We start from the raw sequence: 53599 nt of genomic DNA, 5'->3' as shown, positions 1-53599 counted from the left end.
TGCAGTGCAAGTTTGGTTGATTCTTTTGCTGTCGATCGGCTCGGTCTTTTTGGCAATTAGCGTTGTTTCTCCAACGATTCAGCAATGGATCTCTCGTATGCCCGGACGCAATCCGTATAATCTTTACGCGATCGGCAACTTTGGTAGTTTTGCTGGACTGTTTTTGTATCCGACTGTTCTGCAAACTCAGTTAACGTTGACTCACCAATGCTTGCTGGTCAGTGGGCTGTATGTGGTTCTGGTTGTTTTGATGACTTTCTCGGCTTGGTCTGTGCTTTCTCGCTCGGTTCATGCTGTTGACCAGATTGAAACTAAACTATCAGATCCAGTTCCTTCTTGGAAGATTCGACTACAGTGGACGCTTTTGTCTGCTTTTCCGTCGTCTTTGATGCTGTCGGTCACGACGGTAATCACCTCTGATATTTCTAACACTCCGCTGCTCTGGTCTATTCCCTTGGGACTGTATTTATTGACGTTTGCCATTGTTTTTAGCCAATCCAAGCCGGGTACACCTCCTTATCGAGATTTACGGTGGTTGGGAAGCGGGGTCATTGTCTTGATTCTGAGTTTCTCGGTTTGGGCGACTGGAAACAGCCAGATGACCGCACATTTAGTGGGATTAGTATTTCTTACCTTTTTGCTGCATCAACAACTCTATGAGTCTCGACCTGTACTTTCCTATCTCACGGAGTTTTATTTTTACATTGCTCTGGGGGGACTTTTGGGAGGAATCTTTAATACTGTTCTGTCACCGCTTTTGTTCAAGCAAGGCGTTTCTGAGTACCCACTAAGTTTGTTTTTGAGTCTCTTACTGTTGATTCAGTTCTTGCCGAGCCGGGTTTGGTACTTGCGATACAGTCGATCAGTTCTCGGAGTTGCGATCGCGCTTGTGCTGGGATTTGGGTTCGTTCAGTCTCCGCAAATGATTGCGTCGTATCGCAATTTTTTTGGCATTTATAAAATTATTCGCATGGATACGCGAAAGGTTATCGTTCACAATACAACCTTGCACGGTGCTCAACCGCTCAACGCCGTTACGCCGATCACCTACTATTCTTCGGCTTCTGGTCTAGGAGAAGTCTTTGATCGCTTAAATCAAACCTCACAAATTAATCGAGTTGGTGTTGTCGGGTTAGGTGCTGGCAGCGTTTTTGCTTATTCTCAACCGCATCAACTTTGGCAATTTATTGAAATTGATCCGCTTGTTCTCAAAATTGCTAAAACTTATTTTGATTATCTTGCAAAAGGATCCGCCTCGTACAATGTCACTATTGGCGATGGGCGAACTCAGTTTGCTCAAATGCCGAGTGATTTGGATTTACTTGTGTTGGACGCATTTTCTTCCGACATGGTTCCCTCTCACTTGCTGACGTATGAGGCACTGCAGATTTACTTAAGCAAAATGAAGCCGACGGGTGTGCTTTTGTTCAATTTAAGTAACCGCTATCTTGATTTAGTAGATGTTGTAGGTAACGTCGCGTCTCGGCTTGGACTCGAATCGTTTGTGAAACAGCATGAGCCGACGATCGAGCAAGACCGCGCGGGAATTACGGCTTCGATTTGGGTTGCGGTGCTTAATTCTAGTCGAACTGAGCCTGCACTGCTGCAAATGCTTCGCCAACAGTGGCAAGCCGTGACCCCTACAAACCGTCGAATTTGGACTGATGATTATTCTAATCTACTTCCCCAGTTCAAGGGTTGGAGGCGGTGAAGTTAAGTCTACTTGGTTTAAGAATTTTCGGGTTACCTCGATGTCTGCAGCAGCTTTTTCGACAGACTTTGCTTGAAACAGGTCTTGTTCGTATTGTTTCAGTAGCGCTTCTAAGTTTTCTAGCTTGCTGTGCGCTTTAAGAATTGCTAACTCTGTGAAACAACCGTGTAGCCAAGAGAGTCCAAACCGGGTTAATCCAGATGCCAATCGATGAATTTCTGCGTCTCCATAATGGTAGACACAGGACGAGTAGCCGCTTGATGTGCATTCCTTGCTGCTGTGAATCGCAGACCCACCACCGTAAAAGCTAGAGTGGCAAACCGAGCACTTCCAGTAACCATGCTGATTTGGATAATCTGGGACATATTGAATTTTTGGGGCGATTGTTTTTTCAGTTGGGGTCATGATTAAAGCTGTGAAATATTTTTCTACTGTGTTCTAACGAGAAAGCGATCTCCCTGGGCAACTAGATTAGAAACTACAAAGATCGAATCCCCACTCCAGTGGTCGGGCTGCGTGATTTGTGCAGCGAAACGGTTCTAGCTTGTCTTTGATGCGTCCAAGACTGATCATTGTTCCACTTTGATTTTGCCCGATTGTCACAAGTCCAACCCGCTCACATTGATTCAGAGCTGTTGCTGTTTTCAGATAAATGTCTTTAGTTTTAGGCATTTGACTAACAGAAAAAGCAACGCGCAAGGGAGCGTTTTGAGGAACGTTTTTATAGCCTTGAATTGGCAAGATTTTAACTTGAGAGACCTTGATTCCATTTCTTGCGAGAACGGTTCTCGCCTGTTGTAGTGCCGGTTGACAACTTTGAGGCAGTGCCCCTTGAGGTGCCGCCTCGACCGAACGTCCGCTTAAAACTGTAAGCCAAAGCATAAATGATGCGGCAATGACTGCATGAGCCGCTTGGTTAAGCGATGCTTTGCGCCTAGGCAGTCTAGATCTATTCCAAGATTTAAAGGTCATAGTAAGGGGATAGAAGGATTTTTCCATCCTAGCGATTTCTGCGGATTTGGCTGTTTCTATCCCCTTTTATTGCTTAACTTACAATTTTACTGATTTCGTATCCTAGCTGACTCATGGTTTGCTGCCGTGTTCTTTCTGCTGCAAAATCGGCTGCAGCACGAGCCGATTCTGCCAAAATTGTCGCGGTTGTCGGACCGAGCTTTAGTGCACCACCAAGATAGCTGAGGCTTTTACAAAAGGTGTCGTTGAGATGGCTTGCAGCAAGCCATTTCACCTGATCATGATGACCTGCCTGAAATGCACTCAGGGTTTTTTGGTGTAGATCTGACTCGGGATTTCCTAAAATCTCCAAAATCGCGTTGACGGTTGGATTGATTTTGTCTAGGGTCAGTTCTGGCTTGGTTTCAGTTGCTGGCATAAATCTCTCCTATATCCAGTTGGCGAAGTCGTTGGCATCGACTTGGGATTGATATTTTTTGTCCCAGTTTGTTGCCAAATGTTCTTTGACGATTCGGGATACAAATCTGACGGCGCTGTCGCCGTCGTAATGAATCCCAACTTTTAATAGTGCCAGGTTTTGCCTAGCAAGCCAAACGTAGTTGATTGGCTTTCGAATGGCATCGGGGTCAATTTGAATGCCTCTAAGCGGATTTTCTTCGTCTGGTTTTGGCATTTTTTCGTCTAGATACTTGGGTAGGTCATCGATTCTCTTCGCCACGACGGTTTCGCCCCATTCTCGGAAACTAATCCCTCGCGCCTTTGCATCGAGTCGAGCTAGATTTAAGTAGTAATCTCGGTTGCGCGATATCCACCCCCTAATATATTGAGTGATTAGTGTTTTTTCAGAGTCTCCGGTGCAAACCCTGAATTTGTCGATTCGTTCCATGTCCTGAGTGGATACGTAGTAGTAGTTCAGCAGATATTTCTCGGCGGTTGTGATAATGTTTGACGATTGACTCATCGTTTAGGTTTAAGCTAGGTCAAATAGAGTTGTACACCATATACTTATTTTTGTAGCATCTTCTACCTCAACTTATAGCATTATTTACTTATGGAATATGTAAAATCTGCGAGAATTTGTGTTAAACCTTAGAAATAAGGCTGATTGGAGGCAGAGATATGGGCCAGATTTGGGGTGTCCAAGGATCCACCGTGTTTCGTCAACTCACGTTTTATTTGCCGGATCGTCTTCCTATTCCTCGGTTTACTTTGGGATCCCGCGTGATCTGTTGTGATCTGAATTCCGACGACGAGTCTACTCCGATGCTGGGTATGGTCGTTGGCATGGGCTATTACACGCAAAAAACGGTTCGCTTGTATGGGGGGAAGGAGTCGTTTTGGGAATATGTGGTGGAATTAGACCAGCCTTTAGGGGAGGTGCACGGTCAGCTTTGCTATGAGCATATTGCGCGGGAAGAGACGCTACGACCAGATGCTTCCGCTTCAATTCCGAGCGTTTCTAAGCGCTTTTTGGGATTTACGACTCGGATTGCAGTTTTGTTGCATCGATTCCGCAGCTTTTTTGCGATCGCTAATGCTTCAATTCGATCCTGAGGACATTCCTTGCTTATTGAACAAAGCAAACGAAATTCCTGCAAGGACCGCTTGAGCCAGAATGCTGGTTGTTGGGCTAGAACTGTTCTGGTTGGTCCTAGAGAGAACTGTCGGACTTTGGGCACGGGGTGTAAGGCTCGATTCTGGACGGTTCGCTTCAATCGGCTGAATGTTCGTTCCTTTACGGCGACCGGTTGCAGTCAATAGCTGTTCGACCACCAAATTCGTGCGATGAGGGAGTTGAATTTGTGTTATTTGGGTTTGGGGGGGCGCAGTTGCGGCGAGTTCTAGTAGCGGACCGGCATCGACGGCAAGCCAACCGCCCTCGGTGAATTCTTGCAGTTCAAAATGGAGATGGGGTCCGGTTGAGTTCCCGGTACTGCCGACTGATCCGATGACTTCGCCTTGGTTGACTGACATTCCTGGTTGGACAAAAACCTCAGATAAATGTCCGTATAGGGTTTGATATTGCCCATTCTTGTTTAACAGAATTACTGTGATTCCGTATCCGTCTAGAGCGTCAGCAAAGACGACTTGCCCAGAGAAAGCAGCAAGTACAGGAGTTCCAATCGGTGCAGCTAAGTCTGTTCCTGAATGAAATCTTACATCATTGCTGATTGGATGCACGCGCCAGCCGAACGGAGATGAAATGTTGCTTGCAACAGCGAGCGGAAACAGGAGTTGGACATCTCCATTGCCTGGATACGCGCTGGGTTGTGCAGTTGAAAAGATCGGATAGCGATTCCACGTTTCTTGCAGCGGTGTCTCTGTGCTAACTGACGATCTGGATATGGCGAGCGGTTTTGAAGCGATTCGCGGCGTTCGAGTGGGTGGTTGACTCGATGTCTGTTGATTGACTTTGCTCGGTGTTTTGTGGGGCGGCGCAGACTCGCTCACGCGTAGCATCGCAAGAAATAAGTCTTCAAGCTTCTGTGCAGATTGAGCATCGGCTCTTGCTTCGTGAATTGAAGATATTGACTCTGGGTGGGTGGGAGTTTGAGGCAGGATGGTGGATTTATCAGAAGGGTGTGTGATTTCTTCTAAAGGCTCAAGCACCTCAGCTCTTTGCAAAGACAGCGAGTTTAGTGCTCCGGTCGCTTCGCTTTGCGAAGCGCTGATTGCGGATGAATCGATCGAGATCGGCGAAGGTGCTACCTCAACAGATTCTGGTATCGATTGCGAAGAGACGGATTGCTTCGGTTGCCCTGAGGTTGTGGCTTCTAACAACTGAGACCTACGTGTAGGGAGCGTTTCGTTGACGGTAGAAGGCAGAATCAGTAGTTGTTTTGCTGCTGGTTTTGGAGGCAAATCTGTTCTGATGACGGGAGGTTGATTCGAGATCGCGGATGCGTCCATTTGAATAGATCGCACTGTTGCTGTGGGTGTGCCCCCTTTCGCATTCTGAATTAGCGGTGCTTTGGGAGTGAATTCGATTGTCGAATGGGGTTCAGAGGAGTTACAGATGAAAATGACCCTAGAGTCTTCCTTTTTTACGGCTTGAGAACACTGAGAAAGGGGGTCGAGTAAGGATGTTTCGCTTGGCTCAACGATCGATTCGGTGATTGTTTCGGGGGGTGATGGCGAAAGAACCATTTCATTTGCTTGAGCACCCAGCGTTTGAGTTAGGGTCAGTGTTGCTCCCAATCCTGCTGTTATGATTTTGCGAGGGGTTTGCATATTGATGAATACAGATTAATGGCCCTGGCTTGAGTACCAGAGGCTAAAGTCGAGTGCGTTTGTGAGAAGGTGTTGGAAGACGAATTTTTTCTACCGAGCACACCTGGTGCAAAACCGTCTTGTCCTTGACTTTGTTTTAGCATATGGCTTGTTAAATCGAAATATTCTTGCAAAATGCTTGTGAACGTTGTACTTTACAACCGGTTTAACTTCTGTAGGAGTTAGATTTGAGGGAACCTGCTTGATCAATCAGCACAAAGTTGGTGAACTTTGCTCGGTGTCTTCATTTTTCGAGACACCGTCATGATTTGTTGGGATGATCCGGCTCTCTGCAAGATTCTCTTTTCTGCATTGAGGCATCCAGAGCTTGGATTAGCTTTTGAAGATTAACTTTTCCTTTTTGCACAATTAGCTGAGGATGCTCTCTGATAAACCGACTTAATCTTTGTCCCCAAACTTCTGTAAAGTTTTCATACAGAATGCTAGCATGAGTGTCTACAGTTTTCAGGATTCGACTGAGCGCTTCTTCGCTATCTTCGAGAGACTTTGATCCTTGGCGAATATGGTCAAACTGTACTCGGTTTGACTTCTTGAGAAGTTTGTGAGCTGTTTTTTGGCAGCGATTTCTCCATACCAACTGAATAACTGCATAAAATTTCACCCAAGCTAGAAACCCGTCGATCTCAGCTTTTTGAAAAGCATTCAAGATATGATTACTGAGTTCATCGGCGGATAGCTGTTTTAGATCTGGATCAATTTTGACTTGAGAAATCTGATAAGGACTGGCGATAAAGAGTTCAGAACGCTGAATGAAATCATAACCGGGCAATGTTAATTCAACGGTGATGCCGTCGTAGTTTTTTGTAAAACTTTTTGCTGAAGGATCTGTTTCGATCGCGTTAACGAGAATGGCGTTAAAGGCTTCAGAGTTCAGCGATAGCTGAATTCTGAGCATAATTTCGTCGCGTTCGGTTTCCAGTGCTGCTAGCGCTTCTCGATTTGAAAGCAGAGAGGTCGCCGGATATTCCTCTGTCTCTTTTAGAGGCTGGGAATCAGCCAAATTTTCGGAAGTTTTGGACTCAGCAAGCTTTTTTTTCTTTGCCATTTTTTAACAACAGCCTTCTTTTAGTCTTCTGCAAAACTGTGCTTGAGGTCGGGTAGGCGATGTAGCCTCCTTACCCGACCGTTCTATTTAAACCGTTGCGCCTGGAGTTTCTTCTACTGTTTCAGGAACACAGCAAACGCTGCTGCTCTCCCCGAGGACGATCGCAGACCAGCCGTGTTTTTCCATTATTTCCGCGACTTGCCACTTTAGTCGTGTGACTTGTTCGGGGTTGCTGTGGTTCGAGGCTATTTGAAGTTCTGCCTCTGATCCATGCCTTAAAAGATGCGATTTAATTCCTTCTTGCCGCAACAATCTGTATAAATCTGCTTCTAATTCTCCACCACTTTTAATACAGGAGAGTGGCCCGTTAACGTGGTTGTTTGTCCGAACACAGATGCTGAATCCGTAATTTTTAACACTCCAGATCTGGGCATAATCTCCACTTTCGATAGCGACTGCTAATGGATCAATTAGATCTCGCGCGTGTAGCAGCAGTGCTTCTAGGGTTTCTAATGTAGAGATTGCTTGACCGAGTGAGTTGGGATCAGGTTGAATATTGGGTTCTAGTACTGCTGCGGACTCGAAAGCTGTATGAATTGCGTTTCGAAATCGCTGCGATTGTTCGAGTAAGGAATTGAATTGACGTTGAGCGAGAATTGCCTTTGACCGTTTGGAAATAGCAGTGGGGTTCATAGTGATATAAGGTGAAGCAGGCAAACTGCCTGCTTCCTAAGGTGTGCTAAATGAGCGAGAAACCAATATCTTTAACGAGGTAGCGCCGTGCTTGAGTCGAGGCTGGAATCACTTCTAGTACGTCACCGACACTGGTCGACCGATGTTCACAGATTCCGGCAAGTCGAAGTTCGGCAGGAAGGACTTTTGGGTCGAACGATTCAGCACGGACGTTAGGATGGTCGCTCCAACTGAGGTTAATCTGGTCACTCGAGTTGAAGCGATGGGGTGAATTGGTCACTTCAAAAGCGTAGCTCAAAGGGTCTTTGCTGTCTGGAACAAAAACTGTGGCTGCTAGATAGAGATTGGCATTGTAGTCAGGATCACCTGTTTCTCGAAAGTGTCCATTACGATTGTGAAAAACGCGTACGATTGTCTGCGTTGGTACCGAGCCATGAATGGTATAAACCCTAGCACTTTGATTACCGACACAAACCGTATCTGCTTTCGGAGTCAAAATTTGAGCAGCAATTAGTTCTTGAAGATATTGGCTGGAGCGGGAATCTTCCTCTAGTGGACACAAACACTCATTTGGATAGAGCGAAACGCGATCGAGATCAACGGTAAGCGTTGTGATTTCATTTGTCTTCAGTCGATCAAGAATCAAGACGCAGGTATTTCCGGATGGGTATCGCCGAAATTCCAGGTGATAATTGAGATTGGCAAAAGCTTCCATAGGCTGTTCATATTCGTCAGGTTGCAGCCACAGTCGTGGCATCTAGTTGCAAATTTGGGGGGCGATCGACTAAGAAAAATTTGGGCAATTGAGAAGAATCTACGAAACGACTGCTCTTTTCCATCGGCGATTTAATGATGTGGCTTTCTTAGATTCTCATTATATGGGTTTATCTGAAGGCTTTAGATTTAAACGACAGAACGATGTCCGTTTAGCTAAAGCGCGAATAGAGCGGCAATTGCTAGTATGTGAATCTGTCTGCGGTTAGATGTAGTCTTGGTTCCTCTACTTTTAATTTAAGGGTGAATCTTCTTCTTTAATTCGCCTCACTGCCTTCCTAATGATTCCGTCAGTTTTGTGGGATTTTGCGTTAATGCAATTGCCGTATGGGTCGGAGCAGAATGTGAGTGGGCTGAATGACCAACGCTAAGAGTGAAAGTATCGTTTATTCCAGATATACCAGAAGGATTGTTGGAGTTCATTTATGGTTCAAAGTCGGGGTATACGGCAGACCCAAGTGCGATCTTGGTTGACGGTGGGGGGTCCTTTAGCCGTAGGTGTAGCCTTTTCTCCAGTTGCCCGTTTAGCTTACAATCAGTCATTCCAAGTTCTACCGACTGATTCTGACGCTCGTAATGGGTCTCAATCTGCGTCGGTAACGAATTCCGCTGATTTTGAAATTGTGAACGAAAATCCCCATCGCTCAAGCGATCAAGTCTCGGTTCCATCCGATCCAGCATCTGATGTTGATTCATCCAAAGCAGACGCAATTTCGCCCGATATTGATCAGCTGTTTCAGAAAGCCCAGATATTAAGACAAGGGTCATGGTTTCGAGGAGCGTATGGGTTGCTTCAGCAGGTTCCACAGAATCATCCTCGTTATGCAGAAGCACAACGTTTGATGAAAGATTGCGCTTCTCAAATTTTAGATCGAGCAAATGATAAATACCTTCAAGGAGATATCGCTACGGCTGTTCAATATCTAGAGGCAATTCCCGAAGGAACTCAGGCGGCATCAGTTGCAAAGGCAAATCTGCCAACTTGGAAACGACAAGCTGCTGTTCTTTCCAGTGCAAGCCAGATGATGCAGCGAGAGCAGTGGGAAGACGCGGTTTCAACCCTCCAGCGGTTTCAGGATGTGCCATTTTATCCCAGTCCTAAAATTCAGCATCAGTTAAATCTTGCCCATGAAAAAATGACGCACAGTGTAGATCACTCCAATTCAATGTAAATCGCTCGATGACTGTTGTGGAGAGAAACTGATGAATCGTCCACGTCGCTGGATTCGCTGGGGCACTTTGACGTTGGTGACCGTGATTTGTTGTTTAGGGTTAAGTGTTACCAGTTGTTCGCTATCGGCTCCACGAACAACTGCTGAATATCCCAGCACGGACATCGAGGCGGTTGAGTATTTCACTCAGCTTGGACTGCTTCAAGGGGAGTTGCAGGTTGTCAAAGAGTTGACGCAGCTTGGTCATCTCGATCGCCTTGCTGATCATTTAGGTGTGACTGTGAATCAACCCTATGCCACCTTAAATCGTCGGGTTGATTGGCAGCCTGATTATCTTATCAGCTTGTTCAATTTGCGTGATTTGATTTCAGTAAAATCATTTGCACGTAAAGAGTTACTTTTAGAACAGCAACAGCGTGTGGTTGACTCTCTCAATGCTGCCAGCATTTCTTCTGCAGTGCGACGCTGGCAGTCTGTCCCGCTGACGCTGCGGGCTACCGAGCAGCATTTGCTTCAGTTTGGACGATTGTACAAAGAGTCGATTGCAAATCAGGTAATTGTCAATCAAACGAAGTATGAAAGCGCCCGAGGGTTGATCGCTTTCTTAAAGGACAACGTTTTTCAGTCGATTAAAGCAGATTTATCTCGAATCAATCCTGTCCTGGTTGGTCGAATGGACTCATCGCTTACAAGTTTAGCCTCGGCGGTTCCGACAGCGGTTTTATCTGGGACTTCGGTTTCAGATGTGGGAGCAATTGATCGAGCTGTGGCAGATTTCGTTGAAGCTAGCCAGCGATTGATTGGCGTTACGTGATGTTGTGTACTAAGTAGAGTGGATGAATATACATTCTCAGTCGATTTCTCCAGATTATCCGTCACTGAACGGGTCACACTCGACGCAATCTGACGACGCTCGATCGCGTTGGATTGAGGCGTGGCTGAATATGCTCGTTTTGCTAACGATCTCGGTTCTGGTTCTGGCACTGCCTTTTAGCAACTTGATTCATCCATCGCCGTGGCAGAGATCGTTAGGATTTTGGCATAGTTTGTTTGCTTCGATCTCTACGATGGTTTTTCTATACATGGGGTCTTTTGCGTTTTCCCTGTTGTCGGGTACGATTGTGATCCGGCGTGCTCGATGGGTTAGCTGTATTTCGACTTTTGTTTCGATGCTAGCTTTGCTGTCTGGACTGCTGGCGTTTGCTCGATATCGTGCTCCAGTTCAAGATGCGGCTGGTGTGTATATTCAGGTTGTCTCCCCGTTGATGCAAGTGGGGATGGTTTGGCATTTGTTGACAACGCTGTCTTTGTTTGGACTGTCGATTTCTTGCTTCTACTGTTTGTTTTTATACGGTGCGAAGCTGCTTCAGCCTCAAACTCCGTTTTTACAGATTCGCTGGTCGGTTAGCCTTTGTTTTGGCTGGATTTTGCTGCTCGGAGTCAGCAATTTTTTGGTTGGGTTAATGCTTGCAAGAGTTCACACACTTTAAGCTATGAAGCACAAAACATCGCCGCGACAATGGTTCGTTCAATGGCTTACCTATCGATTTAATCCAGATCTTCAGGAAATACCAGACTCTTATAATCCGGCTGTTGGAGTGATTACGGCAGCTGGAGTCAGTGCCGTAACGGTTGCCATTCTCTATCAATTAACGATCGTCAATGCTTTTGGCGTATTTCAGCCGTTGATGCAGATGATTGGCTCGATTCTCGTTCCTGGAAGTCAGGGGATTACTCCTGCCTCTGGCTATCTGGGTGAAATCGCTGGAATCTTCTCGAGTTATTTCTTAGTATTTGTGTTGTGGTGGGTTGCTGGCTTTCGCTTACCGTTTGTGACTCTTGATCGCTTACCGCTGTTCGTTGCCGTTGTTTATGCTGCTCATGCTGTTTTAGCTTGGCAACTATTTTTTCCCTGGTTGCCGCTTAAGTAATGTTATTGTTGATTTGATTATGGAATCTCGTTCTACTCTAGATAGTCTTGAATCAGAAACCCAGATATTGCTGAAACATCTGAATGCTCGGCGCGAGGAGGTACAGCAGGGACACCAACTGTATCGCTTGCAGTATATGCAGCGGGAGCTTCAAGCGGCGGCAAACTCAATTCGGAACGTGCTTTCAGACGATGATCCGATTTGGATCGAGCTTCGTACCAAGCAGCAAGAAATTGAGCGTCAGATGGAAGAAATGGCGGTGGCAGCGCCAATTTCTGCGATTAGCTTTGCTATGGACTCACTGTCTAGAAACGAAAGCGAGGATGATCTGTCGGATGACTTGCTAGATCCTCCTGAACATTTGCCGGTTGTGCAGTCTGATCTTGAACCTCAAGTCGTGCCATCTGTTTATTCATTCAGCTTGTTTCGCATGGGTAAGCTTCCGTTCCAGCTTGCTTTAGTTGTTGTTGTTACGCTCTTTTTAACCTTGATTGTTGGGTCGTTGCGCGTCTCACAAATGCAACGGCTGGGACCCAATGGACCGTTTATTTCAAATCCTACTTCGCAGTGAGATGTTTGGGGTGCTGATCTTTTAGGGTGACTATTTTGATTTTTGCTAACGTTTTAATACTTAGGTTTTATTGGGCTTTTGTGGATTAGATAACCCATGCATAAAGAACTTTCTGAGCCAACTGAAACAGCCTCTGGTTCTAACTCAGCGTTGCCTGATTCTTCGTCGAGAACTTCTGCGTCTGTTTCGCTGTATCGCTTTTCTCGGATGGTTTCTTCTCCGGGTGCTCGTACTTCTGAGTCGCCCCAGTCCGTTGTGTCGTCACCGTCGGGATCATCTCAGCTTCCGAGGTCTTATCGATTTGGAAGAACTCAAGCCGTATCGACCCCACTCTCCGAGGGTCAATATAGCTATTCAACCTCAACCGAAGCGCTACCGCTGGTTACACCAGAACCGACTAGCAATTCTCCAACGCAAGCTCGTCTAGTTGAACGTCCAACAAAATACCGCTTTTCTTTGCCTTCTCGAGAAGCTGTCTTGACTGCGATTGATTTTTCTAACGAAAAACCGAATGCTCTACAAGCGAAATCTCTGCCGAATGGCATATTACTTTTTTTAATTTTAGTTTCCCCGTTTGTTCTTCTGCTTGCGCTTTCTAGTTTGGCGTTGGTTAATCGTCCAAACTCAGCAACAGAACCAACGACGAATGCGCCAACTAGTGTTTCCCAAGGGACTCAGTTTGATTATGCACCACTTTATGCACGTGCAGAAGAACTGGTGAATCGCGGTGAACTAAAGCTAGCGTTGCAGCTTTTAGCAAATGTTCCTGATGCGTCGGCTCAACGCGATCGTATTTCTGCTGAAATGGTGCGTCGGGCACAAAATGTCTATCCAAACAATTTAGAACTAGCGGTTCATATCGTCTCTAGTGTTCCTGCTGGTACTGCTGGATCTGAAGAGGCAAAGCGTTTTTCGTCAGAATGGGGTGCTCAGCTAACGTGGATGCGAACTGCAGACTATGCAGTGAAACAGCAGCAGTGGGAAGAAGCGTTTCAGAATTTAGAGAATTTGCAATCGACTCCCGTTGCGCAGACGGAGTGGTACAAGCGCGTTGATCAGCAGGCTCGTCAGCAAAATCGCCCTTTTTCGACCAACTAACGTTCTGTCTGATTACTTCTATTTTCACTTGAGGTTTGCAGTTGCGGAAAGGTGATGACGCGAGGAACTGCATTCATTACTTTCGCTTTCAGAGCGATAATATTGGGATCAGTCGTGCAGTCCTGTAGCGGGATGAGAAAGCTATCAACTCGCGTTTGTTGATGGTTAGGCGGGATGAGCGGAGTTAAAACGATAACGATCATCTCGTGGTTTGGATTGTACGTTGTGAGCACTGGAGCAACCGCATTCCAGCGTGGAGCCTCTAAGATTTGTTCGATCATAAAGCTTGCTATGTAAGGAAGAAGATGTCCAAAACATTGGAGAGGGTCCACAATTACAGCTCCTCTTCCAAGATCTGAGTATCCCCGACGTGCAATTGCGCTTAGTACGGCAAGATCTACGAAGGGATCCAAATGCTGTGTGGTTCGATGCCAGTGTTCTAAAGGAGTCATTGTGTTCATTGAGTGATGAGTTTAGACCCTGGTGGGTTAAGGTAGATTTTTCGACGTTAAAACTCAGACCTTTCAGGAGATGTGTGATTGAATTTGTCTGTAGATTGTACTTAGAACCTGTTATAAGCAAGGCAAAGATTATGAGTTTTGTGAATTACATTTTATTGATCCGTTACTTGTGAGAAATTAAACAAGTTTTAGCAACAATTTATCAATAGACTCTATCAAGTACTGAATCACTTCTGCTCGCGCTTCAACAAGAATCTGTTCTTGAAAGAGTCCTCTTTGCTTTATTTCATCTTCAAGCACAGCTCTTTGTGAAACTAGAAAATCTTTTAATTGTTCGAGTTCGCAATGAGAAAAATCAACGAACTCGATATCGTCAGGCATCGAATTTGCTAAAGTAATACTTCCTCTTCCAACTTGTTCAATTAATTCTGATCGAGATAATCCTTTTGTCCTTGCCAACTGGTCTAGTCCTTTTACGGCAGATGGAGTTAGAGATACGGTCATAATTTTTTTTGGTGACTCATATCGTATAGGTCGTCCTCCTTGAGTATTTCTAGCTTTTCGCAGGGTCATGGTGCTTGCAGAGTTTTTTGTGCAATGGTAGCTTGTGTGAGTAGGTCTGGACTGTTTATTTGAATGATAACGCTGGCTTTCTGATTAAGTGGTTTAATTGTGAGATCCTTGAAATGAATTTAGATCAGCTAACGCTTCAACAATGTTGTGATCTTCCTTTGTTATATCGCCACATTTTACCTGAGCCTCTAATCTCTTCGCGCCAATATCGAGCGATGCAACAGTTTTTGTTGGATAAGCTTAACAATGGAGGGGTTGGGATTGTTTCTGGAGATAGTTTTATTGGAAAAACAGTTGCGGCTATCGATTTTGTTCGTAAACTATCTCCAGTTCAATTCTTTCTTGAGGGAAATGCTCCTGCTTTCTATTTTTATATGCTCACTGGATCAACTTATAAAAGTTGCTTAATTCAGATTATACAGGCGTACGCTCCTTGGTCTAAAGATGTCAAAAAAACTCCAAAATCCCTTTACTCGAAAACCATTGATTTTCTCGAATTCTGGGCACGCGATCTAATGAAAGCGGCTGGAACCAAAATGTTTTTGATTGATGAACCTAGTCATATATCTGAGCGCCATCTCACAAAATTTTTGGATTTTTTAATGCAGCAAGTAGGAGTAAATTCAATCGTTTTGATCGGGTTTACTCACATCATGGAACATTTAATTAAGCGTCCTCCTTACCGACAATTTCAGCATTGTTTTGTGTATGAGGATATGGAGCTGTCTGACGCAGTTGAGTTCGCGTTAGATTATTTTAGAGGAACGCAATTCGCACTGTTTGATTGGGCTTCTCCTGTTGCACAGCTTGCTTTGGCAAGCGCTGAAGGGTCTGCGGGACTACTGACTCGTTTATTGTTTCAAGCAAGTCATCGATACAATTCAGAAACTTCAAAGTTTGAGGCGATTGCTTTTAGTGAGTTTGAGGAATCTTTAGAGAAAAAAGCCTATGAACTGCGAGAACGGCGTCTTCCATTTTCTTCTAAATTAGTCACCTCTGTTCTGGTCCAGGAAGCCGGGACATTTGAGGGTGCGTTGGTGTTAGCAGTTCTTCGCAATTTGGAATATGAGTCGATTGTTAAAGTTGGAAGCTTACCTATGGACGACGAAGAGAAATGGTTGATTGGGAGGTTGGCGCTTCAAGCGCTTCAGGGTGAAGCAATCGACGACTATCAACGTCTGCCTGGGCAGTTTTTGGGCATGACGGCTAAACGGATTGCTTTGTCTGTCGGATGGGTTCGGGAAGGAAAATACACAAAATCTGGCTTTGGGGTTCCTGATACAGCCAAAGTGCAGCGCGTTTTGAACCATCTGGTGACTAGAGGGCTAGTTGTTACGAGACCAGGAGAAACCCCGATGAAGTATATGACTTCTTTTGTTGGAAGTTCACTTCAAAAGCAAATTGCCGAACGGATGCTGGGTTTAGATGAGGTTTAGCTTTTGCTACACAGAAGCTCCTTGTTTTATGAAGTTGCCAATCGAATTCTCAAATAATATCGGAGTATTTTTTCAGGATAATTTGCTGTTGTTGTGTCATTCTTAGATAGTTTTTTGTGTATCTGTTGTCGAATTTTACGGCAGGTTTGGCATGGTGACAAGGCAAGATTTATATCGAAACGCACTTCAACTTTTCTTACCAGAGTTTCGGGTTGTGATGAGTCTGGATACCGAGATTCCTTGGAGCGCCAAGGTCTCAGTATTCCAGGGAACTCGGTTAATGCTGGTCGTTTGTCTACAGGGAGAGTCAATTGCTCTACCCCATCGGCGTTCGTGTGACTGGTATCTGCTGTGGGGACAGTATGCTTCTCAGCAAATCCGTGAAGCCATCTATCGCATCCGCATAGCACAGCCTCCGACTCCAATTTGGTATGGTCGGTATCTAAAAAACCGAAAGGCAAAGCGGCGGCGCAAAGGTAAATCCCATTCAGGTGCAACTCAACTCACTTTGTTTTAGTCACGATCGCTTTGATCTTGGTGTTTCAGTGCCTCCTGAGGTTTGAGATGGTTGGGTCTTCGGTCAATGTATTCGATCGGAGCGAGAGTGGCTCGCTTGTTGTAGTTCTTTAAGTAGGGATTGAATGGAGTGGGAATCACAGTGGACCACTCTTCGTGTGGGTTCTCTTCAGAACCATAACAATAAGCGGTCAATGGAATATTATTTAACCAATGATCGAGTCTACCGCAGCGCGGACAAGGTCCTGCCGCAAGGTTTTGAGGAGATGGAAGCTTGAACTTAATAAATGGCTCTGGCATGAGGTTTAAGCTGTGTGTGTTTGCCAATGAGCAATCGTTTTGATTGCTGCGATAAATCCATCAATAGGGGTTGGGAGACGCAGTTCAGTGGTCTGATTCGAGTCGATTTCAGGCTCCATTGCAACGCTGGTTCCATCCCGTAAGTAGATGCGGCGGTCATCGAGCAAACGATCGATGATTTCTGCTAGCGTGGGATTTGGCTTAAATCGACCAAATGGAGCGATTGGAGTTTCTGCTGCGACGAGTCCGCCGGACTCGGAGATTTTGCCGCTGATGACTCTTTGGAAGTAGTCGTCAAGTCCTTCTGGGGGTTGGTTTAATAAGTCAAGCTGGCTACAAGATTCTTTGCTACCGTATAGCCACGTGATCTCATCGTAAATATTACGAATTTTCAAGTGATTGTTCGGCGGCGTTCTCATGTCTCCTAGGTCTTGCTGCACAATGGGCTGATGTCGCTCGATTCTGTTTGTGTGCCGTTGTGCAGTAAGCGGGACGCGTTCTATCCAATTTTGTCGAGGACTAATGAGTTGCGTTATTATCCAAGCTGCTTGCTTTTGAGCCAATGATATAGGGCTGCAAGTGTTGAGAAAGCCAGTCCTCACGATGGTTTAAGATAAATGCTAGTGCGGATTGTTCTCCAGTAATCTGAGACCGTTCTTCAGATGTAATCATCGGGAGTTGGAGAGAGGGTTTTTCATCTTCCTCGTGCAGATTTGCCAAGATTGATAGCACGTTGCCCAAATCAGCCGTGAATAACTCTGGCTGTTTTCCGGCTTCTGTTAAGGCTCTGCTAATTAGTTCTAGATACGAGATAGCATCGCTATCTTCTAATTCATCGTCATAGTAAAAGCCGACTTGTTTTGTTCCAACAGCCAGGTAGGCATCTCCAGCATTGTCCCAAGCTAGTAGAATTCTTATACTCACTAATGTTTCCTCTTTTTGCTGTGTCTAGTGGATTGATATAGTTTTACTCTTCTGATTTGTATCGAAGTAACGCAACCTAACAGTATTGATGATGTTACTTACCAAGCGATATCGTTTGCTAAAACTCTCTTGCCGGTGCTTTAGAATGAAAGTCTTCTAGTTCTCGTCCATCTCAGCCGTATCTAAAACGGTTTCACTAGGGAGTGGACACCAATGGGGAATCTGTTGTTGGTACTGATATCTATCTCCAATGCGTCGGAAACTGCCTTGAAAGTTAGGGCGATTATCGTAGGTTTTGTGACAGCGAAATACACCGTCTGGTAACCCTTTATCAGTTGACTCAAACGAGTACGGGCACTCGCCACAAGTGTTAAGGGTCAGGTTAATTTTTTTGCTCATCTGCAAAGTTCCTGTAGCTATGAAAGGATGTAGTGTTGTTACATTAATCTTTTGTGGAATCTTTGAATTCAATGATCTCCACCCCTGCATGTTTTGCTGTAATTTCACAAAACTCGCGATCGAGATACGTTCCGACGAGTGTGATTGTATTGCCTTCGATGATGATGCTCTCAACGTCTAGCACATCGGTGGATAGTTCTTTGAAGTAATCGATTTTATCTTCACTAGCGTGGAAAGTTGCGGTCTTCATAATTTTTCCTTTGCTTGTCAAAGTTGTTGAGTGATATGTAAACTTATTCTTTCCTACAGTGAGTCTTTCAAGGCTTAATCAGCGCTGTTTTTCCAGATTTTACACTTTATGAGAATGATTGTTCAGCCTTTTCGTCGGGTCGATCGGTTGTGCATTCGATTTGCGTGATCATGCAGGATGGATTGTACCCGCAAAACACTTTTTCTATGTGGTTTTCAAATGATTCTGGATCGAATGACCAGGTATTCGGTATAACAAATGTTCCTATGCTGACCAGCGTTTGATTATTGATTAGGGTGTCACGCTCATAGAAGAAGCGGTATGTTATTAATTCTATACATCCTGCTTGTGAAATTGCTTCGGCTACACATGAGCGACAGTACGCGGAAAGTTCTCGCTTCCAGTCTCTGTCCACATCGGTTCCAGAGAGGGTGACCACAATATTAATTAGCACTCATTCTCCTTAATTTAATTGGAAGAAGCGATTCCGCACCATTCTTTAGAAAATTACAGCAGACTAATTTGTTCTTTGAAGTAGTAACTTTGTTAGCTTGCAGCACAGATTCTTCCACATTGCTCCCAAAATTCAGTTAGTCTGTCCCACTCGTTGTTGACGTGCTTCATTTCCTCTTCATCTGGCTTGATCGCGCAGGTTCTTGGTACTTCATCAAAGTTGATGCCTCGCTTAATCTGGATATAACGCTCGTCTTTCCTGCCATAGCAATCTTGGGATGAGCTAATCTTTGCCCATTCTTCATAGGTTTGCGGATGATGTAAGTGATGAGCAGCGACAAAATCAACAATTTCTGTATGAGTGGGCAAGTTGAGGCGCTTCATCGCTTCTCCTAAAAGTAACTAGAGGGTTTGCTGCTCTTTGTAAATCATAAATCACTCACATTGGGCTTCTTGTAATCATTCTGACTGTATCAGATCATCCATCTAGACGCTCTTGCTGATTGGCGGCGGACGACCAGGATAATTAAAGGCGGGTTGTGACAAGCTCTTGTTCATTCTGGTGTACTTTCGGTTGTATCTGACGTGGGACAACCGCAGAAAAACAATTACCCAGAAGATATCAACTTTTCTCAATCGATGTTGATTGAGAAAAACTTCGTTTCGGCTCGATCGATTCGGTCTGCGATTTGTCGGTGGAGTTTAGCGATCTCTTCATTTTCCTTATCTTCCAATGCCCAACCCGCATCGCTTTCGGTAACGGGAGCGCAAAAGATAGCTGCTTTTAGGCATCGAAGCGCTGTCTGAGGATCGACATAATTTCCTGATGGTTCAAGCCGATCGATCCAGCGACTAAACCACGCTGCCCAACTTGGAATGAGTACATGAATGGGTGAGGGGCATTCGATCAGCTTGAACCGAATCGTCCAGTCATACACTTCGATTAGTTCTAAATCGCTCACCTCAAAACCGCCTGGCAAATTCGATTTGATAAATTTTGCTAGAGGGCAAAACTCGGAACTTCCGTATAGACCTACCTCTATAGGACAAGACTGAAGCCATTCTTCAAGCCTTGTTGAGGATTCTAATAGTGTTTTTTCAAGGTGCAGTTGTAGCAATTGGGCGCGTGACTGAGTTGTTTGCGATTGGTTCATAAGCCCTCTATGCAATTTGCATTAGCCTTTCTGTTGAGTTTCGGCTTCTATGTTTCTAGACTTGCATCTTTGAAATCAAAGAATAGCGTATGGTCTTGCACTACTAAAATACTATTGCGAAAAAAGAAGCTGAGATAATGCTCAGCTTTCTAATCACTGTGTTTCTGAGGGTATTACACTCAAACAACTATTAGGGAAAATTTTGAACCGGAGTCGAGATATCAACCTCTAGCACAAATCAATAAATCGTGGATGATGCAGCATTCCTGATTCTGTTCGATTCTGAAATCGGACTTTGATTTTAACTTTTCCAGGATTTGCTTCGTGCCGTTGAACAATTTCCTGCATTTGATTGGCATCGAAGCCTGATCCGACGCTGCCAATGTGAATCAAATTGCCCGATGCGTCTTGTTCAGCAAGTACGGCAGATTTAAAGGGTCGATCTGTCGATCGGCTGGGGGCGAGATGGGTAACGATTGCTTCTAGTTCCTGCAGATACTTTGTCCGAACAATGCTGTCTGAAGATTTAATCTTACCTCCGATATAGGGCTGGCTGTAACGAATCCAAATCTCTCCTTCTCGATTTTCTGCTTGCTGTGTGGCAATGAGCTGGTGTTTTTCTTCGGTTGTTTTTGCTGTGGGTAAGAATTCGAATCCTGATTGAAGTCGGGTGGCGATCGTTTTGCCTGCTTCGATGCGGTCGTTTTCAGCAAGCGGACGGTAATCCTTGCCGTGGCTGTAAAGGGCTTTGAAGATAGCATAAACGGTTTGAGATGGTGCTGTTGGATGATTGTGCTTCAGGTTAATTTTACTCGCTTGTGAACCGGTGCGATGTTCGCTGCCGATCACTGATTTGTAGTACAACTCTCCGTCGAGAACGAATGTGCCGATTTCTTGAGCAACCTGCAGCAGATGTTCGTTCATTTCGACCGTGGGTGCGCGTTTCAGCTCGGTCGATTTAGATTGATAATACACTCCGTCCGGTGTGGCAATCACAACTAAGCGATGTCCATCGCGTTTAGGCTGTCCCCAGAATCGATGGTCCTCAGCATAAGCTGTGTTTGGACGATCGGTATCAACGGGCTGCATTGTCTGAATTCTTCCAGGCTGTAAGTCATCCGGTAACTCAGCGATTGTGGGTCGATTTACCGGGAGCGTGGCAGAGTGTTGAGTTGGTGAAGCGGTGTCTTCTGCTAATGAAAGATCGGGACGAACCCCTTGCTCCAACTCGTAGGCTATTGCCCAAAAGCCGAGTGCCATTGCGCTTGCTCCTTCTGCTTCGGCTTGACGCGCTAGTAAGATGACTTTCTCAACGCCGATACCTTTACCGTAATCGTTAATGTATTGGTTTGCTCCCGCAATGCCATGAGTATGTAGGTCTCTCATTAGAATGCGATGATTCCACCGGTTCCGAATGTCAGCCGGGATCTTTCTGTTGGATTGGTTTTGTTCGATGTAGTCTGAAAGATTCATGAGTCTAGTTGAAAAAGTAACTGTCCTACCCCGGTAGGGGTTCAGCGCCGTTTCGCTAAATCTTGAGAGAGTTTCATCTGATTTTGGGTTAAGTCCAATAGAAAATAATGACACTTTCTTCAGGCAGCGAGCGCAGACATTGAAACATTGCCTGGTTCCACTCGTTTAAGTCTTCTGGAAGTTGTGCTGTCCTAAAGTCTCCAGCTAAACAGTATGTTAGTCGATCGCCGTAAGGGTCTTTTTGAAGGTGCTTGTTTTGCCAAGAAATTTTAGTGGTTCGGGGTAGTGGCTCGATCGGCAATTTGGACTGATCGATCAAGTCTTCTAGATTGCGCTCTCTGTGTAGTGCAATGTTTGTGTTTGCTAGCCAATCTTGAGTATGTTGTGTGTAATAGGCTGGAATGATGAGAAGTTGTAGATCTTTGGGCATAAGTCTGTATAGCAAAAAGCTTTTGCAAATCTGTTCTGCCAAAGTAATGCTACTTTAACAATTTGGCTTTTTAATTTTAATCTGCAATCGTTGGAACAACAGCGGGTGATCCTAACCGACCTCAATTTCGTGCTTGTGTTGCTTTTTACAGCATGAAAATCAGCGTTGTCTACTCGAATCTGACAGGCGTTGAGAATTTCCCGCCACTCTCGCTGAAAGAACGTTTCGACTGCTTCGATTTTCATTGATCTGCCTACCCAGTACTGCATTTTTAGATCTGTGTTTTGCCCAATCTTGCGTTACTTGGCTGAGTCCTTCTGTCAATGGTAGTGATCCCTACCCAAACCAGCTACCAGTTTCTCAATCAGCATCTTCAAACTTTTCGTATACCTTTGCCCAGTCGAGCGTGTATCTTGTGAAGTCTCGGCTAGGTACTGTGGTCATGCCGATCCGATGCTTCATCAAATGTTCAGCAAGGGCAGTGCGATCGTACAGTGCGATCTGAGTTGCGCGTGGTTTTCGCGCTTCGGTGCGAATATCTTCACTGATTGTGCCCAGCGTTACGATAATGCCGCAGTGAGATTGGTTAAAGTTTGCCATTCCTCGTAGAGAGTAGAATTCTCGGATTGACATCGGAGTGGTATCTCGGCGCACGAATACAACCATGTTCCCAAGTTCGCCAGAGGCAGCGCAAACGACAGATTGTTCAATCTGTTCTATAACTCCTCCCTCGATGAGTCCAAATGAGTCAACCAGTGTAGACACAAATGCACGATAGCATTGAGCATTAAAGCGCTCAATGCTATCGATTAGTCGAGCTTGAAAGCGCTGCCGATACTCCTCAATTGCGACTTCTACGGCACTCAACGCTGTTTCTTCTGCTACTTTGAGGGGATCAGGAAGCTTGATCGGTTCATCCAATAGCCAGTAGCGGGTGTCTCCTCGGACTTCATTCAAGTTGATGACAAAGTATTTCTCTGGTAGTGCTGATTTGAAGTTAAGTCCTTCACAGTGTCGCCGCAGTTGTCCTCGCAGACTTTGCTGCTGGCTTTCTATTGTTTCACCGCCAAACTGATACAGATCCTCTTCAACAATGGTTTTCCAAATTTCCTGAACGCTCAATGGTTTTTTGTTGATCCGTAGTGCCACTGCAATTGCTTGACATAGGGTTAGGGTTAATTGACATTTTTTAGGATATAAAACCCTATCGGGAATGTCAGCAATTGGAACCCCAGCTTTGAGTTCTTGCTGAACTTTGTTTGCGGTTGATTCTGGCAGCCGTACAGGTTTAGTGGTCTCGTTATATTTGGGTTTCCAGTTCGGATTGCCTTGTTTTGTCAAGATACCTACTCCTTTTCGCGCTCATCTTTCTTCTTAAGCTTATGCAAAACTTCTGCAATTTCAAACACTTCCCCACTCCAGATTACTGTGTCGGGAATACTCGTAGCAATTTCGCCTATCGTTTTACTTTTGAAATTCTCGTAATTTTGAGCGAGAAAACTTTTCAGTGTCATGAGGCATTGTTCCTTATTTATGCAGAAGAGTGTGAGTCGCTCTGCTTTGAGCATCGAGATTAAAGGCTTGGACGAATCCCTTGGTTGTTAAGCTGGATCGTGTCAGCATTCTGAATTTGTCCGCTGACATCTGTGCTATTTGAGTTTCCAAAACCGCATCCGTCGATCTTCGACTGATTGTAGAACTTCAGTGCGTTGCTTTTGTTCAAGTGGACGATCGTAGAAGCCTTGAATGCGCTCAAACGTTGCTTTATCAGGTTTTTCGCCCTGGTATGAGTTGCAGATTGCTTTTGCCAAATCCCCTCCATCCACTAGCCAGATCGGAATCGCCGGAAACGCGGCTTGTAGTCGCTCTATGGTGTAATCAAGGTAGTGCGTCGGCAACCGGAATAGCCATCGATTCTGCTTCGGTTGAGCAAGCTGAACTTGGCACAGCATCAAACCACGTTCACTTAGAGCGAAACTGATAGTGAGTCGATGTTGCCCTTGATCGTGAATTAGATAGCTAATTGGTCCGTCAAGATAAATTTGAGCGAGCCGCGATCGTCCGTAGGTTGAATAAGATCCTACCCAATCCAGCGTAATTTCGCAGTTTTCAAACTGAAACTGTTTTAGACAGTTATAGTATTCAACCAAGAAATTGTAGTTTTCACATAGCCCCCATCGCCACAGAGAATTTCGGATTTTATTCAAAATGCGAAAACAGCTCGTGTCTTGTTCCCACTGTTCTGAGACCTTGTTCGAAATAATCTGATTCCACCACCAGCGGGTCATCTCGTCTAGGCTAAATGTAGAGGCAAGTAGTTCGTAGTCGATATAGTGTTTTTGACTGTCCCATGAAACCCCGTGTTCAACGTCGTATAGTAGTTTGTATTGATCAAGCTGTTTTCGAGTAAATCGATGCCATCCCTCATTAACAGATGGAGTCTTTGCTTGCTCAGGTGGAACAGGGGTGAGTCTGTAAGTGAGGTTGGAAATTGGCAGTCCTTTTGGCTTTGCGGGTAATGTGGCTGGTTGTGTCATGGTTTATTTAGGTTTTGCGATAAATTCATTGCAGTCGAGTTTGGTAATGAGAACAGGCTTTAGGCTTGGTTGTAAGTTGCTGTATGCGGTAAAGCGATGATGTAGCTCATTTAGCTACATCATCGGGTTTTCCGGACTGTAAAACCGAATGATGAGCTACAGTGCAACCATTTCAGGATAGATCTCAGTGAAATCGTCTTGGCTAAGGGCTGCACCTTGATCTGGCATAAAGATAACCGCTGCTGCTGGAACAACGTTCAGAGTAAGGCTACTGACCCAACTCAGAATCTGGGTGAGTTCATTCGCCTCGTGAACTGGTTCAACAGGAACGCGGTCTAATTCGAGTCCTAGAATTAGTGTCACAACCCACACCTGACCAGGAAGAGTGTCTTGATTTGTGGGATCAACCCAGTCGGTGTGGGTCGTTTTGCCGAACCGACTCGTTACACTTTCAGAGGAAAGTTTAGCGCGTTCCTGTGACACGACGAAATTCATAAATTGATCAGCATCGCTACGATTTTTGTGAAACACCTTAACGTTGGCGTGAGACCAATATTCATTACTGCGTTGAAGAAGTAGTGTGATCTCTTTGATGGCTTCAAGCGTTGAGTCTGGGTCTTCCGAGTGAAGGTTCTGAAGTTGGATATTGATTTTTTCCTGAAACAAGGGGGCAGCTTCTAGAACTGCAATTTGAATTTGGACGATTGTGACGTTTTCGTTGGCTTGCTTAGAATTCAGCTTGTCTTTATCTGAACGATGGAATAAACCCTGTTGAGTCAGGGCATGGTAGATAAACCAACTTACAAGTCCGACTCCACCTAGTAACACGAGAATGAGTAGAAACTTCAGCAAACTGTCAGCACCATTCGAGTTCGAGGCTTGAGCGTTGATGGGTGTATGAAAATTGGAATTGGTTTGTGAAGGATAGCTCCGAGATTGCGGATCATCTGCCATAGAGGGTTGGGGCGTGGTAGGCATAACCGGAGTGACAATCACGACTGAAGATGTTGATCTTGAACCAGGAACAACGATTGTTGTCGTTTTTCGTTCTTCTGGCTGATCTACTTTGAGATTTGGTGCAGGTGTAGCGCTTTTGGTTGGCGGTGGTGTGAATGTGATTGCAGCGGGTTTGCCTGGAGTAGGGGTTGGCGTTGAACGATTGATCGGGGTGGATGTGCGGCTGAACTTACCCGATTGTACGGTGATGCCTGAACGTGCTTCGACCGAACCTACGGTAAGACAAGCGCCTACGATCGACGATAGTGTCAAAACGCGATAGAGTTTGTGCATGACAATTTGTGCTGGATGTGAATTTCAAAGGATAAGGTGGATTGACCTGCTCAGATGGCTGTTGTGCTGTCGATTGCTTCTGAAGTAGTGATGCTTGTCGGAGTTAGTTGATCTTCCTGTTCTATGACGAAAGCAAACGAAAAGCGCAAATAAGGATAATCTCATTTGCGCTTGATGCTGAACGATCAATGCACTGAAGCAAATCAATCCCTTCGCAAACTGAAGATTTGGGATTAGGTCCACTGTCTTGTTTCAATTGGATCGTAGATAATTCCAGCTTCGAGGAGTCCTGCCTCAAATCCTGCGAAATCTAGCGCATCTTCTTCATGTGTTTTGACAACTTCTAAAGGTGTGACATAAATCACGGCTCCCCAGCCCGCTGCTGTTACTAAGTCTTCTTTATGAATGCGATCGTAAGGTTCAAAATTCTTCACGAAAAATTCGTGTAGTTGGCGAATATGGTTTGCGAGCCAAATCGGACTAAGATAGCGTGTCATACTAACCCCTAGTTGGTGAGTTCGATTACGTCAGATTTGATTCTGCGGTTGCAGATGATTCAGCGGCTTCGTTTTTATCTTTGTTCGATCGCGGCTAAGACCTTGAGTGTCTAGGTTTTAGCCGCATCCACTTAGTCTCTTTGTTCGCTTAACCTTGAATTAAGCTGCTCGAAGTAATCCCACAATTTTTTAAGTGCTGCTGTCGGATAGTGTTGATCATCGAGGATAGAAAGGATGTCTTCGCTTTGCTCATAAGTCATCTGATTTCGATACGCTGCTATTGCGTCATCTTGATCGATTAAACCGCATTCGACTGCCCATTCTAATGCCGCGTGCAATTCTTCGGGAAGCGGGACATAATTAATTTGCGTAGTCACTTCGAATTCCTTAAAAAACTAAAATGGTCGTGAGGACAAGTCAACTTGTGATTGGCGGCAGCCGACTTCTTGATCGCTTAATTCATGTTTGATTCTTCGGTATCGCTGATATTCCATTTAAGGCATAAAAGACTGCGCGATGTTGAAAGTAGTAATCTAAGAAAGAACAACTTATGGGTGAGCAGATTTTAGGTTTTGATCCAAATCACTGCATTCAAGTGAGGTGGGATAATCCTTTAGCAACTTTCGTTGGCATTATTACAGATCGTCGGATTGAAGCGGCAATCGAGCGTGGAGAAACTGATGAAGAAGAATCAGATCCGATCGTGCTTTGGGTTGGGGGAACGCCTGGAGAAATTCCGACAATTGCTCAACTCAAAGCAATTCTGTCCCCGTTTGTCGAACTGAGCGACGAAACGGTAGCTCGATTAGAATTTGACTACAATCAAGCATATGTGCCTTCTCCACTACAGCAACAAACCCGACAATTCATTCAGGCAAATACGCCTGTTCAACCGTCCGCTAATATTAACCTGCCAAGTTTAGAGCGGTTAGCTGCCCTAGTCGATTATGCCGATCGTCGTCAACTTATTCCTTATGAAGACGGGCGGAAGTGGGTGCTCATTCAAAATCCGATTGTGACGATCGCTGAGGTCGCGAGAGCGTTTTTAGATGTTTCATCTATGACTCAAATTGAAATCTGGGCAAACAACAATGATATTCGCGTCTATTTATCACTTCAGATGGTTCCAGGGCAGCATTTTAATGTCCTACAGTTTGAAGATGTTTATTTTCTTAAGCCTTGCTAATATTCCTTTTCAACAAGAAGCAATACAAAATGGCTCAACTGCACTTTATTGATGGACTGAAAGGCGGAGTCGGGAAAAGCTTCATTTCGACGCTGCTGATTCAGTACTGTCTAGATAAAAAGCTTCCATTGATTGCTGTTGATGCCGATCGCTATTGCCCGGATGTCGCTCGTCGCTATGCAGGCTTCAACGTTCAATATGCGGTTTTCTCCGAGGACGAAAAGCTAATGTTTCAGGATGAGGAGAAAAACCCTGATCGACTTGTAGAACTTGCGATTATGTAAGACGTAATTGTTTCGCTTCCCCCTCAAGTGGGCTTTCCGCTAAATGAATGGTTGGTAGATGCAGTTGTTGCCTGCCGAGAAAATCAAGTCACGATCGTTCGCTGGTTTGTGACTTCTAACCCGTATGATCCCATTACAGGTCTAAAGTGTTCGCTGGAGAAGTTTCCTGAAATTTTTCATGTGGTTGTGAAGAACAAGCATTCTAGCAAGTGGGTCGATCGTGAGGGCACTGATGCTCTGGTAAACTTGCTTTCTCGGCATCGCTGCTCAGTTATTGAAATTCCAGCGTTAAATTCAGTGATCAACAGCACGATCGAGAAGGAATGTTTAACTTATGAGCAGGCAAAGGAATATGAAGGAAGCAGATTTGGTGTTTTAGAACAAGCGACAGTAGAAAATTTTTTGGGCAAATGCTACGTTGCTTTTGAATCAACAGGTCTTCTTTAGAACGGTGCTACTCACTGCCTTTAAAACCGAAATTTACTGATTATGCTTTGCTTGGCTGATCAATGCTTTGAGTTGATTCGCTCTTTGAATTAATCGAAATGCCGTTGATTCTACTGCGCTCGTTGGCTCAAAATCTCCATCGCCGATCGATTCAAGTTCACTTTGAATCATCTGAGCTAAGTCCGTTAGCACTCGTTTGTACTGCCGTTTCTGGTAGTCGATCTCGCTTGTTTTAATGTGGACGGACGCATCTTCAATGCTCACGGTGATCATCTCAACTTTTATCGGTTCTACAGGCTCAATTTCATCGTTTAAAGCTGCGAATGGTTAGATCCTTTGCTTGAGCTTCAGTTGCAGCATTAACAGAGTAATCTACTTTTGATATCGGGTCAGTGTGGACGAATAGCGTCGCTTGATATGTTCACTCTGCGCTAGTTATAGCCTGATCGTGGTTATCTCCTTATCCGTTACCTCGTTGATAAAGTTCAAGTTCTGAATGATGGTCCGAACAGTTGGAAGATTTCCGGTTTCAATCCGATAGCCGCTTTCTGCTGCTTCTGGGTGATACACCATTAGTCCCACCGAAATTGCAGAATAACTGACGATTAGTCCAAATACCTTTCCTTCTTGTATCCAGACTCCGGCTTCATAGAAATAGCCTAAAGATTCCAGATACTCGATCGTGTGCCAATACAGTTCGGGTAGAGGTTTATTGACGTTGGTCTTGTTAGGGTTCATTAGATAGGAATGACGAAGAAGTTTCTAAACAAGATTTTGGAGTCGTAAGATCTTTATTGCATTGAAATACTGCTTTTATCAGCAGTCTGGTCTAAGTCATTCTAATTTTTTAACTGTGTGTCCGTATTGACGCGCTAGGTCTTTCATGCCCCATGTTTGAAGCGGCTGAATCAGCAATTCAAAGTTGAGCGATTCAATTTTAAAGGATGCAACGCTTCGGCGCATTGGTGTGTCTGTTTTGAGCTGCGTCAACGCTTGATATTGGGTAACTACCGCCTCTTGCCGATATAGGGCGTGATAGGCTCTTCCTTGAATGCGCCAGATGTTTTTGTAGATGCCATCAATGTTGTTGTACTGATTCAGCAGGTGAACTGCGGTTACTTCCCCAATTCCTTTTATTCCAGGAATACTATCTGAGATGTCTCCCCGGAGCGCTTTGTAGTCCGGGATCTGAGACGGCAAAAGTCCCATTTTTTGCTTGACGGTTTTGCTGTCAATTAGTCCTCGGTCTGGACAAAGTACGACGACTTTTTCCTGAATGAGCTGCCATAAATCCTGATCATTGCTGACAATTACAACTTTGGCAATGGACTGATCAATTGCTCTATGACACAGGGTTGCAATTGCATCATCGGCTTCATACTGCATCGGTGCGATGCAGCCGATACTGCTTTGAACTAGCAGCGTTTTTAGGGTTCGTACATCTTGTTGTAAATACTCATCTTTTTCGCGCCCTGCTTTATATTCTGCATAGCGTTTATGCCGAAACGTTAAGCCTCCATTATCAAAGATCACTGCAAGATGGGTTGCTTTGAACAACTGAATCCATCGTGGGAGCGCTTTTAGCACAACGCTGGTTGATGCGATCGAAGTTTTATCTAGGCTCACTGGGATTCCGTCGCGGCTCTGCTTCAAGGCGTGATAGGCTCGGTGAGCTACGTTGCTGCCATCGACGATAACAAAACAACTCGAGTTCGCGTTTGACATGAGACGGTTTCACTAAATTTCTTAAGTTTTAGGTATTCCGACGCTGTTTAATTCAACAAATTGAGCGATCTATTTGTTCTAGTCGATCTGCAGCCATCTTGCCTAAAGTTTATCTTTGTGGTTTATCACGTCGCTAAATTCTTGGTTGTTTTAGATAAGACGCTGGTGTTTCTTGCAACTATCTGAGCTGCTGCATTCCAAATTTTGTCAGCTTCACTGTGAGTGTGATACGCTGCGAGTCCTTGTCGTACAAAAGCCTCAGAATAGCCATTCTCAAGCATAAGTTGAACTGCGATCAGTTCTTGTTCTTCAGTAGGGCGATCCGAATCCGTCGGGCAGTAAGCTTCTAGAATGTCTTCGGGCGCTCCTCGGTGACAGTGATGTTGCCACTCTACCGATAAGTGTTCTGGTGTTTTTCCGGCGCTCCAATCTGGGCAGATTGCTTTAAGTTCGTCAATGATTTGTCGTCGCTTCTCGCTGTTTGGCGGAATGAATTTGAATAAGCGATCGGGCAAAATGTAGGTGATGACATCTGCAAGTGAGCGATCGTAGTCATGCACAATTATGTGGTGATTGCGAATTTCTGCCAAATGAAAAAGGGGTGCAATTTCTCCGTTAACACCGGGATTTGTTATCCATTTTTTCCGAATCAAAAACCGTTTTTCGTTGAAGGTCCCATTCCAGATAATACATTTGTGATATTGATCATCTTCGAGCCAGCGATCGCTAGCTGCTAGAAGTTGCGGACAACCAAATATCCGAGTTGTTGGATCTTGATACTGTTCTTCAATCGCTTGAATTAGCTGCTTCCAGGTTACTCGTGTGGGATAGCCGTTTAAGATTAATACCGGGCTAAAATCCTCGCCGCCCTGAATTACGTTATTCTGATGAACGATCAGTGTTTTCTGACTTCGAGAGATGTCATTGGTATCGTAGAATCTTCCTGTTGGTGTTCCTGGCACATCAATTTTGTATTCCACTGTGCCATTGACTAGGGCGGTGACGCTAAATATTCTAATTGAAGTGATGTCTATCATTGATGAGATCCATGATTTGAAATTCGCGGACACGTTGGAGTAAATGCTGCTAACTTGTTTCCGGCTGAAACTTTCTGGTTGAGATCGTAGTTTTTAGGCGTGTTCTTGAAGCTCTTCGTTCATCAGGATTATTCAAAGCGGATTGGGAGAAGTGAAAAGTTTTCATTTTCCGTTCTATTAAAAATCCAAGTTTGGTTTTTTCTAAGCCCTTGAAGGAATCTCCAACATCGCCGAGTGACAATCCAGCCTTTAGTTTAATTACCTGAGTTATCAAGGCTTATCTCTACATGAAGGAAAACGTTCACTCCATCGCCGTTGAGGTAGCGGTAGCGAATGGTTATCTCTCGGAGAGTTTCAGGATGATAATTCTGTATCTTTACGCTGAGGAGGTGGTGATTTAGACTCTTGATTTGAGTTCCCAGCAGGAAGTGTTTCGGCTGTGCGGTACTTCTCAACTAAATTCTGGTAGAGGCTATTTCGCTGCAGCAACTGCTCAGTTTGTTGGGATTGGTCGCGTACGACATAGAGAATTTGACCGTTAATATCCGCTTGATCTTCGCCGACAATACTTTCAAGATCGAGGCGTGGTGCGATCGTTAATTCGTGCAGGATTAACTTATTTTGCATTTCAACCGGCAATGTATCGCGATCGCCTGGTTTTCCACCCACAAGTTTGTAGAGGCGGCGAGGAGTAACGCCAAACGCAATTCTCGTAATCTCGTTTGTGCAGTTGCGATAGCATTCATCGTCACCATTCTGAGCTGCGATTGCTGATTCGAGCCAGTCGCGCGATCTCACCCGCTCAAGCCGCCCAGGGTGTTGCTTGTAAGCAGCCACTTTCTTTGCTTTTTGCGGTTTGGAGACTGAAGCTGTTGATTGCAAATCACCACCCAGTTCAAGACCAAGCTGCTGCGAGTCGTCACTGGAAGGTTGTGCGGCTTTTTTCGGCATATCATGCAGCGGGTGTAAGGGTTAGCGTTGAAACGCTCGCTTTTTGAAAGCGGGGATTTGAGGCAAGCGCTTGGGCAAACGGTGCAAGATCTTGGGGAAATCCGTGGTGCTTTTGAAAGATGAGATCGAGTCCGTTTTGGATGCAGGTTTTAGCATCTTCGTCTTCTAAAAAATTATCTAAAACCTGTGGCATTAGATGTGTCCAACCTTCAGTTTGAGCACAGGTGATGAATGTGCCTTGAATCAATCGGATATTATCATCGGTTGTCTCGGCAATGACCTGTGCATAGAGGGCGCACCAAGCATTTTCCCAAGTGATTTTCTTGCGGAGGTCTCCGAACTGACGAATTGTCTGCTTAAAGGTTTCGTCGGTGGTCGGGGTGGCGTTCCTGCTCGTTAAGTCATGAATCTGGTGAAGCGATTTCCAGGTTCGGTATGTGCGATCTTTGAGTCCTTGTAGTGTGGCAAACGAAGATTCACCTGGGCGCATCTGAGTACGAACTGTTGTTCCGCCTGCAGGAGAAGAAATGCGCTTTGCTGAATAAGTTGACATGATCGAGAACCCGTCGTTGTTATAGTATTGTACTACGATTTTTCAGGTGGTTGCTTTTATTCTGCTTAGACTTCTCGATCAGCCGAGCGTGATTTTGGTCTTTTGCCACAATCAGTCCCGTCATTCCCAGATTTCATTGGTGTAGTCCTATCATGCAATAAACAAGTCTGCTGCCTTTTTCAACGAGCTGGCAACCTTATTGGCTTCGCCAGCAAATCCGCATTCATATCTTGAATAATTACGGTACTCCTGCCAAACTTTCTCCACGGCATGATTGAATCGAGCTTCGTTTTGATCGCAGTAAAGCCACAATTGCAAAAGAACTTCCTTTAGCTCAGATGTAAGCCACAGTGAGTGAAGTTCGCCATTTTTTGACAAAAGTATTGGGACAGATGGATATGGCATAAATGTTTGTGACAGACGGCATTGATTCTCAAAGCAGTCAAACCAAAAATGACTGAAGTAATATTCAATGATTGAAAGCCTTATTGCATCTTGCAATGCGAAAGTATCAACCGTTACTTGAGCCTTAGAGCCAAGAATCGTCTTAATCTGGTTCCGGACGGTTTGGATTGCAATCAGCCTTTTCTCATCCCACTCGAGTCCTGAAAGTTCTGCAATCTTTTGGGTCAAGAATGAATCTGAGCAGGGGACATAGAATTCTAAAACGTTTTTAGCCACAATAACGACTCCTGAATTGATGTGAGCGGGAAACCGCGATCGCGGATTGACCGACATCGCTTGAGTGAGAATTTGCTCAATTTCCTTGTGGATTGCTTTTTCAACTCGTGACTCCTGATTCTTCATATGATTGTCTCAGTCGATCGCTCAGATTGAGCTGTTCTCCCCATCGATTGAGATACTCAAAGTCTAGCTGGTTGCTCTGCGCTTTCAGGACCCCAAGCACCTGTCTCCACTGTTTCTCAGAGCGACTCTGACGACTGTACACTAGTTTTTGCAGGATGATATCTTCTGCTGTACAGACCCAAAAGGGACTGCCAAACGTCTCAATTAGCAATCTTCGCTGCATCTGGGAATGCTCAAATGGCTCATTTGGCATTGCAATCAGGTCTGCATTATCCACCGTTTGGGTATGAGTGATAGAAACCGTTTTCCCTGAGCGCGATCTCACTTCTTCAACTGCACCTGGCGGACAATAGAAGCCAATTTGTTCAAGTTCTGCAATCAATCGATCGATCAGTTCGGTACGCTGTTCTGGATCGAAGCTCAAAATCAAGTCCGCATCCTGTGTTACTCTGGGTTCTCCCCAGATGGCGGCTGCCAGTCCACCCCCTAGATAATAAGGGATCTGTAAGTCTGTGAATAGCGAATGCAACTGCTGGGTTAGCCCGATTGAATCTTGTTGCTCCCAGGACATAAAGGTTCCTCCTAAAACGAAATGACCGCAGTACTTGTCGGGCAATAGAATCTGAGCTACTAGCTGTCTCTGCCCTGACTCTCTAATGTGGGGATGAGTTTGTTGGACGGATGCGATCGCGAGTTTCTTTGCCATCAGGTTCAATCTCTGGATCATGGCAATGCGATCGCTCAAGGATCTTTGCCTTAGAAAGTAGAAGTACGCGGCATCGGATTCAGGAGTCTTATCGTCTGCTTGAGAACGATACAAATTCGATGGAATCGGAATCATGGTGCTGCATCCTCGAATAATTTAATCTGTGTTCCTTGTCTTTTTCTGCTCTTTTTTGGTTGATTTTCTGGGATTGTCAAGCAGTGCTCCTTGCCCCAAGCAGTTAAGTTGAGTGAGCAGCAAAATCCTGCTCTAATCATCTGTTTCTGACGTTCTGTGTTGCACTCTAAGGGGATGATTACTGTGTTGTGGGTTAGTGCTTGTGCGTCAATCATCCTCAAGAAGCATTTCACATCTTCAATTTCACCGCCGAATTCTAGTAGTCTGTTTTCTTCGTCACACCTCTGTGGGAAACGCTGTACGACTTTGATTTTACCGCACCGAAAAACAAGCACTGAGACGATCTCAGTGCCCCTAATTGCTATCTTCACGGTAGCGCTCTGCGCTAATCGCTGCCGCTTGGTCTTCAATACGGGTTGCAAACTTTTCAACTAAACGATCTCGTTGTTCAAATTCTGAAGCACAATCTTGTTTCAGCGCATCCAAAGAAATCGGGCGATTCGCGCATTGGTAACGTCCAATTTTCCAACCTAGATCAAAAGCATCTAGAATTGCTTTCTGGATCTCGTTCATGGCGGTTTTCTCCTGAATTAATCTTTCATTAGTTTTTTGAGATCGAATCGAACAACTGGTCAACGAATTCCCTGCCTTTACGATTGCACTCCGCTTCAAGTGCTGCTCTGAGTTCTAAATAATTCAGATACCTTGGGATTCGGAGTGGAGGAATTGTCGGCTTAACTGTTCAGCTTGATCTCATCCAGCAAAGTTAACTTCCGATTTCAAAAGTTCGCAATTTTTGCCCACTTTTGAAAGTTGAGCGGATCGCAAGTCCACTTGGACACGGTTTGTCAGCGCTGCGAGCATGGTTGGTTGAGATGAAGTCACCGCGACTTCCAGTCCGGGCAGAATTGTTCGTCTGGGACACCCGTTGCTCACTCGCTTGGACAAACACCATCGGCTATTGATCAATTCTGTTGGTGTCTGTGTTCGAGTTAGGTCTGCGAATCTTCGCTTTACTATCAAGACTTTGATAGCTCTCGATAGAATCCAATATCTGGTCGATGCGTTCTTCGGATATGTCCCTTGATTTGACATCATCCCGAAGCAGTGTGAATTCATCGACAACGATAGTGTCGGCAGGTTTAGAATCCGTGGTTTTGTTGAGATTCGGTTCAGTCATTTTAGTGTTGTAGAAAGGATCTAGAAGTTGATTTCAGGACAGATCAAGTGGATGTTTGTACCATTTCACCAGACCAAATGCTGACTGTGGCAGATACGAATTGACGACACAGTTGGGTGGGGCTAACTCACCTTCTGTGATCGTATTGCTAATTTCCTGTTCAATTGTGACGATTGCTTGAGCCAGTTGATGCGATCGCTCAGTCGGTCGCCGCCCCTGAGTACGTTTGGCTTTCTCTTCGTCGCTTAAAGTCTTTTCATCGTACTCCTGCTTGCCGATAGCTGGACACTTTGTGTCACGTAAACCAGCCCTATACGGGATGTGTTCACGGTATATCAAGTTTGACCGTCCGGTGCAGAATGTTCTTGATCGGGTTGCGGTTGATCTAGTGCTGTAACCCGCAGCGCGGCGCGGCGCATTATATCGCTCACCTTGAGATTTCTTGCTTTTAAGCGATCGTAGGTGCCGCACGGCAGCACGCCTTGCTCTTCTAGAAATTCAGATGCGTGTTTTAGCTGAAGGTTGAATTGGAGTGCTAAGACCCCAACGTCAACGATTGTGAGTTTTCCTTGCGCTTCGATGATCGCTTGGGCGGATGCGGCAAGTTCGGGCGCTGATTCGGTGTATACCTGTTTTAGCAAGGCGACAAAGCGTTTTCCTCGCGCTGTTTTTAGCGCTTCGCTGTTGGGGTGGGGTGGCATTTTTGAGGTTTGACCTATCGCAAAAATGAGTGAGCTGTTAGGGGGCAAGCCATGAACTTGGGAAATCGATCGAGCTTTTATGAGTCTCCTGGTTAAGATGCCAAGGGCGGAAGATTGGGATTGAGCGGCTGCCAGCCGGGGTGTTCGGTGTCGGCGAACATGAGCCAGTCAAAGTCGTAGACCGTCTTTACTTTTGCTAGAATCCGGGGAGTGACTGCGCGTGCGAGCAACGCATCACCTTCTCCGACCGCAATAATGAGATCATCGAGCCAGTCGAGATTTTGGGGTTGAGTTGGGGCGGTCGGTTCGCGTGGAGTTAAATGATCAAAGCTACGGACTTTGTTTTCTAAGGACTGCATGTCCCAATCATGGGGTGGGTTCAGAACGGCGTGCGCCACAAGCCAGAATTCTAAACTTGGCATCCTCATGTCGTCACTGGCATCAAACATCTGAGGATGCTGCAGCAACAATCCTCCAGTCAAAGTGTTCCAATAGAGGCTAAAGTCGTCGATGCCTCTGGCACAGGGAACCTGCTCGACATCTGGTAAAATCGATTGCCGCACAGCCGAGACAGCACGGTGAAAAACGGAAAATCGAGATTACGCTCGATTTCTTCGCTGATTCGTAGCGGCAGCGGCTTACTCAGAGTTCTCCAGTAGGCACGTTGTTCAGGGTGGGATAGTCCTTTGAGGCAAGTTTTGAGCCAGGGTCTGAACTGATGCGACTGTTCTTCTTGGTTAATCAGCGATTCTAGCCGATTTTCCTCAACAGCATGGCGAAGCCGCTGTGTCTCCCGCATTTCTTCTAAGGTGGTGCCTAATATTATTTCAAAGATCTGGAACGCGGTTTCGGTCGCCGCAATTACCTGTGCGGTTTGTCGCAAGCATTTGAACATTGGGAATGTGGGTTTGTGGACAACTGGTCTTCGGTTCACTTATTGCTAAAAGTTAAGTCGAAAAGAGTAATCAAACGCATTTTCATAGTCTCCGTCAAGTCGGTAAGCTAGATATTCAAGCAGTATAGAAGCATCAACGATGCTATACTCTTCATCCTTAAAACGGTCCGTATTCTCATATTTCCAGAGAAGAGCGTCTTTCCATAGGTTTTGTCGGTCGACTTGGTTTGGCATAATTTCGGCAAGTGGAAACTGTTCGACACAAACGTCTGCTTGGTTCAGTTGCCTCAGAATTTTAGCGACTAGATCAGTTGTCTGTCGCGATGGAGATCGGGTTGAATTTGTGAAGAAGTACATCTTTCAGGTACAGTGTTCAGAAGTTGAAGCGAGTCCCGTTGGCGCTTACCGATAAAGCAGATTCGTACTTCACGTAAGCAATTCGCCCTTCGTGTTCGACCTTGACCCAGCCAAACTGAAACGGGGTGACTTGGTGCGGATAGTCGGTATGTGACTTAATCCCGTTGATCGCATGATAGCCGACCCGAGCAAACGTGTCTAAGTCTGGTCGAGTTAATTCGGGCGCGGCGACGGGTCTCGGATCTTCGATGCAGTTGAGTACGATTTCGGGTTGATTGCCTTTTATGGGGTTGTCCTTTGCATCTTGCCGCTGCCAGGTGTGTGTGTTCGGATCGTACTCGATTTGTCCGATTGGCTCCGAGTGGAATGACACGATAATTTGGCTGGGAGTTGCACCAGGAGTCAGTTTCGCGATGCGCCAGTTGTGCCCGTCGGAAAACTGATTGATTTTGGCTTGTAGATTATCAATCGAGCCGTAGCGTCCGGCAAGCAGATGAGCGCCAGCTAACCCGACGTAGGTACTGGCTTGGAAGTACAGCAGATGGTCTGATCCGTGTCGAAAGACTCTGCCCTCATAGCGATAAGGACTAAAGATAAGCCAGGTTGCGTTGGGATTAGAAGCGGGGAACATCATTTGACTCGTTTTAGGTAGGGATAGCGTCGAGATGCAGTTTTATTTGACAATCACCCGTCTTATAAGACGGGTGATTCTAGCGGTTGTTGATAATTCCGGTGTCTTGCTACTCATACTCCAGTACTCCACTTTTTGCTTGATTAATGCGGTGAAACATTACGCTGGGAGATTGCAGCAGCTCATATCCGGTGGCAAACACATGATATTTCCCAGTGTGATTGAGTTCTTTAACTTCCTGGCAAATTTGCCAATACATCGTTCGGTCAAAGTCTGCTTCGACATAGAAAACTGGAACTGTTGTTGTACTGGTGATTACTCTGCCGACAAAGTGTGGACAGTCTTGCTTTTGGGACGGAATGAAATTAGGGGTTCCCACTGTATCAACTCCGAAACACTCCTGAATCACTGTTATCATCGGAATAATGACCTCATTTGAGCATAGCGCTTATCTGTTAGTGCCTCTTGATAGCTTCCCAACTTTTCAAGCAGAATTAGGAACTTCACTTGTGCTTCAGTTGATCGGGCAACTACCGCTTCTAAATCTCGCCAGGCTGCATCACTGCGACAGATGAAGTGATTTTCCTGCCTAACTGTTGTGCCATTGCTGTATCTCAACATCTTGACTGTGTGCCGCTCGATCTCAATGCGAGTACATCTGGGAATCTGCCAGCGAACACGTTCGCGTGAGCCAGAGGCAACGGTATCCCAGCCCGAATAAAAGGGCATCTCTGCATTAGTATCATACGCTTTCACAACAGTCGCACTCAGACGCGCTGGCAACATCGACAAGCTACTCGCTGATTCAATCTGCTGTCTGTAGCTGCCCATTTGGTCTAGCTCAACCGCGAGTGCGCCAAGCGATCGATCGAACTGCTGGTAGTGGCTTTGGAAACTCTTCCATGCGGATGTATCGGGCAGACAAAACACTTCATTGATCTTGAGTGACTGCTCTTCAAGACTTGCTCTGCCTTCTGGATTATTCACTTCCTCTCGCTTGCCCCGCACGGTTGTAGGTGTGGAATAAAGGACTTCCATGCGTTCTAGCTTGGGCAATTGATACGGATGAGTGCGGCGATGGAGGTAGGCAATATGGGGAACGATCTGTTTAGTTCGGGTCATTGTTTTGCTGATTGTTTAACCTGGAATCGTATTCTTTGGTGATCTGAACGAAGTATTACATCAGGTTGGGTGTGAGTGGGAGACAACTAGATTAAATCAGTGTGAGCTGACCGGGCGCGGGAATCAGGCGACTGATCTCGTCTCGCAGTTGCTGAACTGAAGCTTCGTCGAATTTGTATCCGGTCTGCCAGTCTTGGGGCAGTCGCTCCAGCACCGATGAATCTTGATGCCACGCATCGATTAAGATCCGCAGTTTATCTTCAGCCTCTGCCATTGCTTCAGACAGCCCAATTTCGCTGCGATAAATTCGAGCATCGTAGTCAACCAGAATCGAGAACTCGCTGCGAATGGCAATTGCATAGTAGTCGCACTCAGTTTCGTGAAAGATTCGGAACCCTCGGTAAAGCTCGTTCTTCAAAAACCATTCTGCCACTTCGGAGTAATCGATGCCGTTGAGGTCTGGAACGAAGCTTTGTAACTTTTCACAAACAGGAGTAAAGAACAGATGACTGTTTTCGCCACACCCGCAATTTTCATCACAGAAAACAAGTCCGGTGACGCTGCAAATTTCTTCAATGCTGGGCATCTGCTGTTTTTCAGTACCCTTATGCTTTTTCGGTTTCTTCTTAGCCATTGGGTTCAACCTTCTGAAACAGGATTCTTCGATCTGGGTAATTTAGGAGACCGCGCATAAGAGGTGAGTCAGACGCGGGGATCTGTCCTTTAACGATGTTTTTGCCGTCCCTCACAGTGCTGCTGTGACACACGCCTGCTTTTTGACAGATCTGGGGGTAGGAGTAGTTTTGGGCACGCAGGAGACGGATCTGATTGATTTTATCGAGTGGGAACCATTCACTGTGCGGTGGGGGTTCGGGACTGAGTGTTTGTATCGGTGTCCACTCAACGACCTGTTCCATCGAGTCCTCGAAACCGGTAAGACTTGAGGGTGGTGGCAGCAATCTTGCGGTGATGTTCCTTGGAGAAGAGTTGTCCTCGATAAAGTGTAAGCCGAATCTCTAGTATTTGTGATTGAGCGTGGATTTTGTGGAATTGACCGATCCCGATGTGCTTATCCTAGAACTACAATCAAAATGATCGCTTATTGGGATAATAGATATGCCTTACGCTGTGCTGAGTGAAGAGACGAGAAAGCAGCTCGAACAAGAGCGAGATCGCCTAATGAGCGATCGCGATAGGATTATGTCAGAAATGATGTCATTGATTTCAGCGGAGGTTGATCAAACGATTCAAACCCTGAATGCTTTGCTGAATGGGTCGTCGGAAGTCAATGTTGCTGTTTTAGAACCTTCTGAATCCGCGATCGCTCAACTGGATGATGTGGCAAGCTCAACGCAACAGAAAACTCCTCGCCGCACCGGAACGAAGAAAACGAACGCTAAAGATAAAGAGCGATTGCCAGTATTAGCATTCAACGCCAAGCAACTGAAAAGTAACTTTAAGGGACTTGGCGTGGTCGAGGCAGTTGTGCAATTGATGCAGCAAAACTCAGAGCAAGTTTACGAGCTTGATGATCTGATTACTGCACTGTATGAAAAATTTGACGAATCTGACTTATCCAAAGCCAGAAAGACTCTGGGCGTGACGCTAATGCATGCTGCTCGCAAAGGCACGATCGATCAAGTTGGGAAAAAACCTTCACGCTACAAGCTCGGTTAACTCGATGCCTCTGCCTGATAAAAGTTATTGCAAGCGCTGCGGCAGACTTTGATGAATTGCAGCGATCGTCAGGATGCACTCGTCGATCGCTGCTTTATAACTCATTCCAGCTTAACGAACCTCAGGCTTTCTTGAGCGATTCTTTTGGTTGACTCGTTTCGGACGATGGAGGTGAGGAGTTTTCTGGTGCGGTGTCTGTTCTATAGATTTTTCTGGGGTTGCTAACCAAGTTGCTTCAATCAGATAAATTCGTTTTCCGCTCAAGATGTTGTAGAAGAGACCGACTTCGCAGCGAAATCCCTGTTGTTCAAGATCAAGGATTCGTGCATCACATTTTTGACGGGTTTGTTTTGCATCGTCCCAATCTTCGAGAAAAACTTCTGTGATAGTATCCATACACTTCATGAAAGTTGAGTGATCTGAGTTTACCAAGGTCGGCGGGAACGCCCCCACTTCGCGGAACGCAGAAACAGCGTAGCAAATTTCGGAGTGGAGCAAGTGGGGGATGAAAGCCGCGTTCATTTTGTCCGGTCAACCCCAGCAAAATTAGCACTCTCTCTTGCGTCTAACTGCGCTTGAGACAGAAATTGCCCAGTTAGTTCTGCTCGTTGTCGCTGGGCTTCTTTCCTTTAGCGGCGATTCCCACGAAAGAGGTGCAAGTTAGACAGATCCATAGCTCATTGCCTGTTCTGTCAAGCCCAACTGGAGTGCAGATTGGGTCTGGCTTTGACTGCTGACATTTATAACATTGCTTCATTCTTATTTCCTCCAGTTTTGTTTGGGTTTATCAAAATGGTATCCACACTAAACGACGATTTTTCTTATATTCATAGCTTTAATACATCTACACCAAAAGACGAATACCTCTAGGAATTAAAGGTTTGAATTCGACTCTATCTCGGTTGCGTCGGTTTTTAGAACGAGTGCTGTTAATCCCAGTACAATCAAAAGATCATTGCTAAGTTGCGTCGGTGGAATTTGTGGATCTTGCCACGGAACCGGCAGCAGAGAACTTCCTTTTTCTCTTGCTTGAGTTTCGGCAAGAATGCCAGCTAAACGGTAGGAGTATGCTTCTTGAGGGGAAAGGGATTCTGACCAAAATCGTTGTATCGCCTGCCAATATTCTGTAGGGGTCAAGGGATTCTCCTTCAACTGCTGTTGATTTAATTTTATCGATTTCATGCGAAATTGACTGGTTGCTTTGTAGAATCCCTTGGGTTTGAGTTCTAGAATAGAGCGAATCGGCAGGCAATATTAATTAGAGGTTTCCGAACAATTCATCAAACTGCTGTAGAAGATTTTTTCAGGCATGATCTAGGCAGTTTTGATACTGTGTGACCGTACAATTGACAAAGGCGAAGAAAACAGTTTGGGTATTGATTTGGCGGTGGAAAATTACGTTACTACCCCCTATTACAGCAGGCTGCTATCAAGTTTTCCTTAATTGCTATAAACAAATTCAAGTTGTTTTTCAGGGATAGGTTGAAGTTCTTCTACAACGATCGACTCTGCGGGTTTATACTCATCAATTTCTCGGGTAACGACCCAGGCTTGATTTTGACGCTCTAATGGTAGTGCTTCGGCAGTCGCATATTTATCGATGTTTTGAGTGACTACCCAAGACGGACAGTTAGTGGAGTCGAAGCACTGATGTTGGACCATTGGTAAAGGTTGACTTAGTTTTATTGGCATGATTCCATACTGAGTTTCTGATCTGTTCATCGGCTTGAGCGTTAATATCTGTTCTGGGTGTGTGATTTCTAAAAGAACTTCAGAGGTCTTGATCGATTGAAGAACCTTGATTAGATATTTCGCGTTGAGTTGGATATAAGTTGATTGTGAAATTTGACCCGGAAGTTGTAGACTCCCTAGATCATTGGAGCAGTAAAGCATCTGATTAACTGAGTCAAGTTCTATCCAGATCAGCTTGAGTTTGGGCTGAATTAGGCTCTGAACGATCTTAGTAAGCTTACTGCGTTGAACAGAGGCTGACCAGTTGCTTTGATGAGTTCGCTGCAATGGTAGTGCGGGGTACTGCTGATTGCTATAGCAGCTGACAATGCAGATGTTTTTGCTTTTGACTTGAATAAATTCTTGAAAAATATTCACGTTGATTGGTTGAGCACAAGCTTGCCTCAATTCTTCGCTTTTTACCACCGCGTGAGCGAGTTGGTCGCTGAGAATGAAGGAACAGTTGTCCCCCTTCACTGTCAGGCTATGCTGAGTGTAACAGTATCCATCGCTTGCTGTAATTGTCGCTTTGTTGTTATGAGCGACAAAATGAATTCCTGCGATCGCCGTGTCAATTTTTTGAGTTGACACAAATTTCAGGGCTGCTTTGAGTGCAGTAACTAATTCTTGCCCATCAATCTGAATTTCTGCTTTTGCGGTTTCTAATTTAGGGATCGGTTGAAACTTGATAGGCATCGATCCAAACTCGTAGTACATCGAGTCTTTACATTTAATGATCAAACGCTGTGCGTTTCCGCTTAACTCAATCGATTCCGGACAAACTTTGAGAAAATCAGTGAGTAGTTTGTGAGAGAAAATGCCTTCAAACGCTTCTCCTTCAATGTTGGGAATTTGGGTGTAGATCTGGGTTGATTGATTGCCAGCTCGAATAATACAAGTTTGGTCCCGAATCTGTATCTGCACACATAAATCTGTGACTGATGGACGTGATGATTTTGAATCGATCACAGGTGCAACTTGCTGTAAGGCTTTAATCAGTGCTGAAGTGAACATAGCGTATTCTTTGAAAACCTTGATATTTCTGACCTTGACGTGGAAAGTGTAACTACGCACCGCATCTGCTTTAGCTTTGATCAGCAGAAGATCCGCCTTCTATCTGGCAAAATGAGTGGCGAAAGGCAATCCCCGCTTCTGATAATCAGAAGCGGGGATTGGGGGAATTCTGCTGATCTTTTACTAGATCGGCGGGTTTCAATGCTCACTCTTAGCCAGGGGCAAGTCTTAGAACGTTTTATCTAATTCTGGTTAGTCGAGCAAACGGCTCTTTTATCATATGCACCTTCAGTGAGGGTTTGCCTGTGAGGTAGTGATATCTAAGGCGATGTCCTCCGTCTGTCAGAAACCAAGTTTGTCTCTTTTCTTTGCCTTTTCCAATTGTTGCTTCTATCAGGATGATTGGATCGTGACTCAGAGGGTATTCAGTGATCTCTGGCGTATTAATCAGCGTCTCGATCCAATCATCGTTTAGGTTGCGATCGAACAAAGAGCGTTTTGCGGTTTCGTCGGATGTTCTTTGCGGGTAGCTTACGCCAAAATTTTTAGCTAAAAGCTCAATCCTGTCTTGGTCTGCGTCTTCTGGCTGTAGCCCAAACTTCTGGATTACAAATAGAGCGCGTGGAACACTAAAAGTTAGACCGAAAAACTGATAATACTGCTGCTGCAAGTGTTCGGGGAGTGTCTTTTCGAACTTTCGGTATTCCGACAAGTGAAATTTAGGGCTGTTGATTGTACGGGGCATTGCTTTGAGTTCAGTTTCTATCTGTTTGAAGATGCACCTAAAATTTTCTCCTTTATTTTTGTCGTAAATTAGAGCACGTTCGTTTAACCCACGACTGTTTCAACGTTGTAGAATTTACAAGTTGCTTGAGAAGCAATGGGGTAATTGGTGCTTTTCCTACCTGCTCTAGATTATCTGAGGTAGAGTTAGCTTTTTTAGCACCATGCCGATTGACCTAAGTTCATCGACCTGCTCGATCAATCCAAAGGTCCCCTCAAAATCACCCAGTTCCTGCAGGTATCCGACTTGTTCATCGATTTGCTGGGCTTGTTTTTCGATTGCGTCGGCAACGGAAGAGATCCGATCGCTAATCTTTTGTAAATCGTCTTGCGATTCTTGCTTGAGTGTCATGAAATAAGTTTCGCTAAGGTTGATATTTTTTGCGCTACAGGTAAGACGATAGGCGCGGTAGCGCGAATAATCCTGAGTGTTCCATTCAGGCAATCTTGCATGCTTGCAAACATCCAATACGCATTGCAGATTTTCTGTTGCCCTTTTTCACTCATGCTTTAAATGCATCATTAGTGGGATTTTGAATGCTGGTTTGAAATTTAGCAGGAAGCTGAGAATCGTTGCTAATGAACCAGAGAAAAACGTGGGTAGCGAGTAAGAGCTTCATGTCAATCTAAGCGAGTCCTTCGAAGTCGGTGCTGATGCTGATGCAGCCATCAGAATTTTTGTGCTGAACTCCTCCAGTAAACACTCTTTGACGTGAAGAGATTGATCCTCTATCTCCATTTTCCAAGCTCAAAGCCCGACCGTTGCACCTCAAAACTCGAACGTTTGAGCTTTAACCTCCAAACTTCAATCTCAGAACTTAATTGAATTCGATTAACCCAAGTGCGACAAGCTCCCATTTTTGTTCAGGAGTCTGTCGCACTTTCGCAGGTTTCTTTAAAATGAAAGTGCTACTGGTCAACGATTGTGTTCCTGACACTTGAAATAGTGCTTCTGCTGATTTCAAAGTGTACTTACCCCATTGATTATTCTTTGGAAAAAGTTCAGCTTCACTTGAGTTTAGGACTGGAACTACAAAGTATTCGCCAGATCGAGATTCCCTTAAGATCGGGGCTGATATTCTACCGCTGATTCGCTTTTCGATGCTCTCTTGAGTTTCAGAGAGTTTTTTTCCTCTACTTAGCTTAAAGAATTGTCCTGGGTCTTGATTGTATGCTTCAAGCCTGGTGTTTTCTGCACTATTGTTGCAAACTGTCTGTGTTGAGTTTCTTGGACGAGAAGATTTAAGGGGCTGCGGCGAATTCTCAGATGTCTCTAGAGAGTGATCAAGGCATCGAGCCAGTTCGTTAACTTGGCGCTGCATTAGAATTTTATCCTTTGCTTCTGTGCTTAATGGGGTACTAGAAGTTGAAGTTGAATGTGGATGTTGTTGCTTTAGAAGCTGTATTCCTGTTTTTCGCGGAAACACAAACATCTGTTTTTCTGTGGTGTCGAGCATTAGCAGATGAGTTGCTTTTTCATTGTGTCCACCAAAATTTAGGGACTCTAATGCTTTGACTTGTGCGACAGCATTTTGGATGACAGGATGTTCGGTTAATCTTTCCCAGCACAAAGAGTTAAAACTATCGCTGGTCTTACCGTCTGTCCAGACTGGAATTCCAGCATTATTAAATAGCCCGATAAATCTGGACTCAACATAAATCTTTGCTGTAAAAATCAACAAATCAGGCATTGGGCACTGAACAAGATAGGCTTGCTCAAAGTTTTTTGCGGTGTTCATCTTTTGGATTATTTGGTGCTTTTAGCTTCCTCTAGGAAGGTTTCTCGGTGTTCGCGATATCTCGGCTAGTTTTTCAAGCTCGATTCCTGTGTATTGAGCAATCTGCTCCAATTCTGTACTTGTCTCTGGCTTTCGACAAAGAGCGAGTTTGTCTAGGGTTTCCGTCGTACAGCCAAGCTGAATTGCCAAATTCTCTCTGCTAACTTCCTTTTCGTGTTGATATTGCTTCAAGGCTGAGGCGAGGAAAAATGGGCGATCGCTGGCTCGGTCCGCAGCACGAGCAATTAAATCAGACATCGAGATTTCTCCTTGTTGAGCGTCTATATGGTATTCCTCAACTTTGGAAAAAGTTCGACAACGGCTTTGACAAGACCAGGATCAACCGGAGAAGACGAATAGCCAAAATTTCTAGTTGTTTATGGTTCTTTCCATATTAGAAGTGGGGTCTGAAATCTAATGACATAAGAGTGATTTCCCGGTCTCCCACATTGCTGCATTTCCATGCTGCTCCTGCTCGAAAATCCACCATTCAACACCCCAAAGATAAGCACGTCTGATTCCTGATTGTCTAGCTTGGTTGACAAGCTGTATCAATTTAGCTGGTGTCATCGATTTTTGCCATTCGGTTCTTGATAAAGTGGCATTGTGAGTGGGACCCCAAGGTTCAGCTTGTAATTCTGTAATCCACAGTTCTTTCGCACACTTTTCAGCACAATGGCGTTGATACTGCAGTGAAAGCGGTGCAACGATTCCCAAGTTTAGTAGATCGATGTAGCCAGCGTACTGGGAATGCCTAAAATACACTGTGTTATAAACATCGATTCCGACAATGTCAGCCAGTGAGATGATCGGATGGTGCATCGAAATTAACCAGGGCAAATTTGGGTAAGTCAGAAGTATCGGGCGCTGTGGGTCTTGTTGTTTCACAACTTCAATCTCAGTTTGTAAAATGGCTGTAAGATCCCGACAACCCACTCCCCATCGGCTTGCAGTTGGCTCGTTTTCAAGTTGCCAAGCCTCGATGCAATTAAAATGCTTTGTGTGTGCGACAACTGTTGCTACATATTGAAGTAAACACTGGGTAAACTCATGATCATCGAGCGATTTTGCCCAAGTAGGGCAGTAGCATTCCGGCCATCGCGGAGATCGGTGTCCCACGGTAAGCACTACGGAAATTTGCGCTGCGTCAGCAATCGTTAAGATCCGATCAAGTAGCGACCAGTCAAATTGCCTTCGGCAAGGCTCAATTTCATCCCAATACGTGGGGATTCTCAAGTAGCGAACACCTAGTGCATTTACCAAAGTTCCGTAAACAGACTCCCACGATAATCCCAATTCTGCTACATATCGATGACTAAAATTTGCACCAAGCTCTAATTCTCGGTCACGGGGTTGAGACTGGAGCCAAAACTGGCGGATAAAATCGGCTGTTCGCTTCAAACTCGCGACATTACTCATTGCTAGTAGTCAGCATAATTGCACAATTGTTTTTCTACAAGAGCATTCAGCAGACCAGATCGATTCAGATCTGCCTCTGGATACGCACTCCGAAGTTTTGAGCTAACTTCTCTTCAGAGCAGATCATCCAGGTATTTTTTCCGATTGAGGTTTCTCGAGTGCGAAAAGCTTCTTCGGCTGAGTCAAAGATTTGTGCGCCCCGAATATCAGAGACTTTGCTATAGCCTCGTTCTTGATAGTCAGCGTTGGCGTAGTAGCCACCAGTTGTGCAAACTAAGTAGAAATTCATTGTTTTCTCCTACAGGGTCAACTTTATTTTAAGGGGAGTAATCGGGTTTAATCGGCTAGATCTTGTTTTGGCTTCCAGCGATTGTCCTTTTCAACGTGGCGATTGTTTGAGGCAAGACCTGAATCGATGTTCCCTTCCGCGAAAGTCCACCTTTTAGTGCATAAATGACTGCACTGCCTTTGCCGACAATGCAAAACGTTCCGCTATGTTCAGTGTTTAGCGTTCTTTGCTCCTCAGAAAGTTGCGAATTGTTTAGAAGCTGATTCACATACTTTTCCACTGCCGTTAGAAAGGACTCAACGTCACTCGACTGCAATACAACGATATGACCTCCTGATAGGTTATCGTCGCTAATTTTGACAATTCTATCGGCAAAGATGTAAACGGAGAGATTGTCGACTTTGTGATGGGCGATTATATCTTTTGGAGCTTCTGCTTCCCAATCGTTCCAGTGTTCTTTCCACAAGTAGTTTTCACCGAGTATGCTTTTCGTTGCGACTAGAGAACTTCGGATTGTATCATTCCACTGTTTCTGAAGCTTTAGCTCAAATAACATTTCTAACAGCAGCATTGTGTCGCGTCGTGTTAGAATCATATCTTCATCCAGAGTATAGTGAAAGATGGCGTTAAAACCAGGTTGTGCCGCAACTAAACGATGTGCTCGCTCATATTCTATTCCGGTTGTGTCGCAAAATGATCGCAGAGAGAGATACACGATCGGTTGAGGTTCGGCTGTTCCTCTCAGAAATTTAAAGGTGGTCATTGATAGATAGTGTTTATAAATGAGTATGGAATAACTTGGTCTCCCCGTTGAGAGACAGGGTTAAATTCTCGCTTGTTTCTGTTCGAACTGAGCTTTCTTCTAATTCTTGACGCAGACTGCGGCGGCGGGAACCGCCATTGTGATCGTTGTTTGTTAGCAGATCGATGACAATCGCGATGACATATCCTGCGTTTGCAATGTGTCCGTATAGTCCTGGTTTCTCGACGACGGCAATGTACATAAAGTATGGTGCGTACAGCGCAATTCCTATCCAATAAAGATAGCTTTTCCATTGCTTTTGCGTGTGCTTGACTCGTCCTCGCGCCACCCAGAACAGTGCTGAAACGAAGTAGACCGCACTAGAAAGCATCACGCTATTGGCAAGAATATTGAGCAGCGCCATGATGAATGGAAGTAAAATAAGCGTCCAATATAGTCTTGTGTCGCTTACAAGATCGATCAAAAATAAGTCAATTTGCTGAAGTAATCGTTTCATGAGCTTTCTAGTAAACTAAGGTTGCTGAGAGTTTGCTTTAACCGCAGAAGAACGCTTCGAGCCGTGTGGGATTTCAGCCTTATTCATAGAAGCGAATTTTTGAGTCGTTTGTCACCCGATGGAAACTGTAGAAGCTATAACTTGTTGGTTCGATCTCTATTTCTCCTCAGAAACTGGGGCTTGTATTTCTTCCGCTGATTCAAATGTCTTCCAGGAGTCGTAAACCTGGTCTAAGCATTGCAATTGCCCTGGATCGTATGTTCCGGTTCGCATTGCAAGCCGAAGCATAATTGATCGCATCCCCATTTTCTCCAATACAATTATTGCTCCAGCACAATGCTGCGGCTCGCGATGCTGCAAGGTTTTATGACACGGAAAAGTCTGTGTGTCGTCTTGTAATGCTTCGGAAATCTCTTTTCTCCGTTCTGTTCCAAGATGAAAGAGCGGTGAAATGCGAAATGGGCAATCCTTGCAGGGTTGAGTTAAGCTGAATTTCATTGGTTTGACGAAAACTCTTTTTGAGCATAAGGAAATAAGCTGATCAAGCAAGCTAACGAGCCGCTATTTTGTGGTTGACGGTAACGCTTTGACTGCGTTGATCAGTTCGTCAAGACTAAACCCTACGGGTTCTGATCTACCGACCCAAGTGATCACTTCTTCAGGGGTAGCGCAGTCTAGCTGGATCCGCTGAAACAGGTCTAGGTATCGATCTTTTAACTCTAAAACGAGTGTTTGATTGGGGTCAATATTCATGATTTTTTACTGGAAATCTGAGCACTTAAGAATGCGTCGACTGATTAATTACCACGGTCTACTCGGGTTTATCAACGTCCCATTCGAAAATCCATTTGATGTCTTTGTGGACTAGATCTGGTAGTCTTTGGATTTCAATTGCACTGATGCTACTGACTTTACCTAAGCTATGCTGCATCTGAAACGGAAGTCCACTTTTGAATGGAGAGTGAACTTTGCTCGCCTCAAATGGATTCATATTAATGAACTCGACTGCCTGTGATTCTGTGCGATCGCATAAATACCATTGCGACCACCACTCTCGCTCTAGCAATCTTCCACTCGGATAAGTCCAGCCTTCAGGAACCACGTCCATCGGCGCGATCTTTCCTTCCCAGTCTCCGATCCATAGTGTTGCGTAGCTGCCGACCAATCGTAAAATCTGATCCAATTTTGGAGAACAAGTGCTAATGCCAAGATCATCTAACAGTTCTACTGCTTCATAATCAGGCTGAAAAGCCCACCATGTGAACGGTTGCCGAAGCGCTCTATTTTGAATCTGGAACCGATGATCGTAACCGGGAGTCCTGAGTTGAAGTTTTCTTAACATATCAGTTGTTCTAGTGAAACTAACGTTGGTTGTCTTAGGTAAAGTGAAGCTGTTTGATCTCTTCTCTCTTGGACGCTATGGCTTTATGTCAGTTGACATGGCAACGATTTTTTAGTTAGCTTGTTGTTTTTTGTCATCATCGTATTCCGAAGATTATTTGATCCTTTCAGCATAGAGCGAAATCGGCTCTCTGGTTCAATCTGCTTCAGCAAGAAGCTGCTGTAACTCCCAAAACCGAAATGAGTAGAGATCGCTATACCGTTCTTCGATAAGTCCTGTTCGTAGTTGTGTCATGGTAACAAACTCGTCGCTATTGATCTGGTCTATCCATTCGCTTGTAACTTGAGGCTTTGTGCGAAAGTATCCAACTAGGGCGGCTTTAACCTCTTTGCTGGAAAACAAGGGTTGTTGCGGTGATAATTGCTTCGCAATTTGCCTCCATACGGATAGACTGTGATCGTTCGAGAACAGTGGGGAAATTGGCTGCCATTTCCCCTGAGAATGGTCCCAGTCCCGAATCAGAAATCTTAAAGCAAGGTCAACCCAGGATTCTTGGCAATCTTTAAACTGAATTGAAGGTGATTCTTCGAATAGATTGACGAATAGAATAAGCATTGCCGGGGCTGTGCAGAACTCCTGTAGTACTGGGCAATCACCAAGCTGCGCGATAAATTGTTCGCTAGCTTCCGGTATGCCTCGGACACTAAACCATTGATAAACAAATTGATGAATCTGATCAAGGCTAAAGCCTGCGAGTTCAACGACATTAAATGATTCCACCCAAAAGAAGTGAGGTAGTCGAGAGGCTACCACGATCGTGGTGTTCGGATATTTGCAAGCAAACGTCTTGATTGCTGTAACAATGCTTCGTGAGTTTTGCACTTGATCAAGATTGTCTAGCAAGAGCCAGATTTCTCCCGATTGTAGTAGCGTAATTACCTGTTTCTCGACGTTTTCGACGGTTGTGCTGGTTAACTGTGCAACTTGTTCGATGATTTTGACATCGAATTGCAACGCACATTTTTCCGCTTCAAAATCATCAAGGTCGATCAAAAAAGGCAGCGTCGGGCGTTCGGGTGAGAGCAGAGCTTGCTGTGTGAGCCGCTTGAGCAAGGCGGTTTTGCCGATACCGCTATTGCCGACAATCAAGGTGTGATCCCCAGGCTTGATCCGGACTGGAGTACGTTCTGGCTCAATCTGCCTAAAACTTCCGGTTTCGAGAATTGAAGTGGCAGCTTTCTGGGTCAGTATACTACGCGATCCTCGCCGAGCTTTAGACATTCGATACTGATCGGGTTCGATGTAAACGGAGCTGAGCTGCTGCGGGCGAGACATGATGGAAATACGAAACCAGTCTGTTGCGGTGTGATACCGCTGGACAAGCGCTCTTATTAGAGTTTGTCGAAACACAATGCTGACGGTTTCTTCGTTTGTCGTGGAGGCACTGATAATGTCGCTAAGATTTAGCTGTAAATAGCTGGCAATCAGTTGGGCTTTATTCGCTCGAACGGGTTTTCTTTGTAGAAAACTATTGACTGTAGCGCGAGATACATCGATATTATTGGCGAGTTTGGTTATGGTAAGGTTGTGGACTGCCAGCGCTGTCTGAACTTGCTTTAATCCCTTTTCTGAGAGGCTATATGTTGTCATAATTGTGGGTGTCCGGTTGGGGTGTGAAAGCATGGGTTGGAGGATTCGCCGTCAAGCTTTGGCATCCGGCCGATTGTTGGCAGAGCAGCGTTGGGTAAGCAAGGTTGAGGGTTCTGCTTTTAATTAATGCTCCAACGCGAAGAATCAGTCTTCTGGACTCACTCCTGCAAATCTTTTGACTGCTTGCCGTAATGCTTGCCCTGTTAATCTTGCATATTCGGAGATTTCTGCCTCGTTGTCTTGCAGATCTTCTGCCAAATATTCAATTAAAGGAATGTCAAAGTTTTCAATGCCTGCCTTTTTCCAAAGTGCGATTGTGGTTGCTTGATAACAGCAAATAAAGGCTTCGACCGCAAATGGATTGAGTGTGGGATGATTTTTATAGATGTACGCTCTTAAATCTTGGGAGTCTTTTTCTAGAATCTGGTTTGCTGAGCGATATTTCGCTGATTCGTGGGTGTGATTTAGATCCATTGGTGTTTCTAGTTGAGTAAGTTCGCTTGGTGGGGTTGAGGCGTGATCGGCTTTATGGGTAAAATTGGCAGGCTAGGTCAGACTTAGCAGCTAATTCATCGAAGCCTAAGCCAAATCCAGGATTTAGGCTATCGGTTGTCATCATCGCTTTGTGGTTCTTAGGTCCATTGAGAAGGAGAACTGCTTTTTTGTCAGGTTCAACATTCCTTGGATTACCGTAGAAGATGAGCTGTGTGGGCGTAGATACTTGAAAATGAGCTTGACCTTGATGCCATAAGGGGGGTAACGCGAGCGTGATCGATTGACGCTCAATTTGGATGGGTTCAGCAGAATTGAGCAGTTTAATGGCAGCCTGTGCTGTGTCAGGTTGCGCTTCGATAAACCGAATGACTTCAATCAGATAGCACGAAAAGAATTCACAGCATTCCTGCAGAATTTTATTCTGTTTTTGCTTAATTTCAACTTGGAACTCAATTAGGGCATTAAGGCTTGCGAGTCCTTGCATGGCTTCTTCTTCACTTAGAATCGGAGGAATCTCGAGTGAAAGGGAAACTGTTAGGTTAGACGTGTTCATTATGAATTTATTGGCAATCTAGGGTTTGCGGGATGATGATCCCTTTTGAACTAATTTTGGAACGAGTCAGCGATCGCTGACTCGTTTCAGGGGTTGCTTTTTCTTTGCTGCAGATCACAATACCGAGTGCGCCTCAAACTCGAAACTCTTTGTAGCCGAGTCTCGTTTTAGAACGAAAAGCCAGATCGTACTGCTAAATTTTCATGCTGCTGCTGGAACGTCTTTTATCTTCGACAACGTTCAGTCCATTCTTTTAGAGACTGCTTCGGATCAAGTACTGCCTGAGTCAACGAAGGAACGTCTAGAACTGCTCTGTTTATCAGCGTATCGATCGCATCGAGATATACTACATCTCCTTCTTCGTAATACAGCAGAAATGAATTCAGCGGCAGTAACGTTGTTAGTTCAGTCCAGAAGTAAATTTCTGGCTGCAAGACATACTCTTGTTTTTCTTCATCCCACTTGTCTACTACACGAGTTGTGTAGTAGCCTTCCTGTTCACCGGAAAACGATACAAGTGTCCGATCTGCATTCTCAGATGTTGCGGTTAGCCCCCAGTTAACGCAGAAAATGCAGAAGTCTGACCAGGATTTGATTGGGAAGATATTACTTTGAATCTTGACCATTATTATCTTCTTTGTGTGGTGCTCTAGCCTTTGGGTATCATTCTGAGTTCTAGTTCGAAGTCAATGATTTTACGTTCTAACAACAACCAGGTTCAGGTTATCCTCAGTCTGCTGCCGATGTAGCAGTTGTTAACTACCAATTTCAGCGATTAAGCTTTGTATTACCCAATTAATGTCGCGGTTTGAGGTTTTGTTTACACTGTCAGCTATCATTCTTCGAAAGAAGGCTCTGAAAATCGGATTGGTTAAAATTTTCTAGATCAGGAAGGTTTGCTAATATACGGACAGCCAATGCCGTCTCTATTCCATACTCCA

Annotated in this window: 75 protein-coding genes (2 of these 75 only partly in view); 14 read left to right on the top strand and 61 right to left on the bottom strand. The window is 45.0% G+C overall.

Annotation, left to right across the window (positions count from 1 at the left end):
* Positions 1-1711 carry the 3' portion of a fused MFS/spermidine synthase gene (locus ACQ4M5_RS22230; protein WP_430677859.1) on the top strand. 284 nt of this gene lie to the left of the window's left edge, so the window shows 1711 of its 1995 coding nt (coding positions 285-1995); the start codon falls outside the window, past its left edge; its stop codon occupies positions 1709-1711.
* Here ACQ4M5_RS22230 and ACQ4M5_RS22225 read toward each other — a convergent pair.
* The 4 genes from ACQ4M5_RS22225 to ACQ4M5_RS22210 form a co-directional block, all read right to left on the bottom strand.
* A complete protein-coding gene (locus ACQ4M5_RS22225; RefSeq protein ID WP_430677858.1) occupies positions 1679-2116 on the bottom strand; it encodes a hypothetical protein in 438 nt (145 codons plus the stop codon). The genes ACQ4M5_RS22230 and ACQ4M5_RS22225 overlap by 33 nt on opposite strands.
* 66 nt (positions 2117-2182) lie before the next feature.
* Complete coding sequence (locus ACQ4M5_RS22220; RefSeq protein ID WP_430677857.1) at positions 2183-2710, bottom strand: hypothetical protein; 528 nt, start codon at positions 2708-2710, stop codon at positions 2183-2185.
* A gap of 46 nt (positions 2711-2756) precedes the next feature.
* Complete coding sequence (locus ACQ4M5_RS22215) at positions 2757-3101, bottom strand: hypothetical protein (RefSeq protein ID WP_430677856.1); 345 nt, start codon at positions 3099-3101, stop codon at positions 2757-2759.
* A gap of 9 nt (positions 3102-3110) precedes the next feature.
* Positions 3111-3644: a hypothetical protein gene (locus ACQ4M5_RS22210; protein WP_430677855.1), complete on the bottom strand. Its 534-nt coding sequence runs from the start codon at positions 3642-3644 to the stop codon at positions 3111-3113.
* Between the two features lie 158 nt (positions 3645-3802).
* Here ACQ4M5_RS22210 and ACQ4M5_RS22205 point away from each other — a divergent pair, with 158 nt between their 5' ends.
* Complete coding sequence (locus ACQ4M5_RS22205) at positions 3803-4237, top strand: hypothetical protein (protein ID WP_430677854.1); 435 nt, start codon at positions 3803-3805, stop codon at positions 4235-4237.
* On the opposite strand, the gene ACQ4M5_RS22200 is transcribed toward ACQ4M5_RS22205, so the two are convergent.
* From ACQ4M5_RS22200 to ACQ4M5_RS22185, 4 genes are all read right to left on the bottom strand, one after another.
* Positions 4223-5914: a peptidoglycan DD-metalloendopeptidase family protein gene (locus tag ACQ4M5_RS22200; protein WP_430677853.1), complete on the bottom strand. Its 1692-nt coding sequence runs from the start codon at positions 5912-5914 to the stop codon at positions 4223-4225. The genes ACQ4M5_RS22205 and ACQ4M5_RS22200 overlap by 15 nt on opposite strands.
* A gap of 301 nt (positions 5915-6215) precedes the next feature.
* Positions 6216-7019, bottom strand: coding sequence for a hypothetical protein (locus tag ACQ4M5_RS22195; RefSeq protein WP_430677852.1), 804 nt, complete (start codon positions 7017-7019; stop codon positions 6216-6218).
* Between the two features lie 87 nt (positions 7020-7106).
* A complete protein-coding gene (locus ACQ4M5_RS22190) occupies positions 7107-7712 on the bottom strand; it encodes a hypothetical protein (RefSeq protein WP_430677851.1) in 606 nt (201 codons plus the stop codon).
* Between the two features lie 46 nt (positions 7713-7758).
* Entirely contained in the window at positions 7759-8469 is a 711-nt protein-coding gene (locus ACQ4M5_RS22185; RefSeq protein WP_430677850.1) for a hypothetical protein, read from the bottom strand.
* A gap of 442 nt (positions 8470-8911) precedes the next feature.
* Here ACQ4M5_RS22185 and ACQ4M5_RS22180 point away from each other — a divergent pair, with 442 nt between their 5' ends.
* From ACQ4M5_RS22180 to ACQ4M5_RS22155, 6 genes are all read left to right on the top strand, one after another.
* Complete coding sequence (locus ACQ4M5_RS22180; RefSeq protein WP_430677849.1) at positions 8912-9658, top strand: hypothetical protein; 747 nt, start codon at positions 8912-8914, stop codon at positions 9656-9658.
* A gap of 31 nt (positions 9659-9689) precedes the next feature.
* Positions 9690-10472 (top strand): hypothetical protein, encoded by a 783-nt coding sequence (locus tag ACQ4M5_RS22175; protein WP_430677848.1) that lies wholly within the window; start codon positions 9690-9692, stop codon positions 10470-10472.
* A 22-nt stretch (positions 10473-10494) separates the two neighbouring features.
* Positions 10495-11148, top strand: coding sequence for a hypothetical protein (locus ACQ4M5_RS22170; RefSeq protein ID WP_430677847.1), 654 nt, complete (start codon positions 10495-10497; stop codon positions 11146-11148).
* 3 nt (positions 11149-11151) lie between these two features.
* Positions 11152-11589 (top strand): hypothetical protein, encoded by a 438-nt coding sequence (locus ACQ4M5_RS22165; protein ID WP_430677846.1) that lies wholly within the window; start codon positions 11152-11154, stop codon positions 11587-11589.
* A gap of 19 nt (positions 11590-11608) precedes the next feature.
* Complete coding sequence (locus ACQ4M5_RS22160) at positions 11609-12160, top strand: hypothetical protein (RefSeq protein ID WP_430677845.1); 552 nt, start codon at positions 11609-11611, stop codon at positions 12158-12160.
* Between the two features lie 96 nt (positions 12161-12256).
* Positions 12257-13258, top strand: coding sequence for a hypothetical protein (locus tag ACQ4M5_RS22155; protein WP_430677844.1), 1002 nt, complete (start codon positions 12257-12259; stop codon positions 13256-13258).
* Here ACQ4M5_RS22155 and ACQ4M5_RS22150 read toward each other — a convergent pair.
* Positions 13255-13539 (bottom strand): hypothetical protein, encoded by a 285-nt coding sequence (locus ACQ4M5_RS22150; RefSeq protein WP_430677843.1) that lies wholly within the window; start codon positions 13537-13539, stop codon positions 13255-13257. The genes ACQ4M5_RS22155 and ACQ4M5_RS22150 overlap by 4 nt on opposite strands.
* Positions 13540-13896: 357 nt before the next feature.
* Positions 13897-14292: a CopG family transcriptional regulator gene (locus ACQ4M5_RS22145; RefSeq protein WP_430677842.1), complete on the bottom strand. Its 396-nt coding sequence runs from the start codon at positions 14290-14292 to the stop codon at positions 13897-13899.
* A 113-nt stretch (positions 14293-14405) separates the two neighbouring features.
* Here ACQ4M5_RS22145 and ACQ4M5_RS22140 point away from each other — a divergent pair, with 113 nt between their 5' ends.
* Entirely contained in the window at positions 14406-15728 is a 1323-nt protein-coding gene (locus ACQ4M5_RS22140; RefSeq protein ID WP_430677841.1) for a hypothetical protein, read from the top strand.
* A gap of 151 nt (positions 15729-15879) precedes the next feature.
* Positions 15880-16245 carry a hypothetical protein gene (locus ACQ4M5_RS22135; RefSeq protein WP_430677840.1) on the top strand — a complete coding sequence of 122 codons (366 nt, stop codon included), beginning with the start codon at positions 15880-15882 and terminating at the stop codon, positions 16243-16245.
* On the opposite strand, the gene ACQ4M5_RS22130 is transcribed toward ACQ4M5_RS22135, so the two are convergent.
* The 16 genes from ACQ4M5_RS22130 to ACQ4M5_RS22055 form a co-directional block, all read right to left on the bottom strand.
* Positions 16242-16544, bottom strand: a complete 303-nt coding sequence (locus ACQ4M5_RS22130; RefSeq protein WP_430677839.1) for a hypothetical protein — start codon at positions 16542-16544, stop codon at positions 16242-16244. The two genes, ACQ4M5_RS22135 and ACQ4M5_RS22130, sit on opposite strands and share 4 nt — an antisense overlap.
* A gap of 5 nt (positions 16545-16549) precedes the next feature.
* On the bottom strand, positions 16550-16963 hold the full coding sequence (locus ACQ4M5_RS22125) for a hypothetical protein (protein WP_430677838.1): 414 nt from the start codon (positions 16961-16963) through the stop codon (positions 16550-16552).
* 100 nt (positions 16964-17063) lie between these two features.
* A complete protein-coding gene (locus ACQ4M5_RS22120) occupies positions 17064-17468 on the bottom strand; it encodes a hypothetical protein (RefSeq protein WP_430677837.1) in 405 nt (134 codons plus the stop codon).
* 156 nt (positions 17469-17624) lie between these two features.
* On the bottom strand, positions 17625-17867 hold the full coding sequence (locus ACQ4M5_RS22115; RefSeq protein ID WP_430677836.1) for a hypothetical protein: 243 nt from the start codon (positions 17865-17867) through the stop codon (positions 17625-17627).
* A 43-nt stretch (positions 17868-17910) separates the two neighbouring features.
* Positions 17911-18117, bottom strand: a complete 207-nt coding sequence (locus tag ACQ4M5_RS22110) for a hypothetical protein (RefSeq protein ID WP_430677835.1) — start codon at positions 18115-18117, stop codon at positions 17911-17913.
* 106 nt (positions 18118-18223) lie between these two features.
* Complete coding sequence (locus tag ACQ4M5_RS22105) at positions 18224-18571, bottom strand: hypothetical protein (RefSeq protein ID WP_430677834.1); 348 nt, start codon at positions 18569-18571, stop codon at positions 18224-18226.
* Between the two features lie 92 nt (positions 18572-18663).
* On the bottom strand, positions 18664-18954 hold the full coding sequence (locus tag ACQ4M5_RS22100; protein WP_430677833.1) for a hypothetical protein: 291 nt from the start codon (positions 18952-18954) through the stop codon (positions 18664-18666).
* A gap of 248 nt (positions 18955-19202) precedes the next feature.
* Positions 19203-19724: a hypothetical protein gene (locus ACQ4M5_RS22095; RefSeq protein ID WP_430677832.1), complete on the bottom strand. Its 522-nt coding sequence runs from the start codon at positions 19722-19724 to the stop codon at positions 19203-19205.
* 228 nt (positions 19725-19952) lie between these two features.
* Entirely contained in the window at positions 19953-21110 is a 1158-nt protein-coding gene (locus ACQ4M5_RS22090; RefSeq protein ID WP_430677831.1) for a hypothetical protein, read from the bottom strand.
* Positions 21111-21285: 175 nt separating this feature from the next.
* Entirely contained in the window at positions 21286-21627 is a 342-nt protein-coding gene (locus ACQ4M5_RS22085) for a hypothetical protein (protein WP_430677830.1), read from the bottom strand.
* A gap of 360 nt (positions 21628-21987) precedes the next feature.
* On the bottom strand, positions 21988-22968 hold the full coding sequence (locus tag ACQ4M5_RS22080; RefSeq protein ID WP_430677829.1) for a hypothetical protein: 981 nt from the start codon (positions 22966-22968) through the stop codon (positions 21988-21990).
* Between the two features lie 5 nt (positions 22969-22973).
* Positions 22974-23141: a hypothetical protein gene (locus ACQ4M5_RS22075; RefSeq protein ID WP_430677828.1), complete on the bottom strand. Its 168-nt coding sequence runs from the start codon at positions 23139-23141 to the stop codon at positions 22974-22976.
* A 135-nt stretch (positions 23142-23276) separates the two neighbouring features.
* Positions 23277-24164 (bottom strand): hypothetical protein, encoded by an 888-nt coding sequence (locus tag ACQ4M5_RS22070; RefSeq protein ID WP_430677827.1) that lies wholly within the window; start codon positions 24162-24164, stop codon positions 23277-23279.
* Between the two features lie 156 nt (positions 24165-24320).
* Positions 24321-25454, bottom strand: a complete 1134-nt coding sequence (locus tag ACQ4M5_RS22065) for a DUF1517 domain-containing protein (protein ID WP_430677826.1) — start codon at positions 25452-25454, stop codon at positions 24321-24323.
* 233 nt (positions 25455-25687) lie between these two features.
* Positions 25688-25951 (bottom strand): hypothetical protein, encoded by a 264-nt coding sequence (locus tag ACQ4M5_RS22060; protein ID WP_430677825.1) that lies wholly within the window; start codon positions 25949-25951, stop codon positions 25688-25690.
* A gap of 131 nt (positions 25952-26082) precedes the next feature.
* Positions 26083-26328 carry a hypothetical protein gene (locus ACQ4M5_RS22055; protein WP_430677824.1) on the bottom strand — a complete coding sequence of 82 codons (246 nt, stop codon included), beginning with the start codon at positions 26326-26328 and terminating at the stop codon, positions 26083-26085.
* Between the two features lie 173 nt (positions 26329-26501).
* Here ACQ4M5_RS22055 and ACQ4M5_RS22050 point away from each other — a divergent pair, with 173 nt between their 5' ends.
* Genes ACQ4M5_RS22050 through ACQ4M5_RS22040 form a run of 3 tightly spaced genes read left to right on the top strand, consistent with a single transcriptional unit; the run spans position 26502 to position 27868 of the window.
* Positions 26502-27137, top strand: a complete 636-nt coding sequence (locus ACQ4M5_RS22050; protein WP_430677823.1) for a hypothetical protein — start codon at positions 26502-26504, stop codon at positions 27135-27137.
* A 29-nt stretch (positions 27138-27166) separates the two neighbouring features.
* Entirely contained in the window at positions 27167-27421 is a 255-nt protein-coding gene (locus tag ACQ4M5_RS22045; RefSeq protein WP_430677822.1) for a hypothetical protein, read from the top strand.
* Positions 27422-27448: 27 nt separating this feature from the next.
* A complete protein-coding gene (locus ACQ4M5_RS22040) occupies positions 27449-27868 on the top strand; it encodes a hypothetical protein (protein ID WP_430677821.1) in 420 nt (139 codons plus the stop codon).
* Between the two features lie 33 nt (positions 27869-27901).
* Here ACQ4M5_RS22040 and ACQ4M5_RS22035 read toward each other — a convergent pair whose 3' ends face one another.
* From ACQ4M5_RS22035 to ACQ4M5_RS21955, 17 genes are all read right to left on the bottom strand, one after another.
* Positions 27902-28141 (bottom strand): hypothetical protein, encoded by a 240-nt coding sequence (locus ACQ4M5_RS22035; protein WP_430677820.1) that lies wholly within the window; start codon positions 28139-28141, stop codon positions 27902-27904.
* 162 nt (positions 28142-28303) lie between these two features.
* Positions 28304-28606, bottom strand: a complete 303-nt coding sequence (locus tag ACQ4M5_RS22030; RefSeq protein WP_430677819.1) for a hypothetical protein — start codon at positions 28604-28606, stop codon at positions 28304-28306.
* A 96-nt stretch (positions 28607-28702) separates the two neighbouring features.
* Positions 28703-29593: a 5'-3' exonuclease gene (locus ACQ4M5_RS22025; RefSeq protein ID WP_430677818.1), complete on the bottom strand. Its 891-nt coding sequence runs from the start codon at positions 29591-29593 to the stop codon at positions 28703-28705.
* Between the two features lie 125 nt (positions 29594-29718).
* Complete coding sequence (locus ACQ4M5_RS22020; protein WP_430677817.1) at positions 29719-30630, bottom strand: hypothetical protein; 912 nt, start codon at positions 30628-30630, stop codon at positions 29719-29721.
* Between the two features lie 354 nt (positions 30631-30984).
* Positions 30985-31581 carry a hypothetical protein gene (locus tag ACQ4M5_RS22015; RefSeq protein ID WP_430677816.1) on the bottom strand — a complete coding sequence of 199 codons (597 nt, stop codon included), beginning with the start codon at positions 31579-31581 and terminating at the stop codon, positions 30985-30987.
* 1 nt (position 31582) lies between these two features.
* Complete coding sequence (locus tag ACQ4M5_RS22010) at positions 31583-32134, bottom strand: hypothetical protein (RefSeq protein WP_430677815.1); 552 nt, start codon at positions 32132-32134, stop codon at positions 31583-31585.
* 150 nt (positions 32135-32284) lie between these two features.
* On the bottom strand, positions 32285-32815 hold the full coding sequence (locus tag ACQ4M5_RS22005) for a hypothetical protein (RefSeq protein WP_430677814.1): 531 nt from the start codon (positions 32813-32815) through the stop codon (positions 32285-32287).
* A 100-nt stretch (positions 32816-32915) separates the two neighbouring features.
* Entirely contained in the window at positions 32916-33782 is an 867-nt protein-coding gene (locus tag ACQ4M5_RS22000) for a hypothetical protein (protein WP_430677813.1), read from the bottom strand.
* 354 nt (positions 33783-34136) lie between these two features.
* The gene (locus ACQ4M5_RS21995) at positions 34137-34355 is read right to left on the bottom strand and encodes a hypothetical protein (protein WP_430677812.1); all 219 of its coding nucleotides are present in this window, start codon (positions 34353-34355) and stop codon (positions 34137-34139) included.
* A gap of 640 nt (positions 34356-34995) precedes the next feature.
* A complete protein-coding gene (locus tag ACQ4M5_RS21990) occupies positions 34996-35301 on the bottom strand; it encodes a hypothetical protein (protein ID WP_430677811.1) in 306 nt (101 codons plus the stop codon).
* A complete protein-coding gene (locus ACQ4M5_RS21985; RefSeq protein WP_430677810.1) occupies positions 35298-35663 on the bottom strand; it encodes a hypothetical protein in 366 nt (121 codons plus the stop codon). The genes ACQ4M5_RS21990 and ACQ4M5_RS21985 overlap by 4 nt, the downstream gene beginning before the upstream one ends.
* A gap of 92 nt (positions 35664-35755) precedes the next feature.
* The gene (locus ACQ4M5_RS21980; RefSeq protein ID WP_430677809.1) at positions 35756-36226 is read right to left on the bottom strand and encodes a hypothetical protein; all 471 of its coding nucleotides are present in this window, start codon (positions 36224-36226) and stop codon (positions 35756-35758) included.
* Complete coding sequence (locus ACQ4M5_RS21975) at positions 36142-36558, bottom strand: hypothetical protein (RefSeq protein ID WP_430677808.1); 417 nt, start codon at positions 36556-36558, stop codon at positions 36142-36144. Before ACQ4M5_RS21975 ends, ACQ4M5_RS21980 begins: the two co-directional genes overlap by 85 nt.
* Before the next feature lie 373 nt (positions 36559-36931).
* Positions 36932-37549, bottom strand: coding sequence for a hypothetical protein (locus ACQ4M5_RS21970; protein WP_430677807.1), 618 nt, complete (start codon positions 37547-37549; stop codon positions 36932-36934).
* Between the two features lie 106 nt (positions 37550-37655).
* Positions 37656-37964, bottom strand: a complete 309-nt coding sequence (locus ACQ4M5_RS21965) for a hypothetical protein (RefSeq protein ID WP_430677806.1) — start codon at positions 37962-37964, stop codon at positions 37656-37658.
* On the bottom strand, positions 37961-38668 hold the full coding sequence (locus tag ACQ4M5_RS21960; protein WP_430677805.1) for a hypothetical protein: 708 nt from the start codon (positions 38666-38668) through the stop codon (positions 37961-37963). Before ACQ4M5_RS21960 ends, ACQ4M5_RS21965 begins: the two co-directional genes overlap by 4 nt.
* Before the next feature lie 91 nt (positions 38669-38759).
* Positions 38760-39302, bottom strand: coding sequence for a hypothetical protein (locus ACQ4M5_RS21955; protein ID WP_430677804.1), 543 nt, complete (start codon positions 39300-39302; stop codon positions 38760-38762).
* 482 nt (positions 39303-39784) lie between these two features.
* On the opposite strand from ACQ4M5_RS21955, the gene ACQ4M5_RS21950 reads away from it, so the two are divergent.
* Positions 39785-40345 carry a hypothetical protein gene (locus tag ACQ4M5_RS21950; RefSeq protein ID WP_430677803.1) on the top strand — a complete coding sequence of 187 codons (561 nt, stop codon included), beginning with the start codon at positions 39785-39787 and terminating at the stop codon, positions 40343-40345.
* Positions 40346-40456: 111 nt separating this feature from the next.
* Here ACQ4M5_RS21950 and ACQ4M5_RS21945 read toward each other — a convergent pair whose 3' ends face one another.
* From ACQ4M5_RS21945 to ACQ4M5_RS21860, 18 genes are all read right to left on the bottom strand, one after another.
* On the bottom strand, positions 40457-40741 hold the full coding sequence (locus ACQ4M5_RS21945; protein ID WP_430677802.1) for a hypothetical protein: 285 nt from the start codon (positions 40739-40741) through the stop codon (positions 40457-40459).
* Between the two features lie 477 nt (positions 40742-41218).
* Positions 41219-41482: a hypothetical protein gene (locus tag ACQ4M5_RS21940; RefSeq protein ID WP_430677801.1), complete on the bottom strand. Its 264-nt coding sequence runs from the start codon at positions 41480-41482 to the stop codon at positions 41219-41221.
* A gap of 303 nt (positions 41483-41785) precedes the next feature.
* Positions 41786-43090 carry a hypothetical protein gene (locus tag ACQ4M5_RS21935; RefSeq protein ID WP_430677800.1) on the bottom strand — a complete coding sequence of 435 codons (1305 nt, stop codon included), beginning with the start codon at positions 43088-43090 and terminating at the stop codon, positions 41786-41788.
* A gap of 238 nt (positions 43091-43328) precedes the next feature.
* Positions 43329-43835 carry a hypothetical protein gene (locus tag ACQ4M5_RS21930; RefSeq protein WP_430677799.1) on the bottom strand — a complete coding sequence of 169 codons (507 nt, stop codon included), beginning with the start codon at positions 43833-43835 and terminating at the stop codon, positions 43329-43331.
* 165 nt (positions 43836-44000) lie between these two features.
* Positions 44001-44225, bottom strand: coding sequence for a hypothetical protein (locus ACQ4M5_RS21925; protein ID WP_430677798.1), 225 nt, complete (start codon positions 44223-44225; stop codon positions 44001-44003).
* Positions 44226-44691: 466 nt separating this feature from the next.
* Entirely contained in the window at positions 44692-45612 is a 921-nt protein-coding gene (locus ACQ4M5_RS21920) for a hypothetical protein (RefSeq protein WP_430677797.1), read from the bottom strand.
* Between the two features lie 21 nt (positions 45613-45633).
* The gene (locus ACQ4M5_RS21915; RefSeq protein WP_430677796.1) at positions 45634-45909 is read right to left on the bottom strand and encodes a hypothetical protein; all 276 of its coding nucleotides are present in this window, start codon (positions 45907-45909) and stop codon (positions 45634-45636) included.
* Between the two features lie 156 nt (positions 45910-46065).
* Positions 46066-47070, bottom strand: coding sequence for an endo-1,4-beta-xylanase (locus ACQ4M5_RS21910; protein WP_430677795.1), 1005 nt, complete (start codon positions 47068-47070; stop codon positions 46066-46068).
* A 64-nt stretch (positions 47071-47134) separates the two neighbouring features.
* The gene (locus ACQ4M5_RS21905; protein WP_430677794.1) at positions 47135-47359 is read right to left on the bottom strand and encodes a hypothetical protein; all 225 of its coding nucleotides are present in this window, start codon (positions 47357-47359) and stop codon (positions 47135-47137) included.
* 55 nt (positions 47360-47414) lie between these two features.
* Positions 47415-48122 (bottom strand): hypothetical protein, encoded by a 708-nt coding sequence (locus ACQ4M5_RS21900; RefSeq protein WP_430677792.1) that lies wholly within the window; start codon positions 48120-48122, stop codon positions 47415-47417.
* Between the two features lie 13 nt (positions 48123-48135).
* Complete coding sequence (locus ACQ4M5_RS21895; RefSeq protein ID WP_430677791.1) at positions 48136-48618, bottom strand: hypothetical protein; 483 nt, start codon at positions 48616-48618, stop codon at positions 48136-48138.
* Between the two features lie 156 nt (positions 48619-48774).
* A complete protein-coding gene (locus ACQ4M5_RS21890; RefSeq protein WP_430677790.1) occupies positions 48775-49116 on the bottom strand; it encodes a DUF6283 family protein in 342 nt (113 codons plus the stop codon).
* A 313-nt stretch (positions 49117-49429) separates the two neighbouring features.
* Entirely contained in the window at positions 49430-49960 is a 531-nt protein-coding gene (locus tag ACQ4M5_RS21885) for a hypothetical protein (protein WP_430677789.1), read from the bottom strand.
* A gap of 195 nt (positions 49961-50155) precedes the next feature.
* Positions 50156-51610 (bottom strand): NACHT domain-containing protein, encoded by a 1455-nt coding sequence (locus ACQ4M5_RS21880; protein ID WP_430677788.1) that lies wholly within the window; start codon positions 51608-51610, stop codon positions 50156-50158.
* Between the two features lie 144 nt (positions 51611-51754).
* The gene (locus tag ACQ4M5_RS21875; RefSeq protein ID WP_430677787.1) at positions 51755-52084 is read right to left on the bottom strand and encodes a hypothetical protein; all 330 of its coding nucleotides are present in this window, start codon (positions 52082-52084) and stop codon (positions 51755-51757) included.
* A gap of 52 nt (positions 52085-52136) precedes the next feature.
* Positions 52137-52658, bottom strand: a complete 522-nt coding sequence (locus ACQ4M5_RS21870) for a hypothetical protein (RefSeq protein WP_430677786.1) — start codon at positions 52656-52658, stop codon at positions 52137-52139.
* A gap of 224 nt (positions 52659-52882) precedes the next feature.
* Positions 52883-53284, bottom strand: a complete 402-nt coding sequence (locus tag ACQ4M5_RS21865) for a hypothetical protein (protein WP_430677785.1) — start codon at positions 53282-53284, stop codon at positions 52883-52885.
* A gap of 202 nt (positions 53285-53486) precedes the next feature.
* On the bottom strand, positions 53487-53599 hold the 3' portion of the coding sequence (locus tag ACQ4M5_RS21860) for a hypothetical protein (RefSeq protein ID WP_430677784.1). 223 nt of this gene lie beyond the right edge of the window; 113 of the gene's 336 nt are visible here — the last part of the coding sequence; its start codon lies beyond the right edge, outside the window; it ends in the stop codon at positions 53487-53489.

It is taken from the genome of Leptolyngbya sp. AN10 (assembly GCF_050565645.1).
In the GTDB taxonomy this organism is placed as follows: Bacteria; Cyanobacteriota; Cyanobacteriia; order Leptolyngbyales; family Leptolyngbyaceae; genus Leptolyngbya.
The sequence above is the reverse complement of the archived record's forward strand: the minus strand, read 5'-3'. Positions and strand labels throughout refer to the sequence as shown.

Bases quoted from the DNA above. Each gene is read 5' to 3' on its own strand.
- ACQ4M5_RS22225 (WP_430677858.1), bottom strand. From the start codon at position 2,116: ATGACCCCAACTGAAAAAACAATCGCCCCAAAAATTCAATATGTCCCA.
- ACQ4M5_RS22220 (WP_430677857.1), bottom strand. From the start codon at position 2,710: ATGGAAAAATCCTTCTATCCCCTTACTATGACCTTTAAATCTTGGAAT.
- ACQ4M5_RS22215 (WP_430677856.1), bottom strand. From the start codon at position 3,101: ATGCCAGCAACTGAAACCAAGCCAGAACTGACCCTAGACAAAATCAAT.
- ACQ4M5_RS22210 (WP_430677855.1), bottom strand. From the start codon at position 3,644: ATGAGTCAATCGTCAAACATTATCACAACCGCCGAGAAATATCTGCTG.
- ACQ4M5_RS22205 (WP_430677854.1), top strand. From the start codon at position 3,803: ATGGGCCAGATTTGGGGTGTCCAAGGATCCACCGTGTTTCGTCAACTC.
- ACQ4M5_RS22200 (WP_430677853.1), bottom strand. From the start codon at position 5,914: ATGCAAACCCCTCGCAAAATCATAACAGCAGGATTGGGAGCAACACTG.
- ACQ4M5_RS22195 (WP_430677852.1), bottom strand. From the start codon at position 7,019: ATGGCAAAGAAAAAAAAGCTTGCTGAGTCCAAAACTTCCGAAAATTTG.
- ACQ4M5_RS22190 (WP_430677851.1), bottom strand. From the start codon at position 7,712: ATGAACCCCACTGCTATTTCCAAACGGTCAAAGGCAATTCTCGCTCAA.
- ACQ4M5_RS22185 (WP_430677850.1), bottom strand. From the start codon at position 8,469: ATGCCACGACTGTGGCTGCAACCTGACGAATATGAACAGCCTATGGAA.
- ACQ4M5_RS22180 (WP_430677849.1), top strand. From the start codon at position 8,912: ATGGTTCAAAGTCGGGGTATACGGCAGACCCAAGTGCGATCTTGGTTG.
- ACQ4M5_RS22175 (WP_430677848.1), top strand. From the start codon at position 9,690: ATGAATCGTCCACGTCGCTGGATTCGCTGGGGCACTTTGACGTTGGTG.
- ACQ4M5_RS22170 (WP_430677847.1), top strand. From the start codon at position 10,495: ATGAATATACATTCTCAGTCGATTTCTCCAGATTATCCGTCACTGAAC.
- ACQ4M5_RS22165 (WP_430677846.1), top strand. From the start codon at position 11,152: ATGAAGCACAAAACATCGCCGCGACAATGGTTCGTTCAATGGCTTACC.
- ACQ4M5_RS22160 (WP_430677845.1), top strand. From the start codon at position 11,609: ATGGAATCTCGTTCTACTCTAGATAGTCTTGAATCAGAAACCCAGATA.
- ACQ4M5_RS22155 (WP_430677844.1), top strand. From the start codon at position 12,257: ATGCATAAAGAACTTTCTGAGCCAACTGAAACAGCCTCTGGTTCTAAC.
- ACQ4M5_RS22150 (WP_430677843.1), bottom strand. From the start codon at position 13,539: ATGATCGAACAAATCTTAGAGGCTCCACGCTGGAATGCGGTTGCTCCA.
- ACQ4M5_RS22145 (WP_430677842.1), bottom strand. From the start codon at position 14,292: ATGACCCTGCGAAAAGCTAGAAATACTCAAGGAGGACGACCTATACGA.
- ACQ4M5_RS22140 (WP_430677841.1), top strand. From the start codon at position 14,406: ATGAATTTAGATCAGCTAACGCTTCAACAATGTTGTGATCTTCCTTTG.
- ACQ4M5_RS22135 (WP_430677840.1), top strand. From the start codon at position 15,880: ATGGTGACAAGGCAAGATTTATATCGAAACGCACTTCAACTTTTCTTA.
- ACQ4M5_RS22130 (WP_430677839.1), bottom strand. From the start codon at position 16,544: ATGCCAGAGCCATTTATTAAGTTCAAGCTTCCATCTCCTCAAAACCTT.
- ACQ4M5_RS22125 (WP_430677838.1), bottom strand. From the start codon at position 16,963: ATGAGAACGCCGCCGAACAATCACTTGAAAATTCGTAATATTTACGAT.
- ACQ4M5_RS22115 (WP_430677836.1), bottom strand. From the start codon at position 17,867: ATGAGCAAAAAAATTAACCTGACCCTTAACACTTGTGGCGAGTGCCCG.
- ACQ4M5_RS22110 (WP_430677835.1), bottom strand. From the start codon at position 18,117: ATGAAGACCGCAACTTTCCACGCTAGTGAAGATAAAATCGATTACTTC.
- ACQ4M5_RS22100 (WP_430677833.1), bottom strand. From the start codon at position 18,954: ATGAAGCGCCTCAACTTGCCCACTCATACAGAAATTGTTGATTTTGTC.
- ACQ4M5_RS22095 (WP_430677832.1), bottom strand. From the start codon at position 19,724: ATGAACCAATCGCAAACAACTCAGTCACGCGCCCAATTGCTACAACTG.
- ACQ4M5_RS22090 (WP_430677831.1), bottom strand. From the start codon at position 21,110: ATGAGAGACCTACATACTCATGGCATTGCGGGAGCAAACCAATACATT.
- ACQ4M5_RS22085 (WP_430677830.1), bottom strand. From the start codon at position 21,627: ATGCCCAAAGATCTACAACTTCTCATCATTCCAGCCTATTACACACAA.
- ACQ4M5_RS22075 (WP_430677828.1), bottom strand. From the start codon at position 23,141: ATGACACTGAAAAGTTTTCTCGCTCAAAATTACGAGAATTTCAAAAGT.
- ACQ4M5_RS22070 (WP_430677827.1), bottom strand. From the start codon at position 24,164: ATGACACAACCAGCCACATTACCCGCAAAGCCAAAAGGACTGCCAATT.
- ACQ4M5_RS22065 (WP_430677826.1), bottom strand. From the start codon at position 25,454: ATGCACAAACTCTATCGCGTTTTGACACTATCGTCGATCGTAGGCGCT.
- ACQ4M5_RS22060 (WP_430677825.1), bottom strand. From the start codon at position 25,951: ATGACACGCTATCTTAGTCCGATTTGGCTCGCAAACCATATTCGCCAA.
- ACQ4M5_RS22050 (WP_430677823.1), top strand. From the start codon at position 26,502: ATGGGTGAGCAGATTTTAGGTTTTGATCCAAATCACTGCATTCAAGTG.
- ACQ4M5_RS22045 (WP_430677822.1), top strand. From the start codon at position 27,167: ATGGCTCAACTGCACTTTATTGATGGACTGAAAGGCGGAGTCGGGAAA.
- ACQ4M5_RS22035 (WP_430677820.1), bottom strand. From the start codon at position 28,141: ATGATCACCGTGAGCATTGAAGATGCGTCCGTCCACATTAAAACAAGC.
- ACQ4M5_RS22030 (WP_430677819.1), bottom strand. From the start codon at position 28,606: ATGAACCCTAACAAGACCAACGTCAATAAACCTCTACCCGAACTGTAT.
- ACQ4M5_RS22025 (WP_430677818.1), bottom strand. From the start codon at position 29,593: ATGTCAAACGCGAACTCGAGTTGTTTTGTTATCGTCGATGGCAGCAAC.
- ACQ4M5_RS22020 (WP_430677817.1), bottom strand. From the start codon at position 30,630: ATGATAGACATCACTTCAATTAGAATATTTAGCGTCACCGCCCTAGTC.
- ACQ4M5_RS22015 (WP_430677816.1), bottom strand. From the start codon at position 31,581: ATGCCGAAAAAAGCCGCACAACCTTCCAGTGACGACTCGCAGCAGCTT.
- ACQ4M5_RS22010 (WP_430677815.1), bottom strand. From the start codon at position 32,134: ATGTCAACTTATTCAGCAAAGCGCATTTCTTCTCCTGCAGGCGGAACA.
- ACQ4M5_RS22000 (WP_430677813.1), bottom strand. From the start codon at position 33,782: ATGATTCCGATTCCATCGAATTTGTATCGTTCTCAAGCAGACGATAAG.
- ACQ4M5_RS21995 (WP_430677812.1), bottom strand. From the start codon at position 34,355: ATGAACGAGATCCAGAAAGCAATTCTAGATGCTTTTGATCTAGGTTGG.
- ACQ4M5_RS21985 (WP_430677810.1), bottom strand. From the start codon at position 35,663: ATGCCACCCCACCCCAACAGCGAAGCGCTAAAAACAGCGCGAGGAAAA.
- ACQ4M5_RS21975 (WP_430677808.1), bottom strand. From the start codon at position 36,558: ATGTTCAAATGCTTGCGACAAACCGCACAGGTAATTGCGGCGACCGAA.
- ACQ4M5_RS21970 (WP_430677807.1), bottom strand. From the start codon at position 37,549: ATGATGTTCCCCGCTTCTAATCCCAACGCAACCTGGCTTATCTTTAGT.
- ACQ4M5_RS21965 (WP_430677806.1), bottom strand. From the start codon at position 37,964: ATGATAACAGTGATTCAGGAGTGTTTCGGAGTTGATACAGTGGGAACC.
- ACQ4M5_RS21960 (WP_430677805.1), bottom strand. From the start codon at position 38,668: ATGACCCGAACTAAACAGATCGTTCCCCATATTGCCTACCTCCATCGC.
- ACQ4M5_RS21955 (WP_430677804.1), bottom strand. From the start codon at position 39,302: ATGGCTAAGAAGAAACCGAAAAAGCATAAGGGTACTGAAAAACAGCAG.
- ACQ4M5_RS21950 (WP_430677803.1), top strand. From the start codon at position 39,785: ATGCCTTACGCTGTGCTGAGTGAAGAGACGAGAAAGCAGCTCGAACAA.
- ACQ4M5_RS21945 (WP_430677802.1), bottom strand. From the start codon at position 40,741: ATGGATACTATCACAGAAGTTTTTCTCGAAGATTGGGACGATGCAAAA.
- ACQ4M5_RS21935 (WP_430677800.1), bottom strand. From the start codon at position 43,090: ATGTTCACTTCAGCACTGATTAAAGCCTTACAGCAAGTTGCACCTGTG.
- ACQ4M5_RS21930 (WP_430677799.1), bottom strand. From the start codon at position 43,835: ATGCCCCGTACAATCAACAGCCCTAAATTTCACTTGTCGGAATACCGA.
- ACQ4M5_RS21925 (WP_430677798.1), bottom strand. From the start codon at position 44,225: ATGACACTCAAGCAAGAATCGCAAGACGATTTACAAAAGATTAGCGAT.
- ACQ4M5_RS21920 (WP_430677797.1), bottom strand. From the start codon at position 45,612: ATGAACACCGCAAAAAACTTTGAGCAAGCCTATCTTGTTCAGTGCCCA.
- ACQ4M5_RS21915 (WP_430677796.1), bottom strand. From the start codon at position 45,909: ATGTCTGATTTAATTGCTCGTGCTGCGGACCGAGCCAGCGATCGCCCA.
- ACQ4M5_RS21910 (WP_430677795.1), bottom strand. From the start codon at position 47,070: ATGAGTAATGTCGCGAGTTTGAAGCGAACAGCCGATTTTATCCGCCAG.
- ACQ4M5_RS21905 (WP_430677794.1), bottom strand. From the start codon at position 47,359: ATGAATTTCTACTTAGTTTGCACAACTGGTGGCTACTACGCCAACGCT.
- ACQ4M5_RS21900 (WP_430677792.1), bottom strand. From the start codon at position 48,122: ATGACCACCTTTAAATTTCTGAGAGGAACAGCCGAACCTCAACCGATC.
- ACQ4M5_RS21895 (WP_430677791.1), bottom strand. From the start codon at position 48,618: ATGAAACGATTACTTCAGCAAATTGACTTATTTTTGATCGATCTTGTA.
- ACQ4M5_RS21890 (WP_430677790.1), bottom strand. From the start codon at position 49,116: ATGAAATTCAGCTTAACTCAACCCTGCAAGGATTGCCCATTTCGCATT.
- ACQ4M5_RS21885 (WP_430677789.1), bottom strand. From the start codon at position 49,960: ATGTTAAGAAAACTTCAACTCAGGACTCCCGGTTACGATCATCGGTTC.
- ACQ4M5_RS21880 (WP_430677788.1), bottom strand. From the start codon at position 51,610: ATGACAACATATAGCCTCTCAGAAAAGGGATTAAAGCAAGTTCAGACA.
- ACQ4M5_RS21875 (WP_430677787.1), bottom strand. From the start codon at position 52,084: ATGGATCTAAATCACACCCACGAATCAGCGAAATATCGCTCAGCAAAC.
- ACQ4M5_RS21870 (WP_430677786.1), bottom strand. From the start codon at position 52,658: ATGAACACGTCTAACCTAACAGTTTCCCTTTCACTCGAGATTCCTCCG.
- ACQ4M5_RS21865 (WP_430677785.1), bottom strand. From the start codon at position 53,284: ATGGTCAAGATTCAAAGTAATATCTTCCCAATCAAATCCTGGTCAGAC.